At 44.0% G+C, this 55,563-nt stretch carries 71 protein-coding genes, 1 pseudogene and 1 other annotated feature (1 of these 73 only partly in view); of the genes and pseudogenes, 68 read left to right on the top strand and 4 right to left on the bottom strand.

Features of this window, described 5'->3' with window-relative positions; translation table 11 throughout:
- The 57 genes and pseudogenes from clpC to rplQ all read left to right on the top strand — a co-directional run.
- Positions 1-4 carry the final stretch of an ATP-dependent protease ATP-binding subunit ClpC gene (gene clpC, locus TY16_RS09320; protein ID WP_043931608.1) on the top strand. 2,435 nt of this gene lie to the left of the window's left edge, so only the last 4 of its 2,439 coding nucleotides appear in the window; its start codon lies off the left edge, out of view; its stop codon occupies positions 2-4.
- 306 nt (positions 5-310) lie between these two features.
- A complete protein-coding gene (radA, locus tag TY16_RS09315) occupies positions 311-1,684 on the top strand; it encodes a DNA repair protein RadA (RefSeq protein ID WP_043931607.1) in 1,374 nt (457 codons plus the stop codon).
- 112 nt (positions 1,685-1,796) lie between these two features.
- Positions 1,797-2,879, top strand: a complete 1,083-nt coding sequence (locus TY16_RS09310) for a PIN/TRAM domain-containing protein (RefSeq protein WP_043931606.1) — start codon at positions 1,797-1,799, stop codon at positions 2,877-2,879.
- A gap of 208 nt (positions 2,880-3,087) precedes the next feature.
- Positions 3,088-3,771: a 2-C-methyl-D-erythritol 4-phosphate cytidylyltransferase gene (gene ispD, locus TY16_RS09305; RefSeq protein WP_043931604.1), complete on the top strand. Its 684-nt coding sequence runs from the start codon at positions 3,088-3,090 to the stop codon at positions 3,769-3,771.
- Between the two features lie 59 nt (positions 3,772-3,830).
- Entirely contained in the window at positions 3,831-4,307 is a 477-nt protein-coding gene (gene ispF, locus TY16_RS09300; RefSeq protein WP_043931603.1) for a 2-C-methyl-D-erythritol 2,4-cyclodiphosphate synthase, read from the top strand.
- Between the two features lie 110 nt (positions 4,308-4,417).
- Positions 4,418-5,875, top strand: a complete 1,458-nt coding sequence (gene gltX, locus TY16_RS09295; RefSeq protein ID WP_043931602.1) for a glutamate--tRNA ligase — start codon at positions 4,418-4,420, stop codon at positions 5,873-5,875.
- Between the two features lie 417 nt (positions 5,876-6,292).
- Entirely contained in the window at positions 6,293-6,940 is a 648-nt protein-coding gene (cysE, locus tag TY16_RS09290; RefSeq protein ID WP_043931600.1) for a serine O-acetyltransferase, read from the top strand.
- Between the two features lies 1 nt (position 6,941).
- A complete protein-coding gene (gene cysS / locus TY16_RS09285; RefSeq protein WP_043931599.1) occupies positions 6,942-8,339 on the top strand; it encodes a cysteine--tRNA ligase in 1,398 nt (465 codons plus the stop codon).
- Between the two features lie 3 nt (positions 8,340-8,342).
- A complete protein-coding gene (locus tag TY16_RS09280) occupies positions 8,343-8,771 on the top strand; it encodes a Mini-ribonuclease 3 (RefSeq protein ID WP_043931598.1) in 429 nt (142 codons plus the stop codon).
- The gene (gene rlmB, locus TY16_RS09275) at positions 8,764-9,507 is read left to right on the top strand and encodes a 23S rRNA (guanosine(2251)-2'-O)-methyltransferase RlmB (RefSeq protein WP_043931597.1); all 744 of its coding nucleotides are present in this window, start codon (positions 8,764-8,766) and stop codon (positions 9,505-9,507) included. The genes TY16_RS09280 and rlmB overlap by 8 nt, the downstream gene beginning before the upstream one ends.
- Before the next feature lie 2 nt (positions 9,508-9,509).
- A complete protein-coding gene (locus tag TY16_RS09270; RefSeq protein ID WP_043931595.1) occupies positions 9,510-10,019 on the top strand; it encodes an NYN domain-containing protein in 510 nt (169 codons plus the stop codon).
- A gap of 63 nt (positions 10,020-10,082) precedes the next feature.
- Positions 10,083-10,739: an RNA polymerase sporulation sigma factor SigH gene (gene sigH, locus TY16_RS09265; RefSeq protein ID WP_269320341.1), complete on the top strand. Its 657-nt coding sequence runs from the start codon at positions 10,083-10,085 to the stop codon at positions 10,737-10,739.
- 107 nt (positions 10,740-10,846) lie between these two features.
- On the top strand, positions 10,847-10,996 hold the full coding sequence (gene rpmG / locus TY16_RS09260) for a 50S ribosomal protein L33 (RefSeq protein ID WP_043931593.1): 150 nt from the start codon (positions 10,847-10,849) through the stop codon (positions 10,994-10,996).
- Positions 10,997-11,040: 44 nt separating this feature from the next.
- Positions 11,041-11,232, top strand: coding sequence for a preprotein translocase subunit SecE (secE, locus tag TY16_RS09255; RefSeq protein ID WP_043931592.1), 192 nt, complete (start codon positions 11,041-11,043; stop codon positions 11,230-11,232).
- A gap of 188 nt (positions 11,233-11,420) precedes the next feature.
- Positions 11,421-11,954: a transcription termination/antitermination protein NusG gene (gene nusG, locus TY16_RS09250; RefSeq protein WP_043931590.1), complete on the top strand. Its 534-nt coding sequence runs from the start codon at positions 11,421-11,423 to the stop codon at positions 11,952-11,954.
- 385 nt (positions 11,955-12,339) lie between these two features.
- Entirely contained in the window at positions 12,340-12,765 is a 426-nt protein-coding gene (rplK, locus tag TY16_RS09240; protein ID WP_043931588.1) for a 50S ribosomal protein L11, read from the top strand.
- Positions 12,766-12,971: 206 nt separating this feature from the next.
- The gene (gene rplA / locus TY16_RS09235; RefSeq protein ID WP_043931587.1) at positions 12,972-13,670 is read left to right on the top strand and encodes a 50S ribosomal protein L1; all 699 of its coding nucleotides are present in this window, start codon (positions 12,972-12,974) and stop codon (positions 13,668-13,670) included.
- A gap of 47 nt (positions 13,671-13,717) precedes the next feature.
- Positions 13,718-13,859: a sequence feature (ribosomal protein L10 leader region), on the top strand.
- A gap of 34 nt (positions 13,860-13,893) precedes the next feature.
- A complete protein-coding gene (rplJ, locus tag TY16_RS09230) occupies positions 13,894-14,394 on the top strand; it encodes a 50S ribosomal protein L10 (protein WP_043931586.1) in 501 nt (166 codons plus the stop codon).
- 55 nt (positions 14,395-14,449) lie between these two features.
- Complete coding sequence (gene rplL, locus TY16_RS09225) at positions 14,450-14,812, top strand: 50S ribosomal protein L7/L12 (protein ID WP_043931584.1); 363 nt, start codon at positions 14,450-14,452, stop codon at positions 14,810-14,812.
- Between the two features lie 280 nt (positions 14,813-15,092).
- Entirely contained in the window at positions 15,093-15,695 is a 603-nt protein-coding gene (locus TY16_RS09220; protein ID WP_043931583.1) for a class I SAM-dependent methyltransferase, read from the top strand.
- Between the two features lie 289 nt (positions 15,696-15,984).
- Positions 15,985-19,545: a DNA-directed RNA polymerase subunit beta gene (rpoB, locus tag TY16_RS09215; protein ID WP_043931582.1), complete on the top strand. Its 3,561-nt coding sequence runs from the start codon at positions 15,985-15,987 to the stop codon at positions 19,543-19,545.
- A gap of 115 nt (positions 19,546-19,660) precedes the next feature.
- A complete protein-coding gene (rpoC, locus tag TY16_RS09210; protein WP_043931580.1) occupies positions 19,661-23,257 on the top strand; it encodes a DNA-directed RNA polymerase subunit beta' in 3,597 nt (1,198 codons plus the stop codon).
- A gap of 171 nt (positions 23,258-23,428) precedes the next feature.
- Complete coding sequence (locus TY16_RS09205) at positions 23,429-23,677, top strand: 50S ribosomal protein L7ae-like protein (protein WP_043931578.1); 249 nt, start codon at positions 23,429-23,431, stop codon at positions 23,675-23,677.
- Between the two features lie 102 nt (positions 23,678-23,779).
- The gene (gene rpsL / locus TY16_RS09200) at positions 23,780-24,202 is read left to right on the top strand and encodes a 30S ribosomal protein S12 (protein ID WP_043931577.1); all 423 of its coding nucleotides are present in this window, start codon (positions 23,780-23,782) and stop codon (positions 24,200-24,202) included.
- A gap of 43 nt (positions 24,203-24,245) precedes the next feature.
- Entirely contained in the window at positions 24,246-24,716 is a 471-nt protein-coding gene (gene rpsG, locus TY16_RS09195) for a 30S ribosomal protein S7 (protein WP_043931575.1), read from the top strand.
- Between the two features lie 151 nt (positions 24,717-24,867).
- Positions 24,868-26,946, top strand: a complete 2,079-nt coding sequence (gene fusA, locus TY16_RS09190; RefSeq protein WP_043931574.1) for an elongation factor G — start codon at positions 24,868-24,870, stop codon at positions 26,944-26,946.
- 116 nt (positions 26,947-27,062) lie between these two features.
- Positions 27,063-28,250 (top strand): elongation factor Tu, encoded by a 1,188-nt coding sequence (gene tuf / locus TY16_RS09185; protein ID WP_043931573.1) that lies wholly within the window; start codon positions 27,063-27,065, stop codon positions 28,248-28,250.
- Positions 28,251-28,692: 442 nt separating this feature from the next.
- Positions 28,693-29,001 (top strand): 30S ribosomal protein S10, encoded by a 309-nt coding sequence (rpsJ, locus tag TY16_RS09180; RefSeq protein ID WP_036065498.1) that lies wholly within the window; start codon positions 28,693-28,695, stop codon positions 28,999-29,001.
- Between the two features lie 42 nt (positions 29,002-29,043).
- Positions 29,044-29,670 carry a 50S ribosomal protein L3 gene (gene rplC, locus TY16_RS09175; protein ID WP_043931572.1) on the top strand — a complete coding sequence of 209 codons (627 nt, stop codon included), beginning with the start codon at positions 29,044-29,046 and terminating at the stop codon, positions 29,668-29,670.
- Positions 29,671-29,699: 29 nt separating this feature from the next.
- Entirely contained in the window at positions 29,700-30,323 is a 624-nt protein-coding gene (gene rplD, locus TY16_RS09170; protein WP_043931570.1) for a 50S ribosomal protein L4, read from the top strand.
- Positions 30,320-30,607, top strand: a complete 288-nt coding sequence (rplW, locus tag TY16_RS09165) for a 50S ribosomal protein L23 (RefSeq protein ID WP_197028468.1) — start codon at positions 30,320-30,322, stop codon at positions 30,605-30,607. Before rplD ends, rplW begins: the two co-directional genes overlap by 4 nt.
- Before the next feature lie 28 nt (positions 30,608-30,635).
- Entirely contained in the window at positions 30,636-31,466 is an 831-nt protein-coding gene (rplB, locus tag TY16_RS09160) for a 50S ribosomal protein L2 (RefSeq protein ID WP_043931567.1), read from the top strand.
- A gap of 60 nt (positions 31,467-31,526) precedes the next feature.
- Positions 31,527-31,802, top strand: a complete 276-nt coding sequence (gene rpsS, locus TY16_RS09155; RefSeq protein ID WP_043931565.1) for a 30S ribosomal protein S19 — start codon at positions 31,527-31,529, stop codon at positions 31,800-31,802.
- 18 nt (positions 31,803-31,820) lie between these two features.
- Positions 31,821-32,162, top strand: a complete 342-nt coding sequence (gene rplV, locus TY16_RS09150) for a 50S ribosomal protein L22 (RefSeq protein WP_043931564.1) — start codon at positions 31,821-31,823, stop codon at positions 32,160-32,162.
- 3 nt (positions 32,163-32,165) lie between these two features.
- Positions 32,166-32,822 (top strand): 30S ribosomal protein S3, encoded by a 657-nt coding sequence (gene rpsC / locus TY16_RS09145; RefSeq protein WP_043931563.1) that lies wholly within the window; start codon positions 32,166-32,168, stop codon positions 32,820-32,822.
- Between the two features lie 2 nt (positions 32,823-32,824).
- A complete protein-coding gene (gene rplP / locus TY16_RS09140) occupies positions 32,825-33,259 on the top strand; it encodes a 50S ribosomal protein L16 (RefSeq protein ID WP_043931562.1) in 435 nt (144 codons plus the stop codon).
- The gene (gene rpmC, locus TY16_RS09135) at positions 33,249-33,452 is read left to right on the top strand and encodes a 50S ribosomal protein L29 (protein ID WP_043931561.1); all 204 of its coding nucleotides are present in this window, start codon (positions 33,249-33,251) and stop codon (positions 33,450-33,452) included. The genes rplP and rpmC overlap by 11 nt, the downstream gene beginning before the upstream one ends.
- A gap of 19 nt (positions 33,453-33,471) precedes the next feature.
- Positions 33,472-33,735, top strand: a complete 264-nt coding sequence (rpsQ, locus tag TY16_RS09130; RefSeq protein WP_043931560.1) for a 30S ribosomal protein S17 — start codon at positions 33,472-33,474, stop codon at positions 33,733-33,735.
- A 39-nt stretch (positions 33,736-33,774) separates the two neighbouring features.
- Positions 33,775-34,143: a 50S ribosomal protein L14 gene (rplN, locus tag TY16_RS09125; RefSeq protein ID WP_043931559.1), complete on the top strand. Its 369-nt coding sequence runs from the start codon at positions 33,775-33,777 to the stop codon at positions 34,141-34,143.
- Between the two features lie 55 nt (positions 34,144-34,198).
- Positions 34,199-34,504 carry a 50S ribosomal protein L24 gene (rplX, locus tag TY16_RS09120; RefSeq protein WP_043931558.1) on the top strand — a complete coding sequence of 102 codons (306 nt, stop codon included), beginning with the start codon at positions 34,199-34,201 and terminating at the stop codon, positions 34,502-34,504.
- Between the two features lie 25 nt (positions 34,505-34,529).
- Complete coding sequence (rplE, locus tag TY16_RS09115) at positions 34,530-35,069, top strand: 50S ribosomal protein L5 (protein WP_043931557.1); 540 nt, start codon at positions 34,530-34,532, stop codon at positions 35,067-35,069.
- Positions 35,070-35,093: 24 nt separating this feature from the next.
- The gene (gene rpsN, locus TY16_RS09110; RefSeq protein WP_009499044.1) at positions 35,094-35,279 is read left to right on the top strand and encodes a 30S ribosomal protein S14; all 186 of its coding nucleotides are present in this window, start codon (positions 35,094-35,096) and stop codon (positions 35,277-35,279) included.
- Positions 35,280-35,308: 29 nt separating this feature from the next.
- Positions 35,309-35,707, top strand: a complete 399-nt coding sequence (gene rpsH, locus TY16_RS09105) for a 30S ribosomal protein S8 (protein ID WP_043931555.1) — start codon at positions 35,309-35,311, stop codon at positions 35,705-35,707.
- A 31-nt stretch (positions 35,708-35,738) separates the two neighbouring features.
- Positions 35,739-36,275, top strand: a complete 537-nt coding sequence (rplF, locus tag TY16_RS09100) for a 50S ribosomal protein L6 (RefSeq protein ID WP_043931554.1) — start codon at positions 35,739-35,741, stop codon at positions 36,273-36,275.
- A gap of 32 nt (positions 36,276-36,307) precedes the next feature.
- Positions 36,308-36,670 (top strand): 50S ribosomal protein L18, encoded by a 363-nt coding sequence (rplR, locus tag TY16_RS09095; RefSeq protein ID WP_043931552.1) that lies wholly within the window; start codon positions 36,308-36,310, stop codon positions 36,668-36,670.
- 24 nt (positions 36,671-36,694) lie between these two features.
- Positions 36,695-37,195 carry a 30S ribosomal protein S5 gene (rpsE, locus tag TY16_RS09090; protein ID WP_043931551.1) on the top strand — a complete coding sequence of 167 codons (501 nt, stop codon included), beginning with the start codon at positions 36,695-36,697 and terminating at the stop codon, positions 37,193-37,195.
- 14 nt (positions 37,196-37,209) lie between these two features.
- The gene (rpmD, locus tag TY16_RS09085) at positions 37,210-37,392 is read left to right on the top strand and encodes a 50S ribosomal protein L30 (RefSeq protein ID WP_043931550.1); all 183 of its coding nucleotides are present in this window, start codon (positions 37,210-37,212) and stop codon (positions 37,390-37,392) included.
- Between the two features lie 33 nt (positions 37,393-37,425).
- Positions 37,426-37,866 (top strand): 50S ribosomal protein L15, encoded by a 441-nt coding sequence (gene rplO / locus TY16_RS09080; RefSeq protein ID WP_043931549.1) that lies wholly within the window; start codon positions 37,426-37,428, stop codon positions 37,864-37,866.
- Positions 37,866-39,161, top strand: coding sequence for a preprotein translocase subunit SecY (secY, locus tag TY16_RS09075; protein WP_043931548.1), 1,296 nt, complete (start codon positions 37,866-37,868; stop codon positions 39,159-39,161). Before rplO ends, secY begins: the two co-directional genes overlap by 1 nt.
- 59 nt (positions 39,162-39,220) lie before the next feature.
- Complete coding sequence (locus tag TY16_RS09070) at positions 39,221-39,871, top strand: adenylate kinase (protein WP_043931547.1); 651 nt, start codon at positions 39,221-39,223, stop codon at positions 39,869-39,871.
- A 134-nt stretch (positions 39,872-40,005) separates the two neighbouring features.
- Positions 40,006-40,327, top strand: a pseudogene (locus TY16_RS26130) (M24 family metallopeptidase); the annotation flags it as partial.
- Positions 40,328-40,654: 327 nt separating this feature from the next.
- Positions 40,655-40,873, top strand: coding sequence for a translation initiation factor IF-1 (gene infA / locus TY16_RS09065; RefSeq protein ID WP_026693344.1), 219 nt, complete (start codon positions 40,655-40,657; stop codon positions 40,871-40,873).
- A gap of 37 nt (positions 40,874-40,910) precedes the next feature.
- Positions 40,911-41,024 (top strand): 50S ribosomal protein L36, encoded by a 114-nt coding sequence (gene rpmJ, locus TY16_RS09060; protein ID WP_000868344.1) that lies wholly within the window; start codon positions 40,911-40,913, stop codon positions 41,022-41,024.
- A gap of 24 nt (positions 41,025-41,048) precedes the next feature.
- Positions 41,049-41,414, top strand: a complete 366-nt coding sequence (rpsM, locus tag TY16_RS09055) for a 30S ribosomal protein S13 (protein WP_043931545.1) — start codon at positions 41,049-41,051, stop codon at positions 41,412-41,414.
- A 22-nt stretch (positions 41,415-41,436) separates the two neighbouring features.
- A complete protein-coding gene (rpsK, locus tag TY16_RS09050) occupies positions 41,437-41,826 on the top strand; it encodes a 30S ribosomal protein S11 (RefSeq protein WP_043931544.1) in 390 nt (129 codons plus the stop codon).
- 171 nt (positions 41,827-41,997) lie between these two features.
- The gene (locus TY16_RS09045; RefSeq protein ID WP_043931543.1) at positions 41,998-42,942 is read left to right on the top strand and encodes a DNA-directed RNA polymerase subunit alpha; all 945 of its coding nucleotides are present in this window, start codon (positions 41,998-42,000) and stop codon (positions 42,940-42,942) included.
- Positions 42,943-43,001: 59 nt separating this feature from the next.
- Positions 43,002-43,364, top strand: coding sequence for a 50S ribosomal protein L17 (gene rplQ / locus TY16_RS09040; RefSeq protein ID WP_043931542.1), 363 nt, complete (start codon positions 43,002-43,004; stop codon positions 43,362-43,364).
- A gap of 5 nt (positions 43,365-43,369) precedes the next feature.
- On the opposite strand, the gene TY16_RS09035 is transcribed toward rplQ, so the two are convergent.
- Positions 43,370-43,627, bottom strand: coding sequence for a hypothetical protein (locus tag TY16_RS09035; RefSeq protein WP_155922195.1), 258 nt, complete (start codon positions 43,625-43,627; stop codon positions 43,370-43,372).
- 140 nt (positions 43,628-43,767) lie between these two features.
- Here TY16_RS09035 and TY16_RS09030 point away from each other — a divergent pair, with 140 nt between their 5' ends.
- The 6 genes from TY16_RS09030 to rpsI all read left to right on the top strand — a co-directional run bounded on the left by TY16_RS09030 (position 43,768) and on the right by rpsI (position 48,143).
- Positions 43,768-44,607 (top strand): energy-coupling factor ABC transporter ATP-binding protein, encoded by an 840-nt coding sequence (locus TY16_RS09030; RefSeq protein ID WP_043931539.1) that lies wholly within the window; start codon positions 43,768-43,770, stop codon positions 44,605-44,607.
- The gene (locus tag TY16_RS09025) at positions 44,583-45,449 is read left to right on the top strand and encodes an energy-coupling factor ABC transporter ATP-binding protein (RefSeq protein WP_043931538.1); all 867 of its coding nucleotides are present in this window, start codon (positions 44,583-44,585) and stop codon (positions 45,447-45,449) included. The genes TY16_RS09030 and TY16_RS09025 overlap by 25 nt, the downstream gene beginning before the upstream one ends.
- The gene (locus TY16_RS09020; RefSeq protein WP_043931536.1) at positions 45,446-46,243 is read left to right on the top strand and encodes an energy-coupling factor transporter transmembrane component T family protein; all 798 of its coding nucleotides are present in this window, start codon (positions 45,446-45,448) and stop codon (positions 46,241-46,243) included. Before TY16_RS09025 ends, TY16_RS09020 begins: the two co-directional genes overlap by 4 nt.
- A 12-nt stretch (positions 46,244-46,255) precedes the next feature.
- Positions 46,256-46,993, top strand: coding sequence for a tRNA pseudouridine(38-40) synthase TruA (gene truA, locus TY16_RS09015; RefSeq protein WP_043931535.1), 738 nt, complete (start codon positions 46,256-46,258; stop codon positions 46,991-46,993).
- Between the two features lie 301 nt (positions 46,994-47,294).
- The gene (gene rplM / locus TY16_RS09010) at positions 47,295-47,732 is read left to right on the top strand and encodes a 50S ribosomal protein L13 (RefSeq protein WP_043931533.1); all 438 of its coding nucleotides are present in this window, start codon (positions 47,295-47,297) and stop codon (positions 47,730-47,732) included.
- 18 nt (positions 47,733-47,750) lie between these two features.
- A complete protein-coding gene (gene rpsI / locus TY16_RS09005) occupies positions 47,751-48,143 on the top strand; it encodes a 30S ribosomal protein S9 (RefSeq protein WP_043931532.1) in 393 nt (130 codons plus the stop codon).
- 246 nt (positions 48,144-48,389) lie between these two features.
- Here the strand turns inward: rpsI and TY16_RS09000 are convergent, their stop codons facing one another.
- On the bottom strand, positions 48,390-49,652 hold the full coding sequence (locus TY16_RS09000) for an MFS transporter (protein ID WP_043931530.1): 1,263 nt from the start codon (positions 49,650-49,652) through the stop codon (positions 48,390-48,392).
- 194 nt (positions 49,653-49,846) lie between these two features.
- Here TY16_RS09000 and TY16_RS08995 point away from each other — a divergent pair, with 194 nt between their 5' ends.
- The 3 genes from TY16_RS08995 (at position 49,847) to TY16_RS08985 (ending at position 52,440) form a co-directional block, all read left to right on the top strand.
- Positions 49,847-50,290, top strand: coding sequence for a DUF2521 family protein (locus TY16_RS08995; RefSeq protein WP_043931529.1), 444 nt, complete (start codon positions 49,847-49,849; stop codon positions 50,288-50,290).
- A gap of 77 nt (positions 50,291-50,367) precedes the next feature.
- Positions 50,368-51,066 carry an N-acetylmuramoyl-L-alanine amidase CwlD gene (gene cwlD / locus TY16_RS08990; protein ID WP_231505589.1) on the top strand — a complete coding sequence of 233 codons (699 nt, stop codon included), beginning with the start codon at positions 50,368-50,370 and terminating at the stop codon, positions 51,064-51,066.
- Positions 51,067-51,381: 315 nt separating this feature from the next.
- The gene (locus tag TY16_RS08985) at positions 51,382-52,440 is read left to right on the top strand and encodes an Mrp/NBP35 family ATP-binding protein (protein WP_043931526.1); all 1,059 of its coding nucleotides are present in this window, start codon (positions 51,382-51,384) and stop codon (positions 52,438-52,440) included.
- Positions 52,441-52,706: 266 nt separating this feature from the next.
- Here the strand turns inward: TY16_RS08985 and gerD are convergent, their stop codons facing one another.
- Positions 52,707-53,291, bottom strand: a complete 585-nt coding sequence (gene gerD / locus TY16_RS08980) for a spore germination lipoprotein GerD (protein WP_043931525.1) — start codon at positions 53,289-53,291, stop codon at positions 52,707-52,709.
- A 139-nt stretch (positions 53,292-53,430) separates the two neighbouring features.
- Between gerD and TY16_RS08975 the strand changes: the two genes are divergently transcribed.
- Positions 53,431-54,108, top strand: coding sequence for a KinB-signaling pathway activation protein (locus TY16_RS08975; protein WP_043931524.1), 678 nt, complete (start codon positions 53,431-53,433; stop codon positions 54,106-54,108).
- 66 nt (positions 54,109-54,174) lie between these two features.
- Here the strand turns inward: TY16_RS08975 and pdaB are convergent, their stop codons facing one another.
- The gene (pdaB, locus tag TY16_RS08970) at positions 54,175-54,927 is read right to left on the bottom strand and encodes a polysaccharide deacetylase family sporulation protein PdaB (RefSeq protein ID WP_043931522.1); all 753 of its coding nucleotides are present in this window, start codon (positions 54,925-54,927) and stop codon (positions 54,175-54,177) included.
- 149 nt (positions 54,928-55,076) lie between these two features.
- On the opposite strand from pdaB, the gene TY16_RS08965 reads away from it, so the two are divergent.
- Positions 55,077-55,301 carry a hypothetical protein gene (locus TY16_RS08965; RefSeq protein ID WP_043931521.1) on the top strand — a complete coding sequence of 75 codons (225 nt, stop codon included), beginning with the start codon at positions 55,077-55,079 and terminating at the stop codon, positions 55,299-55,301.
- The last annotated feature ends 262 nt before the right edge of the window (positions 55,302-55,563 follow it).

Here is a 55,563-nt window from a genome sequence, read left to right as displayed (position 1 = left end):
GTAAAGTGAAACTTAATCGGTAGCTGGCTTTATCGCCACACTGATTGTCAGTCGCGCATGGCCCGAATGAATTTTCTAAAGGCTTAAGCCAGAGAAAAATCATATTTCATCAACCGGGCTTTTACGGGAAGCTGGTCCCCCACACTTTCCCCAAATAAATTGGGGGGTCTTACTGCCTGTTAATGCGGGGTAAGTTCTGCTCCAACTGTGATTTCATAGTAATCCAGGGAGGTACACGCATATTTATCTGGCGGTACCTCCCTGTTTTTTTGAAAATTACCGGCAGATAAAAGATAATGGAGAGGGTCTAATGGCAAAGCGAAAAACAAAGTTTATATGTAATAATTGTGGATACGAATCACCAAAATGGATGGGGAAATGTCCAGGTTGTGGCGAATGGAACACTATGGTAGAGGAAGTCGAGCCTGCAGCAACCGGGAGAAGAGGAGCCTTCTCCCATACCCAGGGAACAGCATCCAAGGCCGTTCCTATTACATCGGTTGAAACGGTTAGTGAACCAAGAATTTTTACAAATATGGCTGAATTGAACCGTGTTCTCGGTGGCGGGATCGTTAAAGGATCCTTAGTCCTTATAGGGGGTGACCCGGGTATAGGGAAATCTACACTCTTGCTGCAAGTATCCTCCGAGCTTGCCCAAAAGGAGCATACCGTCCTCTATATATCGGGTGAAGAGTCCCTGCGTCAAACAAAGCTCCGTTCTGAACGGATCGGTATAGCTTCAGAAAACTTGCTCGTATATTCTGAGACAAACCTTGAAGAAATTAACCGGACAATTGAACAGACAAATCCTGAATTTGTAATCGTCGATTCGATTCAGACTATTTTTCATCCAGAGGTTACCTCCGCACCGGGCAGTGTCTCCCAAGTAAGGGAATGCACATCCGAATTAATGAGGATTGGCAAAACAAAAGGCATTGCCATTTTTATTGTTGGACATGTCACAAAGGAAGGGAACATTGCAGGTCCAAGGCTCTTGGAACATATGGTTGATACTGTCCTATACTTTGAGGGTGAGCGGCACCATACGTACCGGATACTCCGAGCTGTTAAAAACCGCTTTGGATCCACAAATGAAATGGGCATTTTTGAAATGAAGGAAGCCGGCCTTGAGGAAGTAGAAAACCCTTCAGAAATATTTTTGGAAGAGCGGTCAAGAGGCGCCGCGGGATCGACTGTGGTAGCTTCCATGGAGGGGACCAGACCGGTACTTGTTGAAATTCAGGCATTGATTTCACCGACCAGCTTTGGCAATCCAAGGAGGATGGCGACAGGAATAGACCATAATCGCGTTCCCCTGTTAATGGCAGTACTTGAAAAAAGGGTAGGGATGCTTCTCCAAAACCAGGATGCTTATCTAAAGGTGGCAGGCGGTGTCAAGCTTGATGAACCAGCAATTGACCTTGCTGTGGCTGTTTCGATAGCGTCAAGCTTTAGGGATAAGCCGACCCAATCAACGGATTGCATTATTGGTGAAGTGGGTCTTACGGGTGAAGTGAGACGTGTGTCAAGAATAGAACAGCGGGTGCAAGAAGCAGCAAAGCTGGGTTTTGAAAGAGTCATTCTTCCTGCTAATAATCTAGGCGGCTGGACCGCGCCAAAGGGCCTGGAACTTATAGGGGTATCAACAGTGAGCCAAGCCTTAAAGGCTGCACTGGGTGAATAACCGTCCCAGGGGACCGATATTTTTGGGAGAGATGTTTTGTTTGAAAAAACGTGGCATATTTAAGGTTTCAATTCAGTGTTTTTGTTTATAATGAGTAAAAGGAGGTGAGGGAATGTTAAAACGTATCGTTCAAGCAAGTTTCCTGATTATCGGGGGAACCCTTGGGATCTTTACAATTCCGCTCTTATTGAATCTAGTAGGCGCTGACAAATTTCCATGGTTGAATAATTCTTATATGGCAGCCATTATCGGTGCACTTATTTTTTATCTTCTTACTTTTTGGGCTGTTGAATATGTGGTTGACTTTGTGAAATGGCTGGAAGACAGTCTTGTGAAAGTGCCGATAACCGATGTTTTATTTGGGAGTCTTGGACTAACTTTTGGGCTAATTGTCGCTTTTTTAGTCGGCTTTGCGCTTAATGCCATTGAAGTTCCGGTAATTAATACCGTTGCCCCTATCCTATTGACTCTCTTGTTTGGGTATCTAGGCTTTCAGGTGGGATTTAAAAAACGGGATGAACTAATGAATCTCTTTGGCAGCAAAAAGAAAAAGACAACAGAAGAGGAACAGGACAAACCATTCAAACATTCTCTTAAAATATTGGATACAAGTGTAATTATTGATGGGCGAGTTGCTGATATCTGCCAAACTGGTTTCCTTGAGGGCACGATTGTCATTCCAAGGTTTGTCCTTCAGGAGCTTCAGCATATTGCTGATTCTTCTGATGTCCTAAAACGAAATCGGGGACGGCGTGGGCTTGATATCCTAAATCGGATACAAAAAGAAATTGCTGTAAACGTAGAAATTAATGAAAAGGATTACGAGGAAATACAGGAAGTAGACAGCAAGCTTGTTAAACTTGCAAAAGATACCGGAGGCATCCTTGTAACCAATGATTTTAATTTGAACAAGGTATGTGAATTCCAGAATGTCTCTGTACTGAATATTAACGACCTTGCCAATGCAGTAAAGCCAGTCGTTCTGCCTGGTGAGGAATTAAATGTTCAAGTCATTAAGGATGGAAAAGAACACCATCAGGGTGTCGCATATCTGGATGATGGAACGATGATTGTAGTTGAGGAAGGCCGGGAATATATCGGAAAACGAATTGATGTACTGGTAACGAGCGTTCTTCAAACATCGGCTGGCAGAATGATTTTTGCAAAGCCAAAGCTTTTGGAAAAGGCCCTTTAATAGCACCCTTTATCCTGTAATACCGGGCAGTAAATCTCTACTTTAGGATTAACTGCCCGTAGAAAAGCCCGGTAGTGAAATAAGGAATTCCTTAGGCATTTAGCCTTTAGGTAAATCAATTGGGATATGCGATGCAAACAATCACTTGGGACGTAAAATACCCGCGGTTGAAAGTTCGCTTGATCTGATAAAAAGGTAGAGGTTTAAAATGGGTTATTACGTTATTCTTCCGGCAGCGGGCCGGGGCAAAAGGATGGGGGCTGATGTAAATAAGCTTCTCCTGGAAGTAGAAGGCATGCCAATCCTCATCCATACCTTGCTTGTTTTTGAAAAAGACAGCCAATGCGACGGATTCGTCCTTGCTATTAATCCACAGGAACGGACAGAAATAGAAGGGCTGCTAAAAACTTACGCTATTAACAAGCCTGCCATATTTGTGGCAGGAGGAGCTGAACGTCAGCAAAGTGTCTTCAATGGCCTGGCCGCGGTTAATTCCAGCCTTGTGCTCGTTCATGATGCAGCCCGTCCTTTTATAACGACGGAGCAAATCTGTAGGCTTCTCGAGACAGCGGAACAGGACGGGGCAGCTGTGCTTGCTGTGCCTGTCAAGGATACTGTCAAAAAAGTAATAGAGGACCGTGTTGTGGAAACGATTGAACGTTCCAGCTTGTGGGCAGTCCAAACCCCACAAGCTTTTCGCATTTCCTTGCTTCGGGAAGCGCATCAGCGAGCGGAGAGAGAAGGATTTCTTGGGACAGATGACGCAAGCCTTGTAGAAAGGCTGGGACATCGCGTTTCTGTGGTATTTGGAGATTACAACAACATTAAGTTGACAACAAAAGAGGACCTGGTCTTTGCTGAAGCCATTATAAGGCAGAAAGGGGCTCGCTGAATGCGGTAGAGAGGTTACCACCAGCAAGCAGATCACGTATAAAAAGGAGATAAACACGTATGTTTAGAATAGGACAGGGATTTGATGTACATCAATTAAAAGAGGGGCGCCCTCTCATTATCGGGGGAATTACAATTCCTTATGAAAAGGGATTAGTTGGGCATTCGGATGCAGACGTCCTTTTGCATACTGTGGCTGATGCATGCCTTGGAGCAATAGGGGAAGGTGATATTGGCAAGCATTTCCCGGATACGGATGAAGCTTTCAAGGATGCAGATTCAGCCAAGCTTCTTGAACAAGTATGGAAGCTAGTAAAAGAACAGGGGTATAGGTTGGTAAACGCAGATTGTACAATTATTGCCCAAAAGCCAAAGATGGCTCCCTATATTGAAGCGATAAGAACGAGAATAGCTGAGTTGCTGGAGGCTGAGCCTAGTCAAATTAATGTGAAGGCAACTACAACCGAGTGGCTTGGTTTTACAGGGCGCGGTGAAGGAATTGCTGCACAGGCTGTGGTTCTTTTAACAAAATCGTAGAATTTGCTGAAAAAACGGATCTGGACATAGACTGCCCACTTTTCGCATTACAGCCAACAATGGTAAAATGAATAGCACAGATTAAACTTGAGCACTTTAGGAGGTTCATTATGTCAAATAAAGTTCGAGTTCGGTATGCTCCAAGCCCGACAGGACATTTACATATCGGAAACGCCCGTACAGCGCTGTTCAATTACTTGTTTGCACGCAGCCAGGGTGGGACATTCATCATCAGGATTGAGGATACCGATAAGAAAAGAAATATCGAGGGCGGCGAACAAAGCCAGTTGAAATATTTGAAGTGGCTGGGGATAGATTGGGATGAAAGTGTCGATAAAGATGGAGATTTCGGCCCGTACAGGCAATCAGAACGCAATCATATTTATGAAGAATACTATACAAAGCTTTTGAGTGATGGCCATGCCTATAAATGTTACTGTACAGAGGAAGAGCTTGAGGCGGAGCGCGAGGAACAGTCGGCGCGCGGGGAAACACCTCATTATTCCGGAAAATGCCGCCATCTTACTAATGAAGATAGGAATCGCATGGAAAGTGAAGGCAGGCAGCCAAGTATCCGCCTTATTGTACCGGAAGGGAAAACATATACCTTCAATGATATGGTTAAAGGCGAAGTATCGTTTGAATCAGAAGGCATGGGTGACTGGGTCATGATTAAGAAGGACGGGACACCAACCTATAACTTTGCAGTTGCCATCGATGACCATCTGATGGAAGTATCCCATGTCCTGCGCGGTGACGATCATATCTCCAACACTCCGAAACAGTTGATGGTGTATGAAGCACTTGGCTGGGAACCGCCAGTATTTGGCCATATGACTCTAATTGTGAATGAAAGCAGGAAGAAGCTGAGCAAGCGGGATGAATCAATCATCCAATTCATTGAACAGTATGAAGAGCTCGGCTATCTACCGGAAGCACTCTTCAACTTTATTGGCCTGCTTGGCTGGTCTCCTGCTGGGGAAGAAGAACTTTTCTCAAAAGAAGAATTTATTGAAAAGTTCGATCCTGCAAGACTTTCTAAATCTCCGGCCCTCTTTGATAAGCAAAAGCTTGCCTGGATGAACAACCAGTATATTAAAAAAGCGGACCTTGATAGGGTCGTCGATATTTCGCTCCCGCATCTTATTAAAGCAGGGTTTGTAAGTGAAAACCTTGTTGGCAAGGAAATGGAATGGGTAGTCAGCCTGATTGGCCTCATGCAGGAAAAAATGAGCTATGGAGCCGAAATTGTCGAGCTATCCGATATATTTTTCCGTGATGATATTAATCCTGATGAGGAAGCAAAGGCAATCCTTTCGGAAGAACAGGTTCCTGAGGTTCTGAGGGCGTTCAATGTTGAACTTGATAAGCTGGAAGAGTTTCAGGCTGAAGGTATTCAGGCTGCAATGAAGGCTGTCCAGAAATCGACTGGCCACAAAGGGAAGAAGTTGTTTATGCCAATCCGAATAGCGACAACCGGACAAACACATGGGCCTGACCTTCCAAAGACACTTGAACTGCTTGGTAAGGAAAAAATTCAAATGAGATTGCTTTCAATTATTAGTTAACAATTGAAGGAAAATGGTATATAGTAGGAGTAATCACATAGCACTAAATCTAAGACGGGGAAAAGTAGGAAAACGATGCTTTAAAGAGAGAACCATCACCGGCTGAAAATGGTTTAAGCCTCTCGATTTTTGAAATGCACCCCTGAGTCCTGTTCCGAACCGGCAAAAGCCCAGTAGGAAGCGGGCGGCACCCTTTCCGTTATAAGGTTTAAGTTGGGGCAAATTCCGCGTATGTATGGAGTGCCCAAACAGAGTGGAACCGCGTGTATTAAGCGTCTCTGTCTATACGGCAGAGGCGTTTTTTTATATAATAAAAGCCTTTTGTGATAGCAGTAATCAAGATATCCCCTAGTTGCCGCTGTCCATTCCCATAAAACTAAGTATACGGGATGTTGGAATCGTTGGGAGGGAGAACAGTTGTTTGGATTATTAAAAGAAGATATAAAAGTTGTTTTCGAGCAGGATCCAGCTGCAAGGACCAAGTTTGAGGTCGTGCTGACATATTCAGGCTTGCATGCGATTTGGTCTCATCGAATCGCACACGCCTTGTTCAAGAGGAAATTTTTCTTTTTGGCCAGGTTGATTTCACAAGTGAGCCGTTTTTTTACAGGCATAGAGATACATCCAGGAGCCCAAATTGGCCGGCGCTTATTTATAGACCATGGTATGGGTGTTGTTATTGGTGAAACCTGCGAAATTGGGAATAATGTTACAGTATACCAAGGAGTTACGCTGGGCGGAACCGGTAAGGAAAAAGGAAAGCGGCATCCGACAGTAAAAGATGGAGCATTGATTGCTGCCGGGGCAAAGGTGCTAGGATCAATAACCGTGGGCGAGCATGCGAAAATCGGAGCCGGGTCAGTTGTTTTAAAGGATGTTCCTGCCCATTCCACTGTTGTTGGAATTCCCGGAAAGATTGTGATCCAAAACGGTGTAAAGATTGGCAGGGAGCTTGATCACACTGATTTGCCAGACCCAACAGCTGACCGTTTTAGAGCGTTGGAAAATGAACTTGCCCGCCTGAAGCAAGAACTGGAAGAGATTAAAGTGAAAGGAGCCAGATAATATGGCTATTCAGTTATACAATACACTCACGCGGAAAAAAGAAACTTTCGTTCCGCTTGAAGAGGGAAAAGTAAAAATGTATGTTTGCGGTCCTACCGTATATAACTATATTCATATTGGTAACTCTCGGCCAGCCATTGTTTTTGATACTGTCAGGAGATACCTTGAATTTCGCGGCTACGATGTAAATTATATTTCTAACTTCACCGATGTCGATGACAAGTTAATTCGGGCAGCGAAAGAGCTTGGAGAAGATGTGCCGACAGTGGCTGACAGATTCATAAATGCATATTTTGAAGATGTTTCTGCACTCGGCTGCAAAAAAGCCGACCATCACCCGCGTGTTATGGAAAATATGGATGTCATCATCGACTTCATCTCAGAATTGGTTAACAAGGATTATGCTTATGAATCTGAAGGGGATGTCTACTTCAGGACCAGGAAGTTTAACGGCTACGGAAAGTTATCGCATCAATCAATTGATGAATTAAAGGTAGGAGCGCGTATTGAGCGTGGTGAAAAAAAACAGGATGCGCTTGACTTCGCTCTCTGGAAGTCGGCAAAAGAAGGCGAGATTTATTGGGAGAGTCCATGGGGAAATGGGCGCCCTGGCTGGCATATCGAATGCTCCGCAATGGCAAAAAAGTATCTTGGGGATACGATTGACATCCATGCCGGCGGACAGGACTTGGCATTTCCGCATCATGAAAATGAAATAGCCCAATCGGAAGCACTCAATGCAAAAACATTTGCACGCTATTGGATGCATAATGGGTATATCAACATTGATAATGAGAAAATGTCAAAATCACTTGGGAACTTTGTGCTTGTCCATGACATTATCAAACAGCATGATCCACAGGTTCTTCGGTTCTTTATGTTATCTGTTCATTATCGGAACCCAATTAACTATAGTGAAGAATTACTTGAAAATACAAAGACTGCATTTGAGAGACTCAAGACTTCCTATCAAAACCTTCAGCACAGGCTCGATTCGAGTAGCGGCTTGACCTCTAACAATGCAGAGTGGATTGCGGAAGTTGACAGATTGAGGGAACAATTTATCCGGGAGATGGACGATGATTTTAATACTGCAAATGCTGTTTCCGTCTTGTTTGACCTGTCAAAGCAGGCAAACCAATATCTCCTTGAAAAGAATACATCAGTCGAAGTAATTAACCGATTTATTACAGAGTTTGATCAGCTTTTCGAGGTGCTGGGCCTAAAAATAGCTACCGAGGAACTGCTTGATGAAGAAGTTGAGTTATTGATAGAAAAACGCAATCAGGCAAGGAAGGAACGGAATTTCCAGCTCTCGGATGAAATCAGAGACCAACTGAAAGCAATGAATATAATACTGGAAGATACGCCTCAGGGTACCCGATGGAAAAGAGGCTGACACATGCTCGAATATGAAACAACAATAGATGAAAAACAGCTTAATAGCCTTGCGCTGGCTTATATAGGAGATGCGGTTTTTGAGGTGTATGTACGGCGCCATCTGCTCCAGGCCGGTACTGTCCGGCCGCATCGCCTCCATGTCGAAGCAACAAAATTTGTTTCTGCAAAGGCGCAATCTCGGGTTTTATACTTTTTTCTTGAAGAAAAGTTTTTAACAGAGGAAGAACTGACAGTCGTTAAAAGAGGAAGAAATGCCAAGTCGGGTTCTGTCCCTAAAAACACAGATGTAGTAACGTACCGTCATAGCACCGCCTTTGAAGCATTAATGGGCTTTTTATACCTGGGAGGCAAGATAGAACGGCTTGAGGAAGTAATTAAAGCAGCATTTGACTATGTAGAGGACATGATAGGGAGGAAAAAGGATGAGTGAAGATATAATCATTGGTAAAAACCCGGTCCTTGAAGCCTTAAGGTCGCATCGTGATATCAACAAAATCCTAATAGCAGAAGGTTCCCAGCGCGGCCAAATGCACCAAATAACGGAACTTGCTAAAGAAGCGAATGCCATCGTTCAATATGTTCCAAAGAAAAAGATCGACCAATTGACGGATGGAAACCACCAAGGAGTCCTGGCATATGTCGCAGCATATAAATACGCTGAGGTGGACGACCTCTTTAAAGCGGCGAGGGAAAAAGGGGAGGAACCATTCTTCCTTATTCTTGATGAAGTCGAGGACCCGCATAACCTTGGATCTATTATGCGCACCGCGGATGCGGTTGGGGCGCATGGCATCATCATTCCCAAACGCCGCGCGGTCGGCCTTACCTCTACGGTTTCCAAAGCTTCTACCGGGGCAATTGAATATGTACCAGTAGCCAGGGTTACCAATTTAGCGAGGACAATTGAGGAATTAAAGGAACAAGGCGTCTGGATAGCAGGAACCGATGCAAAGGGAAGCAAGGATTATAGGCAACAGGACTTTACCCTTCCTTTGGGCCTTGTCATCGGCAGCGAAGGAAAAGGGATGGGGAGACTTATCAGAGAAAAATGTGACTTTCTTGTTCATTTGCCGATGGCAGGCAAGGTTACATCACTGAATGCCTCTGTTGCTGCTGCTTTGCTAATGTACGAGGTTTACCGGAGTCGCCATCCGCTTGGAGGCTAGAAATGGATATCCTTCTTGTTGATGGTTACAACATCATTGGAGCCTGGCCTGAATTAAAGGACCTGAAAATTAAGGATCTTCCTGCGGCAAGGGACAGGCTTGTGGAATTGATGGCTGAATATCAAGGTTACACTGGCTATAGGGTTATTGTTGTTTTTGATGCCCAATATGTGCAGGGAATCGCAAAAAAGTATAGGAATCATCAAGTTGAGGTTATTTTTACAAAGGAAAATGAAACTGCCGACGAAAGAATTGAAAAAATGGCCATTCAACTGGGCAATCGGAAAACACAGATTCATGTTGCTACCTCCGATTTTACTGAGCAATGGGCCATTTTTGGACAAGGTGCCTTAAGGAAATCAGCGCGTGAGCTTATGATTGAGATGAATGTTCTTTCAAAAAAGATTGAAAAAAGAGTTCAGCGGATTCAGGAAAAGAAACCCCCGATCCGAATCCCAATTAGTGAAGAAATGGCAGAAATATTTGAAAAATGGCGCAGAGGCCAAAAATGACCGTTGACGCTGAAAAAACCAGTACTGTATAATATTTCTATCTATGCATGTGCATGCGGAGGGATCTCAGTGGGTGTGGATGTAAGAGCGAGGGCAGGCAACAGTTTTCTGGCCATGGAAGACGAAGAGATTGTTTATTTAGTGCATAGTGGAGATAGCGATGCCCTGGATTACTTAATCCACAAATACCGCAACTTTGTCCGGGCAAAGGCACGTTCGTATTTCTTGATTGGTGCAGACAAGGAGGATATCGTCCAGGAAGGGATGATAGGCCTGTATAAGGCAATCCGGGATTTCAAGGACGATAAGCTGACATCCTTCAAGGCGTTTGCTGAACTATGTATTACAAGGCAAATCATTACTGCGATTAAAACAGCGACAAGGCAAAAGCATATTCCGCTAAATTCTTATGTATCGTTGGACAAGCCTATTTTTGATGATGAAAGCGACCGGACCTTGATGGATGTTTTAAGTGGTGCCAAGGTAATGGACCCAGAACAGTTGTTTATCAATCAGGAAGAATACGACCATATTGAAGTGAAAATGGGTGAGCTTTTGAGTGACCTGGAGCGCCAGGTTTTGGCATTATATCTCGATGGCCAATCGTACCAGGAAATATCAGAAGGGCTTAACAGGCATGTGAAATCAATTGACAATGCCCTTCAGCGTGTAAAAAGAAAGCTGGAGCGATACCTTGAACTCCGTGAATACTCACATTGATTCATAAAGGCTTTTATTTTGTAAGGAAACCAGTTCCATGCCGTATTGACAGTTATTGGTCCTCATGTTACAGTTTTATAGACAAAAAAATGGCAGCAGGTGTCGATATGGCGAAAAAAGCAGTTCTTGCCTGTGCCGCTTGTGGTTCACGGAATTACACCGTTACAGCAAGCAGCCGGGTTAAGGATGAACGGCTTGAGTTAAAAAAGTTTTGCAAAACCTGTAACGCTTCGACGGTTCACAAAGAAACCAGATAGAGGCGATGAGGGATTGTTCATAAGGATAGATGGGGGTTACAAACATGAATTTTTTCCGTGGAATTCCTAATTTTTTTCGTGAAGTCGCCCGTGAAATGAGGAAAGTAAGCTGGCCGAGGCGCAAGGAGCTTACACGCTATACTATTACAGTTATTACCACGGTCGCTGTTTTTGCTGTATTCTTTGCGATTGTCGATTTGGGAATTTCAAAGGTTATCCGCTTAATTCTTGAATAAGTAATGCTTGTTCATGGTATAATGGAAAATAATGCAGGAAATTATTACAAAGCCCGGTAAAAACGGGTTTTTTCATTTGTCCTAAAAGTTCGAGTGGCTGGGGCGTCCGTATACCTGCCACTATTTTAGGATGGTAAGGCGATAAAGGAAGAAAAAATGCAGGGAGGGACGGACGTTAGTCCTTGAAAATGGAAAAGAACTGGTATGTAGTCCATACGTACTCCGGCTATGAAAATAAGGTAAAAGCAAACCTTGAGAAACGTGTTGAATCAATGGGTATGCAGGATAAGATTTTTCGAGTTGTTGTACCGGAAGAGGAAGAAACAGATATTAAGAATGGTAAAAAGAAAGTTGTCAAAAAGAAAGTGTTCCCGGGATATGTGCTTGTTGAGATTGTCATGACAGACGACTCTTGGTATGTAGTTCGAAATACTCCAGGCGTTACCGGGTTTGTTGGTTCGGCAGGCTCTGGATCAAAGCCGACGCCACTTCTGCCAGAAGAGGTTACCATGATTTTGAAACGAATGGGCTTCGAAGAGAAGCGGGTTGATCTTAACTTTGAGATTGGGGAAACTGTCAAGGTTAAAGAAGGTCCTTTTACAAACAAGACCGGTATTATCGAAGAGATGGACAAAACCAAATCCAAGCTTCGTGTACTAGTTGACATGTTCGGCCGTGATACTCCGGTTGAACTAGATGTATCCCAGGTTGACAAACTATAGGTACGATTTTATCGGTGGCGATCTTCCACTGACGGTCAGACACGCAAAGGATTTTTCTTAAGGTTGACCCGTAGTGAAATCCTGCTTTGCCTATCAGGTATTTTTAGTTAATTACCAGAGTTAACGGTATTTTTAAAGGACTGCATGTAGCTGAAGCTTGAGGCGAAGGAATACTTTTTGTTGATGGCAGTCAAGAAAAACAAATCCAATTTGTAAAATAACTTGAAATCACCAGTGAAAAGTGGTAACATTTCAAAGGTCAGTATGTCTTGGACAATAAACCGGACATTTGCCATGCCTTTATTCTCTAATAAAGGCTTTTATATGAGTGGGAGGGGTAGAACCCCTATTACCACATCACGGACTTTTTAAGGAGGTGTGTCTCGTGGCTAAAAAAGTAATTAAGATGGTTAAATTGCAAATTCCTGCTGGAAAAGCTAACCCTGCGCCGCCGGTTGGTCCTGCATTGGGTCAAGCTGGTGTTAATATCATGGGATTCTGTAAGGAATTTAACGCTCGTACAGCGGACCAAGCAGGTCTGATCATTCCTGTTGAAATTACGGTTTTTGAAGACCGTTCATTTACATTTATTACGAAAACCCCTCCAGCTGCAGTTCTATTGAAAGTTGCAGCCGGAATCCAGTCTGGTTCAGGCCAGCCTAACCGTAATAAAGTAGCAACAGTTAAGCGCGACAAGGTGCGCGAGATTGCTGAACAGAAAATGCCTGACCTGAATGCGGCCAGCGTTGAAGCAGCAATGCGCATGGTTGAAGGTACTGCGCGCAGCATGGGTATTGTCATCGAAGACTAATCCCTGCTAGTTCTGTGAGATGATGGGGTTGCGTAGCTGATTGGCACACGCAACCTTTATTCTGTCTTGAGGAAACAGTATTTGAAATCATATAGGAATCCTTAGATTTCTCGTCGAACAAAGTTGTGTTCCGAAAGGTGTATCGCACCTTTTAAAAGTGGGAGGTCCAATTCCGTTAAAACCACAAATCAAGGAGGAAATTTAAAATGGCTAAGAAAAGCAAAAAGTATCTTGAAGCTGCTAAGCTTGTAGACCGTACAAAAGCTTATCCGCTTGCTGAAGCAATTGAACTTGCAAAGAAAACTAACTATACTAAATTCGATGCAACTCTTGAAGTTGCCTTCCGTCTTGGCGTAGACCCTAAAAAAGCTGACCAGCAAATTCGTGGAGCAGTAGTGCTTCCGAACGGAACTGGTAAAACTCAGCGTGTCCTCGTTTTCGCTAAAGGCGAAAAAGTGAAGGAAGCTGAAGCAGCTGGTGCAGATTATGTCGGCGATGCAGAGTTCATTACCAAAATCCAACAAGGCTGGTTTGACTTCGATGTTATCGTTGCAACTCCAGACATGATGGGTGAGGTTGGTAAGCTTGGCCGCGTACTAGGACCTAAAGGCCTTATGCCTAACCCAAAAACAGGTACAGTTACATTCGATGTAACTCGAGCTGTTAATGAAATCAAAGCTGGTAAAGTAGAATACCGTGTTGATAAAGCTGGAAACATCCATGTTCCAATCGGTAAAGCTTCTTTCGAAAACGAAAAGCTTGCTGAAAACTTCAAGACTGTTTTCGAAACAATGCTTAAAGCGAAGCCGGCTGCTGCTAAAGGCACTTACATGAAGAACGTAACAGTTGCTTCTACAATGGGCCCTGGCGTAAAAGTAGATCCAGCATCTGTAACAACAAAATAAGATATTGACAAACAGTTATCAATTTGATAAGATTGTTTCTGTTGTTTGAATTTCATACATTTGTACCGAAGACAGCAGGGGCCAAGCGGCTTAATTTCCTGCCGAGGGAATACGATAGAATGAGCCAGTGAAATGGCTATTGTATTATGCCTCCATGTCTTACGGATATGGAGGCTTTTATTTGCCCGGTATAAATGCCATTAATTCCACAGGAGGTGTAATAATGAGCAGCGCTATTGAACAAAAGAAACTGATCGTCGATGAAATCGCCGACAAATTCAAAAACAGCGTTACATCCGTAGTTGTTGATTACCGCGGATTGAATGTTGCCGAAGTAACTGAGCTTCGTAAACAACTTCGCGAAGCAGGTGTCGAGTTCAAGGTTTACAAGAACTCAATGACTCGCCGCGCGGCTGAAGCGAATGGCTTTGAAGGATTGAACGAGTCTTTGACTGGTCCTAATGCTATTGCATTCAGTAATGAAGATGTTGTAGCTCCAGCAAAAATCATTAACGATTTTGCTAAAAAACATGAGGCTCTTGAAATCAAGGCTGGTGTTATCGAAGGAAACATTGCAACTGTAGCGGAAATTCAGGCTCTTGCAGAGCTACCATCCCGCGAAGGCTTGCTTTCCATGCTCCTCAGCGTGCTTCAAGCACCTATCCGCAATCTTGCTCTTGCTACAAAGGCTGTTGCAGAACAGAAAGAAGAACAAGGCGCGTAAGCTAAACGTTTTCGCTTTACAATAAACCAAACAAATTTAAGGAGGAACTTCCACAATGACTAAAGAACAAATCATTGAAGCGGTTAAGTCCATGACTGTATTGGAACTTAACGACCTAGTAAAAGCAATCGAAGAAGAATTTGGCGTAACTGCAGCTGCACCTGTAGCTGTTGCTGGTGGCGCTGCTGGCCCAGTTGCCGAAGAGCAAACTGAGTTTGATGTAATTCTTGCATCTGCTGGCGACCAGAAAATCAAAGTTATCAAGGTTGTTCGTGAAATCACAGGCCTTGGACTTAAAGAAGCAAAAGATCTTGTTGACAACACTCCAAAGGCAATCAAAGAAGGCGTTTCTAAAGAAGATGCTGAAGCTATCAAAGCTAAGCTTGATGAAGTTGGAGCTAACGTCGAAGTTAAGTAATTTCTCTAGTGAAAAGCTCGCTGCCAAAGCGGGCTTTTTTGCATGAAAAGCGAAAGCGCCCGTTCAGCGCCGATGGCCTGGAGGGCCGATGAACAGAGTGAATCGATGTTGACTTATCCTAGTAAGGGGACCGAAGGATACTAGGCCCTGGGCGCTGAAGTAGACAAGTAGAAAAGCGAAAGTGCCGTTTTAAGCTAGCCGATGTTTTTTGCTTTTTGATGGCCGGATAGCTATAATACGTTTCTAGGACAATTCCGTTATATTCCTGGAGGTGAAGCTTATGTCGGAACATTATTATTCCAAAAAGCCGAGTTCGGAAAGTTCTCCGAAACATTGGGACTTTACATTAAGGGGCCAGAGGCTTCGATTTAAAACTGACAGTGGGGTTTTTTCAAGAAATGAGGTTGACTTTGGGTCAAGGCTTTTAATTGAGACTTTTATACCCCCTGATCTGGATGGGCCGATGCTTGATGTTGGCTGCGGATATGGACCTATTGGCCTTGCACTTGCCAAAACGTTTACGGACCAGATTGTACATATGGTTGATGTAAATGAACGTGCACTAGAGCTTGCTGTAGAAAACGCAAAAGCCAATGGGATTGAGAATGTTAGGATTTATGAAAGTGACAGGCTTCATAATGTCAAGGAGACTGGGTTTTCTGTAATTCTGACAAACCCGCCTATTCGTGCGGGGAAAAAGACAGTCCATGATATCTTTTTTCAGAGCCGGAAGGTATTGGCTAATGAAGGAGAATTGTGGGTTGTTATTCAAAAGAAGCAAGGAGCGCCCTCTGCTTTGGATAAGTTGAACGAGCTTTTTGGTGATGTAACAATCGTTGATAAGGAAAAAGGTTATTACATTATTAGGGCAAAAAACGTTTGACTGACATATGCTACTATGTTAATATTATAAAATGCCATCATCATCTTTTTTATGCCTTCCGAAAAAGTCAAGCTTTTTTTGCTAAATGGGGTAAGATTCCTGTTTAGTTGGACTTATTTTGTATAAAAATGGTATAGAAAGGAAAGGATGACAAAATAATAGGTAAAATGTGAAAAATGTGGTTTTTGGAGAGTCAAAACCCTTTTTCTTTTTGTCTGTTGCTATGGTTACTGCCTGGCGACAGGCGCAGATAGATTTACAATAACGCTTGATTTGAGGGGTGAATCAGTTGACAGGTCAACTAGTTCAGTATGGACGACACCGCCAACGAAGAAGTTACGCGCGAATCAGTGAAGTTTTAGAATTACCAAATCTAATTGAAATCCAAACCTCTTCTTATCAATGGTTTCTTGATGAGGGACTGCGTGAAATGTTCCAGGATATTTCACCGATTGAAGACTTTACTGGTAACCTATCTCTAGAATTTATTGATTATAGCCTTGGCGATCCGAAATATTCCGTTGAGGAATCAAAGGAACGGGATGTTACATATGCAGCACCATTGCGTGTAAAAGTGCGTCTCGTCAACAAAGAAACAGGGGAAGTTAAAGACCAGGATGTTTTCATGGGCGATTTCCCGCTTATGACAGAAACTGGCACGTTCGTCATCAATGGTGCGGAGCGTGTTATAGTTTCCCAGCTTGTGCGTTCTCCGAGCGTATATTACAGCGGGAAGCTAGATAAAAACGGTAAAAAAGGTTTTACTGCAACCGTTATTCCGAACCGCGGCGCATGGCTTGAGTATGAAACAGATGCCAAGGACGTCGTATACGTCAGGATAGATCGTACAAGGAAACTCCCAGTTACGGTTCTTTTACGTGCGCTTGGGTTCGGCTCTGATCAAGAAATCATCGACCTCATTGGCGACAATGAGTATCTCCGCAATACACTGGAAAAAGACAATACGGACAGCATTGAAAAAGCTTTGCTTGAAATCTACGAAAGGCTTCGCCCGGGTGAACCGCCTACAGTAGAAAATGCGAAGAGCCTTATTATTTCGCGCTTTTTTGACCCGAAACGTTATGATTTAGCGAGTGTAGGCCGTTATAAAATCAACAAGAAGCTCCATATTAAAAACCGGCTTTTTGGACAGCGGCTCGCGGAAGCACTGGTTGATCCTGAAACAGGTGAAATCCTTGCTGAAGCAGGCACTCTTCTTGACCGCAGGAACTTGGATCGGATTATTCCTGCCCTTGAAAAGAACATCAATATGTATAGCTATCAGCCTGGAGGCACCGTTATTGAAGGTGATGTTGTCCTTCAGAGCATTAAGATTTTCGCTCCAACAGATGACAATGAAAAAGTCATCAACATTCTGAGTAATGCATATGTACCGGAGCCGATAAAGAACATTACTCCTGCTGATATTATTTCGACAATCAGTTATTTCTTCAATCTGTTGCATGGAGTGGGAGATACTGATGATATTGACCATCTTGGAAACCGCCGCCTTCGTTCTGTAGGGGAATTGTTACAAAACCAATTCCGTATCGGTTTATCAAGGATGGAGCGTGTGGTTCGTGAGCGAATGTCCATTCAGGATACAGCTACAATCACGCCGCAGCAGTTGATCAATATCCGTCCAGTCATTGCTTCAATTAAAGAGTTCTTTGGGAGCTCTCAGCTTTCCCAGTTCATGGACCAAACCAATCCGCTTGCTGAATTGACGCACAAACGCCGTCTTTCTGCACTCGGACCGGGTGGTTTGACACGTGAGCGTGCTGGCTTTGAAGTTCGTGACGTTCACTATTCCCATTACGGGCGTATGTGTCCGATTGAAACACCTGAAGGACCAAATATTGGCTTGATCAACTCACTTTCATCCTTTGCGAAAGTGAATAGGTTTGGCTTTATTGAAACACCATACCGCAGAATTGACCCTGAAACAGGCAAAGTGACGGACAGAATTGATTATCTTACAGCGGATGAAGAAGATCTTTATGTTGTTGCCCAGGCAAATGCACGTCTAGGTGACGATGGCACTTTCCTTGATGAAGATGTTGTTGCACGCTTCCGCGGTGAAAACACTGTAGTAGCGCGTGAACGGATCGATTATATGGATGTATCGCCGAAACAGGTAGTATCTGCTGCGACCGCATGTATTCCGTTCCTTGAAAACGATGACTCGAACCGCGCTCTTATGGGTGCTAACATGCAGCGTCAGGCTGTGCCTCTTATGCAGCCGGAGTCCCCAAGAGTTGGGACGGGTATGGAACACGTATCTGCCAAGGATTCAGGTGCTGCTGTTATCTGTAAACACGAGGGTATCGTTGAACATGTCGAGGCCCGTGAAGTCTGGGTGCGCCGTGTTAAGGAGATTGATGGTACCGAAGTTAAGGGTGACCTTGATAAATATCGCATGCTGAAATTTATTCGCTCCAACCAGGGAACCTGTTATAACCAGCGCCCAATTGTTTCAGTGGGTGACCGAGTAACAAAAGGCGAAATTTTGGCTGATGGTCCATCCATGGAAAAAGGCGAACTGGCTCTTGGTCGGAACGTATTAGTAGCATTTGTTAACTGGGATGGCTATAACTATGAAGATGCAATCATCATGAGCGAGCGCCTTGTAAAAGATGATGTGTATACCTCTATCCATATTGAAGAATATGAATCAGAGTCCCGTGATACAAAGCTTGGACCTGAAGAAATCACTCGTGATATTCCGAATGTCGGGGAAGATGCGCTTCGGAATCTGGATGAGCGTGGAATTATCCGCATTGGCGCGGAGGTAAAAGATGGTGATCTTCTTGTAGGAAAGGTAACACCTAAAGGTGTAACTGAACTGACAGCAGAAGAGCGCTTGCTCCACGCAATCTTTGGTGAGAAAGCCCGGGAAGTACGGGATACGTCACTCCGTGTACCACACGGCGGCGGTGGAATTGTCCATGATGTAAAAGTATTCAACCGTGAAGATGGGGATGAACTCCCTCCTGGTGTAAACCAGCTAGTCCGTGTCTATATCGTTCAGAAACGTAAAATTCACGAAGGCGATAAGATGGCGGGACGCCACGGAAACAAAGGGGTAATTTCCCGCATACTTCCTGAAGAGGATATGCCGTACCTGCCAGATGGTACACCGGTTGATATCATGCTGAACCCTCTTGGCGTTCCGTCTCGTATGAATATAGGACAGGTGCTAGAGCTCCATCTTGGGATGGCAGCAAGAGCACTGGGCATCCACGTAGCATCACCGGTATTTGACGGTGCTACCGAAGAAGATGTATGGTCAACGATTGAGGAAGCTGGAATGGCCCGAGATGCCAAGACCGTCCTTTATGATGGACGAACAGGCGAACCTTTTGACAACCGGGTTTCAGTTGGCGTCATGTATATGATTAAGCTTGCTCACATGGTTGATGATAAACTTCACGCACGTTCGACTGGCCCGTACTCACTTGTTACGCAGCAGCCTCTTGGCGGTAAAGCCCAGTTTGGCGGACAGCGTTTCGGTGAGATGGAAGTTTGGGCACTTGAAGCATACGGTGCTGCCTATACATTGCAAGAAATCCTCACCGTTAAATCCGATGACGTAGTCGGACGCGTGAAGACATACGAGGCAATCGTAAAAGGGGAGAATGTACCGGAACCAGGTGTTCCAGAATCATTTAAAGTATTAATTAAAGAGCTTCAAAGCCTTGGTATGGATGTTAAGATCCTTTCCGGTGATGAAGAGGAAATAGAAATGCGTGACCTTGAAGATGATGATGATATGCAGCAGGTTGATACATTGACAATCGCGCCAGAATCACAAAACTTCGAGTCTGAAAAAGTAGGTTCCAAAGAATAGCTTCAAAAGAGTAACAAACCACAGCTTGCCCGGGTTGCATGGATAGATAGGCGCTCGGGAAGAGCTGTGTCTAGCTACAGGGTAAAACCTGGAGATTAAAAGGGAGGTAGGCCCCTTGCTTGATGTTAATAATTTTGAGTATATGAAAATCGGCCTTGCATCACCTGATAAAATTCGTTCCTGGTCTTTTGGTGAAGTCAAGAAGCCTGAAACAATTAACTATCGTACATTGAAGCCGGAAAAGGACGGTTTGTTCTGTGAGAGGATTTTCGGACCTACAAAGGACTGGGAATGCCATTGCGGAAAATACAAGCGTGTCCGTTACAAAGGTGTTGTCTGTGATCGATGCGGCGTTGAAGTAACACGCGCCAAAGTGCGCCGTGAACGAATGGGCCACATTGAACTAGCAGCTCCTGTTTCTCATATCTGGTATTTCAAAGGGATTCCTAGCCGAATGGGGCTTGTCCTGGACATGTCACCTCGTGCTCTGGAGGAAGTTATTTACTTTGCATCTTACGTTGTTACTGAAACAGGCGAAACAAGCCTTGAAAAGAAGCAACTCCTTTCAGAGAAGGAATACCGTGCTTATCGTGAGAAGTATGGAAACAAGTTCCAGGCCTCTATGGGTGCCGAAGCAATAAAGAAATTACTTTCGGATATCGATCTCAATAAAGAAGCCGATACGCTGAAGGAAGAATTAAAAACCGCGCAGGGACAAAGGCGTACACGGGCAATTAAACGTCTTGAAGTAATCGAAGCTTTCCGTGGATCGGGAAACGAACCGTCATGGATGATTCTTGATGTACTTCCGGTTATCCCGCCGGAACTTCGCCCAATGGTTCAGTTGGATGGTGGACGCTTTGCGACTTCCGACCTGAATGACCTGTATCGCCGCGTTATTAACAGAAACAACCGCTTGAAGCGCCTTCTAGACCTGGGTGCTCCTAGCATTATCGTCCAAAATGAAAAGCGTATGCTTCAGGAAGCAGTAGATGCGCTAATCGATAACGGCCGACGCGGCCGTCCTGTAACAGGGCCTGGAAACCGCCCATTGAAATCTCTTTCGCACATGCTGAAAGGAAAACAGGGACGTTTCCGCCAAAACCTTCTTGGTAAACGTGTTGACTATTCAGGGCGTTCGGTAATCGTTGTAGGACCGAACCTGAAAATGTATCAGTGCGGATTGCCTAAGGAAATGGCACTTGAGTTATTCAAGCCATTCGTCATGAAGGAATTGGTTGAGAAGGGTCTTGCCCATAATATAAAATCTGCCAAGCGCAAAATCGAACGCGTTCAGCCGGAAGTTTGGGATGTACTTGAAGAAGTAATCCGGGAGCACCCAGTCCTTTTGAACCGTGCCCCTACACTGCACAGGCTTGGTATTCAGGCGTTCGAACCGACTTTGGTGGAAGGCCGTGCCATTCGTCTTCATCCGCTCGTATGTACAGCATATAACGCTGACTTTGACGGAGACCAGATGGCTGTACACGTACCGCTTTCCGCAGAAGCTCAAGCAGAAGCACGCTTACTGATGCTGGCAGCTCAGAATATCTTGAATCCGAAAGACGGAAAACCTGTTGTAACTCCTTCTCAGGATATGGTATTGGGTAACTACTACTTGACTCTTGAACGTGAAGGTACAATGGGCGAAGGTATGATTTTCAAAGATACAAATGAAGCGTTGATTGCATATCAAAATGGTTATGTTCATCTGCATACACGGGTAGCAGTGCATGCGGGATCGTTGAATAATGAAACTTTCACAGACGAACAAAACAGCCAGCTGCTACTGACGACTGTCGGCAAACTCATATTCAATGAAATTTTGCCAAAATCGTTCCCATACATCAATGAACCAACGAAAGATAATCTTGAAGTGAAAACCCCAGAAAAGTATTTTGTTGAAAGAGGTACTGATATACCGGCGCGAATTAAGGAAATGCCGCTTGTCGAACCATTCAAGAAAAAAATACTTGGCAACATCATTGCAGAAGTGTTTAAACGCTTCAAGATTACTGAAACGTCCAAAATGCTTGACCGCATGAAGGATCTTGGATTCAAATATTCAACAAAAGCCGGCATCACTGTCGGTGTTGCTGACATCGTTGTATTGGGTGAAAAAGAAGAGATACTTAGTGAATCTCAGAAAAAGGTTGATAATGTTCAGAAACAGTTCAGACGCGGTTTGATCACCGAAGATGAGCGCTATGATCGTGTCATTTCAATCTGGAGCCAAGCGAAGGATACTATTCAGGGTAAACTTATGAACTCCCTGAATAAAACAAACCCAATTTTCATGATGAGTGACTCCGGTGCCCGGGGTAACGCATCCAACTTTACACAGCTTGCAGGTATGCGGGGTCTGATGGCCAACCCGGCTGGACGAATCATCGAATTGCCAATTAAGTCGTCCTTCCGTGAAGGTCTGACAGTATTGGAATACTTTATATCTACTCATGGTGCCCGTAAAGGTCTTGCTGATACAGCCCTTAAAACAGCTGACTCTGGTTACCTTACCCGCCGTCTTGTTGATGTTGCCCAAGATGTCATCGTCCGTGACGATGACTGCGGAACGGACCGAGGATTGCACGTCCGCGCACTTAAAGACGGTACGGAAGTAATTGAAGCACTTGATGAACGCCTAATCGGCCGTTATGCAAGAAGGAATATTAAACACCCTGAAACAGGTGATATTATTGTTCCAGAAAATGGCTTGATTACTGAAGACTTGGCTGTGCAGATCGTTAATGTAGGCATTGAGGAAGTTCAAATCCGTTCAGCATTTACATGTAACACCAGACATGGAGTATGTAAGAAGTGCTACGGACGCAACCTGGCAACTGGCCAGGAAGTTGAAGTCGGTGAAGCGGTTGGTATTATCGCGGCTCAGTCTATCGGGGAACCGGGTACACAGCTTACAATGCGTACATTCCATACGGGCGGCGTTGCTGGGGACGATATTACACAAGGTTTGCCACGTATCCAGGAATTGTTCGAAGCTCGTAATCCAAAAGGCCAGGCTGTTATTGCTGAACTCGAGGGTGTCGTTGTTGGCATCAACGAGGGAAGGGACCGCCAGCATGAAATTGTGGTACAGGGAGAAGTTGAGTCAAAAACTTACTCTGCCCCATATACTGCAAGGCTAAAGGTTGCAGTTAATGATCGCGTCCTAAGAGGTCAGGAACTAACAGAAGGTTCTATCGATCCAAAAGAACTCCTGAAAGTGACCGATGTCGGTTCAGTCCAAGAATACCTGCTTCGTGAGGTACAAAAGGTATATAGGATGCAGGGTGTTGAAATTGGTGACAAGCATATTGAAGTTATGGTGCGCCAGATGCTGCGCAAGGTACGTGTCATTGATGCTGGAGAGACAGATGTCCTCCCTGGTATGCTGCTAGATATTCATCAGTTTACCGATGCAAATGAAAAGGCGTTGTTGAATGGAAAAATGCCTGCCACGGGCCGCCCGGTACTTTTGGGTATTACAAAGGCGTCTCTTGAAACGGATTCATTCCTTTCTGCGGCATCCTTCCAGGAAACTACAAGGGTCCTTACAGATGCAGCCATCAAAGGTAAACGCGATGAACTGCTTGGCTTGAAAGAGAATGTTATCATCGGGAAATTGATCCCTGCGGGAACAGGTATGCAGCGCTATCGCAAGGCAGAGCCGGTTCTTAAAGGTGAACAAACTGACCAAATAACTGTAGAATAAACTTTATTTCGACTGCAAGACAGAAATCGGCATCAGCCCAAACAGGGCTGATGCCAGTTTTTGGATTGTATTTTTGAGGAAAAAGTTAAATGTTATGTTGACAAAAGAATTCCTATGGTGGTAATATAGCAAAGGTGCTCCTATTAGCAAGTGCTTTGGAGGATATGAATAATGTCTTATGAAAAAGTATTGCAAGCGAGGAAACTCATAATAGGAATCAAGCAATCAGCCAAAGCTCTCGAAGACGGGAGTGCAAAAGAGCTGGTGATTGCTACTGATGCTGATCAGAAATTGACAGCAACAGCAGTGGGAATCGCTCGAAAGCTTGGAGTTCCTATACTGTATGTCGATTCCATGAAAAAACTCGGAAAGGCAAGCGGTATTAAAGTAGGAACTGCGGCTGTAGCTATTATCCGATAAAAACTGTTTTTGCAGATGCTGCTGCAAGAACTTTGTTTTTGCTAAAAAAAGAACCACCTGGATGTGTGGGACTACAAAAGATGTGAAGGGAGGAAAAATACAATGCCTACAATTAACCAATTAGTACGCAAGCCTCGTCAATCTGTAGAGGAGACTTCAAAATCCCCTGCATTGAACAAAGGCTATAACAGCTTCAAAAAAGCTCAAACTAACGTATCTTCTCCACAAAAGCGCGGTGTTTGCACCCGTGTTGGTACAATGACTCCGAAGAAACCGAACTCAGCGCTTCGTAAATATGCTCGTGTTCGCTTGACTAACGGTATCGAGGTAACAGCTTATATCCCTGGTATTGGCCATAACCTGCAAGAACACAGTGTTGTTCTTATCCGTGGCGGCCGTGTAAAAGACTTACCGGGTGTACGTTACCACATCGTACGTGGCGCTCTTGATACTGCAGGTGTAAACAACCGTATGCAAGGTCGTTCCAAATATGGAACAAAGCGTCCTAAAGCTGCAAAAAAATAAATCAAAACACTAAATAGAAGCTTTTCTGAAAGGAGGAAAAAACATGCCTCGTAAAGGTCCTGTTGCAAAGAGAGACGTATTGCCAGATCCGTTATACAATTCAAAGCTAGTAACTCGTTTGATCAACAAAATGATGATCGACGGTAAAAGAGGTACATCCCAAGCAATTCTTTACAACTCTTTCGATATCATTCGTGAGCGTACTGGTAAAGAACCAATGGAAGTGTTTGATGCCGCGCTTAAGAACATCATGCCTGTTCTTGAAGTTAAAGCACGTCGTGTTGGTGGAGCAAACTACCAAGTACCAGTAGAGGTGCGCCCTGATCGCCGCACAACTCTTGGTCTTCGTTGGTTAGTAAACTACTCACGCCTTCGCGGTGAGAAGACAATGGAACAGCGTCTTGCTGCAGAAATTATGGATGCAGCAAACAACACTGGTGCTTCTGTCAAGAAGCGCGAAGATACACACAAAATGGCAGAAGCCAACAAAGCATTCGCTCACTACCGCTGGTAGAATGAAAGACGAAAGCTACCGTTTAGCGGCGTAAGTTAGACAAGCTATATTTTGCCTGAGCCGGGTTATGTTACCCGGCTATCCGGGCACCGTCGTACATAGATGCCGGCGGATCCTTTAAAACACTCACACAAGGAAGGAGAAAGACCAAATGGCAAGAGAGTTCTCCTTGGAAAATACTCGTAATATCGGGATTATGGCCCATATTGATGCGGGTAAAACAACCACCACTGAACGCGTGCTTTATTATACTGGGCGTATCCATAAAATTGGTGAAACTCACGAAGGCGCATCCCAGATGGACTGGATGGAACAAGAGCAAGAACGCGGAATCACAATTACATCCGCTGCAACAACTGCACAATGGAAAGGCCACCGCGTTAACATCATCGATACACCAGGACACGTAGACTTCACAGTTGAGGTTGAACGTTCACTTAGGGTACTTGATGGTGCAGTCGCTGTACTTGACGCTCAATCCGGCGTTGAGCCACAGACTGAAACTGTTTGGCGTCAGGCGACTACATACGGGGTTCCCCGTGTAGTATTCGTTAACAAAATGGATAAGATTGGTGCGGATTTCCTTTATTCAGTAGGCACACTGCATGACCGCCTTCAGGCAAACGCACATCCAATCCAACTTCCAATTGGTGCTGAAGATCAATTTAGCGGCATTATCGATCTTGTTGAAATGAAGGCAAGATTCTATGGCAACGATCTTGGTACAGAAATCACTGACGGTGAAATTCCTGCGGAGTACCAGGAGCTAGCTGAAGAATACCGCGAAAAGCTTCTTGAAGCGGTAGCTGAACTTGATGAAGAGTTGATGGAAAAATACCTTGGGGGAGAAGAGCTGACCATTGAAGAAATCAAGGCAGCAATCCGTAAAGGTACTACAAATGTTGAATTCTACCCTGTTATTTGCGGTTCCGCGTTTAAAAACAAGGGTGTTCAATTAATGCTTGATGCAGTAATCGACTACCTTCCATCTCCGCTTGATGTACCTGCAATCAAAGGTATTTTGCCGGATACAGAAGAAGAAGTTGAGCGCCATTCAAGCGATGAAGAGCCATTCTCTGCTCTAGCATTCAAAGTTATGACTGACCCTTATGTTGGTAAACTTACATTCTTCCGTGTTTACTCGGGAACACTTGATTCCGGTTCTTATGTACAAAATTCTACTAAGGGCAAGCGTGAACGTATCGGGCGTATACTGCAAATGCATGCAAACAGCCGTCAGGAAATCTCCAAGGTTTATGCAGGAGATATCGCTGCTGCAGTAGGTCTGAAGGATACTACAACAGGTGACACTTTGTGTGATGACAAGAATCAAGTTATTCTCGAATCTATGCAATTCCCTGAGCCAGTAATCCAGCTTTCTGTTGAGCCTAAATCAAAGGCTGACCAAGACAAAATGGGTCAAGCCCTTCAAAAGCTTCAGGAGGAAGACCCAACATTCCGTGCGTACACTGACCAGGAAACTGGACAGACAATCATTGCAGGTATGGGTGAACTTCACCTGGATATCCTCGTTGACCGTATGCGCCGTGAGTTCAAAGTAGAAGCAAACGTTGGTGCGCCACAGGTTGCCTACCGTGAAACATTCCGCCAATCTGCACAGGTTGAAGGCAAATTTGCCCGTCAGTCTGGTGGACGCGGACAATTTGGACATGTTTGGATTGAATTCTCTCCAAATGAAGAAGGTAAAGGCTTTGAGTTTGTTAATGGTATTGTTGGTGGTGTTGTTCCACGTGAATACATCCCAGCTGTACAGGCAGGACTTGAAGATGCTCTTGACCGAGGCGTTTTGGCAGGCTATCCGCTTGTAGACATTAAAGCCCGTCTTTTCGATGGTTCTTACCATGATGTCGACTCCTCTGAAATGGCGTTTAAGATTGCTGCTTCCATGGCTCTTAAAAATGCGGCATCGAAGTGTGCTCCAGTCATACTCGAGCCAATCATGAAGGTTGAAGTTGTAATCCCTGAAGAATACATGGGTGATATCATGGGTATGCTTACTGCGCGTCGCGGACGTGTTGAAGGTATGGAAGCCCGCGGTAACGCACAGGTAGTCAGGGCGATGGTTCCACTTTCTGAAATGTTCGGTTATGCAACTTCTCTCCGTTCATCAACACAAGGACGCGGTGTTTTCTCGATGCACTTCGACCATTACGAAGAAGTTCCTAAGTCCGTTTCTGAAGAAATCATCAAAAAAAATAAAGGTGAATAATTGATTTTCGCCTTGCAATCAAGTATAACTACTATGTAAGCATAGGCTGAGAGAGTTACTGCTTTCTCGGCCCCTAATAATACTTAACTTTTTAAAATTAAAGGAGGAAATTCCTAATGGGTAAAGCTAAATTCGACCGCTCTAAGCCGCACGTAAATATCGGAACAATTGGTCACGTTGACCATGGTAAAACTACTTTGACTGCAGCAATCACTTCAGTACTAGCAAAAGTTGGTGGTGCAGAAGCTCGCGGGTATGATCAAATCGACGGTGCTCCAGAAGAAAAAGAGCGTGGAATCACAATCTCTACTTCACACGTTGAGTATGAAACTGCTAATCGTCACTATGCACACGTTGACTGCCCAGGACACGCTGACTATGTTAAAAACATGATCACTGGTGCTGCACAGATGGACGGCGGTATCCTTGTAGTATCCGCTACTGACGGCCCAATGCCACAAACTCGTGAGCACATCCTTCTTTCCCGTCAGGTAGGCGTACCTTACCTTGTTGTATTCATGAACAAGTGTGACATGGTTGATGACGAAGAGCTTCTTGAGCTTGTTGAAATGGAAATCCGTGACCTTCTTACTGAATATGAATTCCCTGGTGATGACACTCCTGTTATCAAAGGTTCTGCTCTTAAAGCACTTGAAGGTGAAGCAGAATGGGAAGAAAAGATCAACGAACTTATGGAAGCTGTTGACACTTACATTCCAACACCAACTCGTGATACTGAAAAGCCATTCATGATGCCTGTTGAGGACGTATTCTCAATCACTGGCCGTGGTACAGTTGCTACAGGACGTGTTGAGCGTGGACAAGTAAAAGTTGGTGACGTTGTTGAAATCGTTGGTTTCACTGAAGAGCCAAAATCTACTACTGTAACAGGTGTAGAAATGTTCCGTAAGCTGCTTGACTATGCAGAAGCTGGTGACAACATCGGTGCCCTTCTTCGTGGTGTAGCACGTGAAGAAATCGAGCGTGGACAAGTTTTGGCTAAGCCAAAATCCATTACTCCACACACTAAGTTCAAAGCGGAAGTTTACGTTTTGTCTAAAGAAGAAGGTGGACGTCATACTCCATTCTTCACAAACTACCGTCCACAATTCTATTTCCGTACTTCCGATATTACAGGTATCTGTAATCTACCAGAAGGCGTAGAAATGGTTATGCCTGGCGACAACATTGAAATGTCAGTTGAGCTAATCGCTCCAGTTGCGATTGAAGAAGGAACTAAGTTCTCAATTCGTGAAGGCGGCCGTACAGTAGGCGCTGGCGTTGTTGCTTCTATCCAAGAATAATTAATATCTTTAAAAAAACAGGCGGGTGACGATCCGCCTGTTTTTTTATGCACCTAAATTTGGTCTGTTAGAACAATAGTCACCTAACTTTGAATCGAATAAAAAATGACATAGGATGACGTGTTTCTTCTATACTTATTGATTATGTACTCTCTAGTTTAGATGGAAAATAGAGGGTGGAATAAAGTCATATTGAATTGGAATAAAACATTGCATTCCTTCTGCTGTGCCGCTATAATAGTAAAAGTGTGCTAAACATAAAAAGCTTATAAAACATATTGATTTTAAGAGCTTATTTATGTATAATAGACAATGTTGGTCTTTGACTGCGATGATGTGAGAGGTTGCTGATACACCCGGCCGCTTTGCCATGGCGAGTGTTATCAGGAGATTTTCACGGAGAATGTCTATTTTGAAAATAGGCGAAAAGGAGGGAAAAATAATGGCAAAACAAAAAATCCGTATCCGTTTAAAGGCGTATGATCACAGGATTCTTGATCAATCTGCTGAAAAAATTGTTGAGACAGCGAAGCGATCTGGTGCTTCCGTATCCGGCCCGATTCCACTTCCAACAGAGAAGTCTATCTACACGATCCTTCGTGCGGTGCATAAGTACAAGGATTCTCGTGAACAATTCGAGATGCGTACACACAAGCGTCTAATCGACATTGTGAACCCAACTCCACAAACAGTTGATTCACTAATGCGTCTAGACCTGCCATCCGGCGTTGACATCGAAATCAAACTTTAATTCAAACAATATATTTAAATAATTTTTCAGGAGGTGTGACTAATGACCAAAGGAATCTTAGGAAGAAAGATTGGTATGACTCAAGTATTTGCTGAAAACGGCAACCTGATCCCTGTAACTGTAATCCAGGCAGCTGGAAACGTTGTTCTTCAAAAGAAGACAGTTGAAAACGATGGCTACGAAGCGGTTCAAATCGGCTTCGAAGACAAACGCGAAAAACTTTCCAACAAACCTGAAAAGGGACATGTCGCAAAGGCAAGCACTGCTCCTAAGCGCTTCGTTCGCGAGTTCCGCGGAGTAGACTTGGCAGCATTTGAAGTTGGTCAGGAAGTCAAAGTTGATATTTTTGCAGAAGGCGACATCGTGGATGTAACTGGAGTATCTAAAGGTAAAGGATTCCAGGGCTCAATTAAACGCCATGGACAATCCCGCGGCCCTATGGCTCACGGTTCCCGTTACCACCGCCGTCCAGGTTCGATGGGTCCTGTAGCTCCTAACCGTGTGTTCAAGGGCAAAGCATTGCCAGGCCGCATGGGTGGAGAAGTTGTTACTGTTCAAAACCTTGAAGTTGTAAAGGTTGATACAGAACGCAATCTGGTTCTTGTGAAAGGTAATGTACCTGGACCAAGGAAATCACTTGTAAAAATTAAAACTGCTGTTAAAGCATAGAGACTTCGCAAGAAAGGAGGAACAAACGAATGCCTAAAGTAGCATTATTTAACCAAAACGGTTCACAAGTTGGTGAAATCGAGCTTAATGATACAGTGTTCGGCATTGAGCCTAACCAGCATGTTCTTTTTGAAGCAGTGCTGATGCAAAGGGCTTCACTTCGCCAGGGAACACACAAAACAAAAATCCGTTCTGAAGTAGCCGGTGGCGGTCGCAAGCCATGGAGGCAAAAAGGAACAGGCCGTGCCCGACAGGGTTCAATCCGCTCACCACAATGGAGAGGCGGCGGTACAGTATTTGGTCCAGTACCTCGCAGCTATAGCTATAAGCTTCCTAAAAAGGTACGCCGTTTGGCAATTAAATCCGCATTGTCTTCAAAAGTACTTGAAGAAAATGTACTAGTACTTGAAAGCCTCGCTTTCGATGCTCCAAAAACAAAAGATTTCAAGAGTGTCCTCAAAGGGCTTTCTGTTGAGAAAAAAGCACTTATTGTAACAGCTGACCTTGATGAGAACGTTGCGTTGTCTGCAAGGAATCTTCCTGGCATTACTGTAGTAACTGCCAACGGCATCAATGTCGTAGATGTCCTTAACCATGACAAGCTGATCATCACTAAGGCTGCTGTCGAAAAAGTAGAGGAGGTGCTTGCATAATGGACGTACGCGATGTCATTAAGCGCCCCGTTATTACTGAACGTTCTACTGATTTGATGGCTGAAAAGAAATATACGTTCGAAGTGGACGTTAAAGCCAACAAAACTCAAGTCAAAGACGCTATTGAAACAATCTTTGGCGTTGATGTTGAAAAAGTAAACATCATGAACTACAAAGGCAAGTTCAAGCGCATGGGCAAATTCGGTGGATATACTAACAAACGCCGCAAAGCCATTGTTAAGCTGACTGCAGATAGCAAAGAAATTGAAATTTTTGAATCCTAGAATATAACTAGAAGAGGAGGGAATAGAAATGGCGATTAAAAAGTACAAACCTACCTCTAATGGTCGTCGCGGAATGACTACTTCTGATTTCGCAGAAATCACAACTAGCACTCCAGAAAAGTCTTTGTTGGCTCCGGTAACAAGAAAAGGCGGCCGTAACAACCAGGGTAAGTTAACTGTTCGTCATCAAGGTGGCGGCCATAAGCGTCAATACCGTCTAATCGATTTTAAACGCGATAAAGATGGCATTCCAGGACGCGTTGCCACTATCGAATACGATCCAAACCGTTCCGCAAATATTGCGCTAATTAATTATGTGGATGGAGAAAAGCGTTACATCCTAGCTCCAAAAAACCTTCAGGTTGGACTGCAAGTAATGTCTGGTCCAGAAGCTGATATCAAAGTAGGAAATGCACTTCCACTTGCAAACATTCCAGTTGGTACAGTCGTACACAACATCGAACTAAAGCCTGGTAAAGGTGGACAGCTTGTCCGTTCTGCAGGAACATCCGCACAGGTTCTTGGTAAGGAAGGCAAATACGTACTTGTACGTTTGAATTCTGGAGAAGTTCGCATGATTCTTGCAACTTGCCGCGCAACTGTAGGCCAAGTTGGTAATGAACAGCATGAACTAATCAATATTGGTAAAGCTGGACGTTCCCGCTGGTTAGGCAAACGCCCAACAGTTCGTGGATCTGTTATGAACCCGAATGATCACCCGCACGGTGGTGGTGAAGGACGCTCCCCAATCGGACGTAAGTCACCAATGTCACCATGGGGCAAGCCAACTCTTGGCCGCAAGACTCGTAAGAAAAAGAACAAGTCCGATAAATTCATCGTACGACGCCGTAAAAAATAACGTGATTGAACTACGGTTCGAGGATAGAACCGTAGAACGGTCTCGAAGGGAGGTACCCACATGGGTCGCAGTTTGAAAAAAGGGCCTTTTGTTGATGAGCACCTAATGAAAAAGGTTGAAAGCCTTGGCGCCGACAGCAAACAGGTAGTGAAGACATGGTCTCGCCGTTCTACTATATTCCCACAATTCATCGGCCACACAATCGCTGTGTATGATGGACGTAAACACGTACCAGTTTATGTGACTGAAGACATGGTAGGACACAAGCTTGGAGAATTTGCTCCAACTCGTGCTTATAAAGGTCACGGCAATGACGATAAGAAAACCAGACGTTAATGAGAGGAGGGCATCATCATGCAAGCAAAAGCTGTTGCTAGAACAGTCCGTATTGCTCCTCGTAAAGCTCGTTTAGTCGTAGATTTAATTCGAGGTAAGCAAGTTGGTGAAGCTGTAGCGATTCTGACTTTGACTCCGAAAGCTGCTTCTCCAATCGTAGAAAAAGTATTGAAATCTGCTATGGCAAACGCAGAACATAACTATGAAATGGACGTTAATAACCTTGTTGTTGAACAGGCTTTCGTTGACGAAGGTCCAACACTGAAGCGTTTCCGTCCACGTGCGCAAGGCCGTGCTAGTGCAATTAACAAACGCACAAGCCATATCACAATCGTTCTATCAGAAAAGAAGGAGGGATAATTAGTGGGACAAAAGGTAAATCCAGTCGGTATGCGTATCGGCATCATTCGTGATTGGGAATCGAAATGGTACGCAGGCAAAGACTTTGCTGAACTTCTTCATGAAGACATTAAAGTCCGTGAATACATCCAGAAGCGCCTTAAGGACGCATCTGTTTCTAAAGTAGAAATCGAACGCGCTGCAAACCGTGTTAACGTTACTGTCCACACTGCTAAGCCAGGTATGGTAATTGGTAAAGGCGGTACAGAAGTTGAAGCGCTCCGTAAAGCGTTGAACCAACTTACTGGCAAGCGTGTCCACATCAATATCCTTGAAATTAAGAGAGCAGACATCGATGCTAAGCTTGTTGCTGAAAACATTGCTCGTCAGCTTGAAAATCGTGTATCTTTCCGCCGTGCTCAGAAGCAAGTTATTCAACGTGCTATGCGTGCAGGTGCAAAAGGTATTAAAACAATGGTATCCGGCCGTCTTGGCGGTGCTGATATCGCTCGTTCAGAACATTACAGTGAAGGTACTGTTCCCCTTCATACACTTCGTGCAGACATCGACTATGCTGCTGCTGAAGCTGATACAACTTACGGCAAACTTGGCGTAAAAGTTTGGATCTACAAGGGTGAAGTCCTTCCGACTAAGAAGAAATCCGAGGAAGGAGGCAAATAAACATGTTATTGCCTAAACGTGTAAAATACCGCCGTCAACACCGTGGAAATATGCGCGGTCTAGCAAAGGGCGGAACAGAAGTTACTTTCGGCGAGTACGGCCTGCAGGCACTTGAAGCCTCCTGGATCACAAATCGCCAAATTGAATCTGCCCGTATCGCAATGACTCGTTACATGAAGCGTGGCGGTAAAGTGTGGATTAAGATTTTCCCTCATAAGCCATATACTGCAAAGCCTCTTGAAGTCCGTATGGGTTCCGGTAAAGGTTCTCCTGAAGGCTGGGTAGCAGTTGTGAAACCTGGTAGAATCATGTTTGAGGTTGCCGGTGTTCCTGAAGAAACCGCTCGTGAGGCACTGCGCCTTGCTGCTCACAAACTGCCTGTTAAGTGCAAGTTTGTAAAACGTGAAGAAATTGGTGGTGAATCAAATGAAAGCTAATGAACTTCGTGACCTTACCACTGCCGAACTTGAGCAAAAAGTCAAATCATTAAAAGAAGAACTTTTCAACCTTCGCTTTCAATTGGCGACTGGACAGCTTGAAAACACTGCCCGCATCAGGGAAGTGCGCAAGTCCATCGCACGCATGAAAACTGTTGTCCGCGAAAGAGAAATCGGCGTTAACAATCGATAATTGAGAGGAGGTCCGCCTAATGAGCGAACGCAATCAACGCAAAGTTTACACCGGACGCGTTGTTTCTGACAAAATGGATAAGACCATTACTGTTCTTGTCGAAACACACAAAAAGCATCCTCTTTACGGTAAACGCGTTAAATACTCTAAGAAATTCAAGGCTCATGATGAGCAAAACCAAGCGAAGATCGGTGACGTAGTACGCATTATGGAAACACGCCCGCTTTCTTCTACAAAACGTTTCCGCCTTATGGAAGTCGTTGAAAAAGCAGTTATTATCTAATTGTTCGGATAAGCTTTCATCCGAAGGGAGGTTACACGAATGATCCAACAAGAAACCCGTTTAAAAGTTGCGGACAACTCTGGCGCCCGTGAAGTACTGACAATTAAAGTCCTTGGTGGTTCCGGCCGAAAGACGGCTGGTATTGGCGACGTGATCGTCTGCACAGTCAAACAAGCAACACCAGGTGGCGTTGTTAAAAAAGGCGATGTTGTTAAAGCAGTAATCGTACGGACTAAGAGCGGCGCGCGTCGTCAAGACGGTACTTACATTAAGTTTGATGAAAACGCATGTGTAATTATCCGTGATGACAAGAGCCCACGTGGAACTCGTATTTTTGGGCCTGTTGCACGCGAACTGCGCGACAACAACTTTATGAAAATCGTTTCACTTGCTCCAGAAGTACTTTAATTATAAGTACTTGACATAATACAAACTCAAAATGCCTTTAAGGAGGTGCGCACAGATGCACGTAAAAAAAGGTGACAAAGTAATGGTCATCTCTGGCAAGGATAAGGGCAAGACAGGAACAATCCTTGAGGCTTATCCGAAACAAAGCCGCGTTTTGGTTGAAGGTGTGAACATTGTTAAAAAACACTCAAAACCTTCTCAGGCCAATCCGCAGGGTGGCATCAACAGCCAGGAAGCACCTATCCATGTATCGAACGTAATGCCTGTCGACAAATCCGGCAAACCAAGCCGAGTTGGACACCAAGTTGTTGATGGTAAAAAGGTACGCGTTACAAAATCCGGTGAAGTATTAGATAAGTAGTCCATTGAGAAAGGAGGTACTATAGATGAACCGCCTAAAGGAAAAATATGTGAAAGAAGTTACTCCTGCTCTCGTGAGCAAGTTCAACTATAAATCTGTTATGCAGGTTCCAAAAGTAGAAAAAATCGTTGTAAACATGGGTGTTGGCGACGCAGTTGCAAACGCAAAAGCCCTTGACAATGCTGTTGAAGAACTTACATTGCTTACTGGCCAAAAGCCAATCGTTACACGCGCTAAGAAATCAATCGCTGGGTTCCGCCTTCGTGAGGGTATGCCTATTGGTGCGAAAGTCACTCTTCGCGGTGAACGCATGTATGATTTCCTCGACAAATTAATTTCAGTCTCTCTTCCAAGGGTACGTGACTTCCGCGGAATCTCCAAGAAAGCATTCGACGGCCGCGGTAACTACACACTTGGTGTGAAAGAACAGTTAATCTTCCCTGAAATTGATTACGATAAAGTTAGCAAAGTCCGTGGTATGGATATCGTCATCGTAACGACTGCCAACACTGATGAGGAAGCACGTGAGCTTTTAACTCAGTTTGGTATGCCGTTCCAAAAGTAATCCGAAAATAAGGGAGGCGAAAACGTGGCTAAAAAGTCAATGATTGCGAAGCAAAAACGCACGCCTAAATACAAGGTGCAAGAGTATACCCGCTGCGAACGTTGCGGCCGTCCACACTCTGTTTACCGCAAATTTAAGCTTTGCCGTATTTGTTTCCGTGAATTAGCATACAAAGGCCAGATTCCTGGTGTTAAAAAAGCTAGCTGGTAAACCCCAAGTCTGGGAAGGAGGTAAAATAAATGGTCATGACAGATCCGATTGCAGATATGCTTACCCGCATCCGTAACGCGAACATGGTTCGCCACGAAAAGCTGGAAGTACCTGCTTCCAATATCAAAAAAGAAATTGCTGAAATCCTTAAGCGTGAAGGTTTCGTTCGTGATGTCGAACTAATTGACGACAATAAGCAAGGCATTATCCGTATCTTCTTGAAGTACGGTGCGAATAACGAACGTGTTATCACTGGCCTAAAGAGGATTTCAAAGCCTGGCCTTCGTGTATATGCAAAGTCTAACGAAGTTCCACGTGTATTGAACGGCCTTGGTATCGCGCTTGTATCTACATCCCAAGGTGTCATCACTGACAAAGAAGCTCGCGCAAAGCAAGTTGGCGGCGAAGTTTTAGCATACATCTGGTAAGAAAGTTTCCGAATGAATGGAGGTGCACTAAATGTCACGCGTAGGTAAAAAACCAATCGAAATTCCTGCAGGAGTATCGATTTCGATAGATAAAAATACAGTTACTGCAAAAGGACCACGAGGTGAACTTGTTCGTTCTTTCAGCCCTGAAATTTCTATCAACGTAGAAGAAAAAACTGTTACAATAACACGCCCTTCCGATGAGAAGGAAATTCGCGCATTGCATGGCACTACTCGTGCTATTATTGCAAATATGGTTGAAGGTGTATCAACTGGTTTCCAAAGGAATTTGGAACTAATTGGTGTCGGATACCGGGCATCCAAGCAAGGTAACAAGCTTGTACTGAACGTTGGTTATTCACACCCAGTTGAGATCGAGCCTGAAGCTGGGCTTGAAATTGAAGTACCTGCTAATACAAAGATTAGTATTAAAGGTAACGATAAGGAACGTGTAGGCGCACTTGCAGCCAACATTCGTGGCGTCCGTCCTCCAGAGCCTTATAAAGGCAAAGGAATTCGCTATGAAGGCGAAGTTGTCCGTCGCAAAGAAGGCAAGAAAGGTAAATAAAGCCGCATAGTATTACGAAAGGAGTGACGTAAATGATTACGAAGCTTGATAAAAACGCGAGCCGTAAGAAGAGGCATGCACGTGTCCGTTCCAAGCTTAGCGGAACTGCAGCCCGTCCACGTTTGAATGTGTTTCGTTCCAATAAACATGTTTATGCTCAGTTAATCGACGATGTGAACGGAGTTACTCTTGCGAGTGCTTCAAGTATGGAAAAAGATTTCGGTCTTGAATCTACTAATAACATCGAAGCAGCTCAAAAGGTCGGCGAATTAGTAGCAAAACGCGCAGTAGAAAAAGGTATCACATCTGTTGTCTTTGACCGCGGAGGATATCTATATCACGGGCGTATCCAGGCTCTTGCAGATGCTGCTCGCGAAAACGGTCTGCAATTTTAATAGACAAAGGAGGGACACATAAAGATGCGTCGCATTGATCCAAACAAACTTGAACTTGAAGAACGCGTAGTTACCGTCAACCGTGTAGCAAAGGTTGTTAAAGGCGGACGTCGTTTCCGTTTCACGGCTCTTGTCGTAGTTGGAGACAAGAATGGCCATGTCGGCTTTGGAACAGGGAAAGCTCAGGAAGTTCCTGATGCCATCCGTAAGGCTGTCGAAGATGCCAAGAAAAACTTAATTAAAGTACCAATGGTTGGAACGACTGTACCTCACCAGGTAATTGGCCGTTTCGGAGCTGGTGAAATCCTTTTAAAACCAGCTTATGAAGGTACTGGAGTTATCGCAGGTGGACCTGTACGTGCTGTACTTGAACTTGCAGGTGTCGGTGATATCCTATCGAAATCCCTTGGAACGAACACTCCAATCAACATGGTTCGTGCAACTATAGATGGCTTGAAGCAGCTTAAGAGTGCCGAAGAAGTTGCTAAATTGCGCGGAAAATCAGTAGAAGAACTGTTAGGTTAAGGGAGGGAAATCAAATGGCTAACAAATTGCAAATTACCCTCACTAAAAGCGTAATTGGACGCCCACAGGACCAACGCGAAACAGTTAAGGCTCTCGGATTGCGAAAAGTAAACCAAACCGTTGAGCAGCAAGATAATGCCGCTATTCGTGGTATGATCAACAAGGTTGCTCACCTTGTAACGGTTAAAGAACAATAATCGATTCTTTTCTTTCAATAAGGAGGTGCCCAAATGAAACTTCATGAATTAAAACCTGCAGAAGGTTCCCGCAAAGAACGTAAACGTCTAGGTCGTGGTATTGGTTCTGGTCAAGGTAAAACTGCTGGTAAAGGTCATAAAGGTCAAAATGCCCGTTCCGGTGGTGGTGTTCGTATAGGTTTTGAAGGTGGTCAAACGCCTTTATTCCGCCGTCTTCCTAAGCGCGGTTTCACAAACATTAACCGTAAGGAATATGCGATTGTTAACCTTGATGTCCTAAACAGCTTTGAAGATGGTACAGAAGTTACTCCAGAACTTCTTATCGAAGCTGGCCTGGTTAAGAACGAGAAAGCAGGAATCAAGATTCTTGCAAAAGGGAACGTTGAGAAGAAATTGACTGTAAAAGCTCATAAATTTTCCTCTGCTGCCAAGGAAGCAATCGAAGCTGCTGGTGGAAACACTGAGGTGATCTAATGTTCCGGACAATCTCCAATTTTATGCGCGTGGCTGAAATAAGGAATAAAATCCTTTTCACTTTATTAATGCTATTGATTTTCCGTATCGGGACCTTTATTCCGGTGCCGAACGTCAATGCAGACATTCTAGCAGCTCAAGATCAGTTCAGCGTATTTGGAGTCTTGAATACGTTCGGCGGAGGAGCGCTGCAAAACTTCTCTATTCTAGCAATGGGGATCATGCCTTATATTACTGCTTCCATCATCATTCAGCTCTTGCAGATGGATGTTGTCCCTAAATTTACCGAGTGGTCAAAGCAAGGGGATGCAGGAAGGCGAAAGTTAGCTCAATTTACTCGTTACTTTACTATTGTGCTTGGATTTATCCAGGCATTAGGTATGTCATACGGGTTTAACAATATGACTCAAAGCCAATTGATTGTTGATCCGGACATTCCAACGTACTTGTTGATTGCAACTGTGTTAACAGCAGGCACAGCCTTCTTGATGTGGCTTGGCGAACAAATCACTTCAAAAGGCGTAGGAAACGGTATTTCAATTATTATCTTTGCGGGCATTGCAGCGGGAATCCCTACTACAGTGAACCAAATTTACATTCAACAATTTCAAAATGTAGGGGATAAGTTGTTTATCAATATCCTGATTGTTATCCTTTTACTTTTGGCTGTTGTTGCAATCGTTGTTGGAGTTATCTTTGTTCAGCAAGCTACCAGGAAAATTCCGATTCAATATGCAAAGCGGATGACTGCAGGACGTACACCAGTTGGCGGACAATCGACACACATGCCGCTAAAAGTTAACGCTGCCGGTGTTATTCCAGTAATCTTCGCTGTGTCCTTTATCATCACTCCAAGGACAATTGCTTCGTTTTTTCCAACAAATGATGTTACTCTCTGGATTCAGCGAGTATTCGATTATACCCATCCGGTTGGGATGATTATGTATGCGGCATTGATTATCGCGTTTACGTATTTCTATGCGTTCATTCAGGTGAATCCGGAACAAGCTGCCGAAAATCTGCAAAAGCAGAGTGGTTACATTCCCGGAATCCGTCCTGGTAAACCAACGCAAGAATACTTTACCCGCGTGTTGTATCGACTAACATTTGTCGGAGCAATTTTCCTTGCTGTTATTGCAATCCTTCCAATCATCTTCATTCAAGTTGCCAACCTGCCTCAATCTGCACAGATTGGTGGTACCAGCCTATTGATTGTTGTTGGTGTTGCGCTTGAAACAATGAAACAATTGGAAGCTCAGTTAGTAAAACGCCATTATAAGGGCTTTATCAAGTAAAAAATGGTTTTGGGGACATACGTTCCCTAAAACCACTTAATCCCTAAGGGGGTGTTGATGTGAACTTAGTATTAATGGGCCTTCCTGGTGCCGGGAAAGGCACTCAGGCAGAAAGAATAGTTGACCGCTATAACATTCCTCATATCTCTACTGGAGATATGTTCCGTGCAGCCATGAAGGAAGGTACGGAACTCGGTTTGAAAGCTAAGTCCTATATGGATGAAGGGGCGCTTGTCCCGGATGAAGTAACGATTGGAATTGTACGTGAACGTCTAAGTAAGGATGATTGCGAAAGAGGTTTCCTTCTCGATGGTTTTCCAAGGACTGTTCCACAAGCAGAGGCATTGGAAGGTATCCTTTCTGAGCTGAACAAAAAAATCGATTTTGTCCTCAACATCGAGGTTGATGATTCGATTTTATTGGAACGCTTGACTGGCCGACGCATATGCAAGTCCTGCGGAGCAACATACCATCTTGTTTTCAATCCTCCTAAGGAAGAGGGTACCTGTGATCGCTGTGGAGGCGAGCTCTATCAAAGGGCTGATGATAATGCCGAAACTGTTCAAAACAGGCTTGACGTAAACATGGCACAATCCAAGCCGCTGCTTGATTTCTATTCTGAAAAAGGCTACTTGCGAAATATCGATGGCCAGCGCGAAATCTCTGAAGTTTTTAATGATATTGAGTCATTGCTTGCAGGCCTTCGTTAAGGATTATCTGTAATATGCAGCGTACGCTCCTGGATAGTCCACATTGGTTATTATTATTATCTCGGCCTGTACTTATCCTGTTCGTAGAAGTGTCGAGATAACAACTCGGCTATTGTGTGTGAAGGAATGAGTGATTTAAAGGGCTGAAGAAGGCATTGCCAGGCGAGCGTCTTTCAACTATCTCGCATGCGATTCAGGTGTATGTAGAAGAAAACAGTTTTTCCGTTGTGCGCGAGTATGCCGGATACGGTGTAGGGCAAGACTTACATGAAGACTCACACGGTCTTTAAGTAAGCCCACCTATTAATTTACGTGGATAGAAGCCTGGAATAGTGCTGGCAATTGAGCCGATGGTGAATGCGGGAAGCCGATATGTCCAAACAGTGGCTAAAGAGAGTTGTAACGATAACTGGCAAAACTGCTCACTTTGAACAGAGGATTGCAATTAGTCGATGAAGGCTATGAAAATTCTCTTATTGCTATAAGGAAACTGGATTGACCTTCAGATCCTCTGGCATGTTAAAAAAGGACGGGGCAGTAGCCAATATGTTATAATCATAAAGTTGGTTGATGAGAAAATTGTTCTGGTGGCTATTGTTTTACGCGAAAGAATGATTGCCCGAGAAGAAAGTTATCAGGCATCTCCAACTAGTGGACCGCATAGCTCCAGAAGTTTAATACAGTAACAAGGTCACAGGCTGCGCCACTAAATTGGGAAGCTGCGCTTCGCTTTACAAGATTTAAACAAACGCCTGTCCGATCTAGAGAAGGGAGACGATTTCGATGGCTAAAGATGATGTAATTGAAATTGAAGGTAAGGTAACTGAAACTTTGCCAAACGCCATGTTTAAGGTAGAATTAGAAAATGGCCATACTGTACTTGCCCATGTTTCCGGCAAAATCCGTATGCACTTCATCCGAATTCTGCCTGGCGATAAAGTGACAGTGGAGCTGTCTCCATACGACTTAACACGCGGAAGGATTACCTACCGCTTTAAATAAGCCGATTGCACTCCGAACTGCTAAGGAGGTTAGGATAATGAAAGTAAGACCATCTGTAAAACCGATCTGCGAAAAGTGCAAAGTTATCCGTAGACGCGGAAAAGTTATGGTTATATGTGAAAACCCTAAACACAAACAAAAACAAGGTTAACTCTAAAGGAGGTGCGCATATTTTATGGCACGTATTGCTGGTGTAGATATTCCTCGTGAAAAACGCGTGGTCATCTCATTAACTTACATTTATGGTATTGGTAAAAATACAGCTCAAAAGGTTCTTGCTGAAGCGGGCGTTTCTGAAAATACTCGTGTTCGTGACCTGACTGAAGATGAACTGAACAAAATCCGTGACATCATTGATAAGCTAAAGGTAGAAGGAGATCTTCGCCGTGAAGTATCCCTTAATATCAAACGCTTGATGGAAATCGGAAGCTACCGTGGCCTTCGTCACCGCCGTGGCCTGCCTGTTCGCGGCCAAAACACCAAGAACAATGCTCGTACACGTAAAGGTCCACGTAAGACTGTAGCGAACAAGAAGAAATAATCAGTAAAGGAGGTACTTACAAATGGCACGTAAAACTAATACTCGCAAACGCCGTGTGAGAAAGAATATTGAAGCAGGTATCGCACATATTCGCTCAACTTTTAACAATACAATCGTAACCATCACTGACGTTCATGGTAATGCTATTTCATGGTCAAGTGCAGGTGCGCTTGGGTTCAAGGGTTCCCGTAAATCCACTCCATACGCTGCGCAAATGGCTGCTGAAACTGCTGCTAAGACATCAATGGAACATGGACTAAAAACTCTTGAAGTAACTGTTAAAGGCCCTGGTGCTGGCCGTGAAGCTGCAATCCGTGCTCTTCAAGCCGCTGGTCTTGAAGTTACTGCGATTAAAGACGTAACTCCAGTTCCTCATAATGGTTGCCGTCCACCAAAACGCCGCCGTGTTTAATTTTTCTGTATAGAATTCGTATCCATGTCTATAATGGGATATGATACTATTATTTTCGTTCTAGCAGAATCAATATTCCAGTTGTTGTGCACAAACAGGGACGAATACATGGGGGAATTTCGGCCGGATTTTGAGGCCGGGTTTTCGACGTTTTGAAGGAGGGTATATTTGATGATCGAAATAGAAAAACCAAAAATCGAAACGGTTGAGATCAGCGATGATGCCAAGTACGGGAAGTTCGTCGTAGAACCACTTGAGCGTGGATATGGTACAACTCTGGGTAACTCCTTACGTCGTATCCTACTATCTTCACTCCCAGGTGCAGCAGTCACATCGATCCAGGTCGATGGGGTACTACATGAGTTTTCAACAATTGAAGGCGTCGTTGAGGATGTTACATCCATTATCTTAAACATTAAGAAAATCGCATTAAAAATATACTCCGATGAAGAAAAGACGCTTGAAATCGATGTACAGGGCGAAGGTACGGTGAAAGCCGGAAACATTACTCATGATAGTGATGTGGAAATCCTGAATCCTGACTTGCATATTGCAACATTGGGATCAAACGGACATCTTCGTATGCGCTTGACTGCTAGGCGTGGAAGAGGCTATACACCAGCCGATCAAAACAAGAGGGAAGACCAGCCGATTGGAGTTATTCCGATTGACTCGATCTATACTCCTGTATCCCGTGTATCCTATCAAGTAGAGAATACTCGTGTTGGACAAATGACCAACTATGATAAACTTACTTTGGATGTATGGACAGACGGCAGCACTGGGCCTCAGGAAGCTATTGCTTTTGGAGCCAAAATCCTGACTGAGCATTTGAATATCTTTGTGGGTCTTACCGATGAAGCGCAAAATGCCGAGATCATGATTGAAAAAGAAGAAGACCAAAAAGAAAAAGTCCTAGAGATGACAATTGAAGAATTGGACCTTTCCGTCCGTTCATACAACTGCCTAAAGCGTGCGGGAATTAACACTGTCCAGGAGCTTGCAAACAAGACCGAGGAAGATATGATGAAAGTACGCAACCTTGGCCGAAAGTCACTCGAGGAAGTAAAGGCAAAACTAGAAGAGCTTGGATTGGGTCTGCGCAAGGACGACTAGGCTTGTCCGGTGTATCCAACTATAGCTTTCACTGACTTCAACAAAGGAGGGAACCCTTCATGGCATACAGAAAATTAGGCCGCACAAGCGCCCAGCGTAAAGCGATGCTTCGTGACCTTACAACTGATCTGATTATCAATGAACGTATCCAGACAACTGAAACACGTGCGAAGGAATTGCGTTCTGTTGTAGAAAAAATGATTACTCTTGGCAAGCGCGGAGATTTGCATGCACGCCGCCAGGCTGCATCATACGTCCGTAACGAAGTTGCAGATGCTGAAAACAATACTGACGCTGTTCAGAAGTTGTTCGGTGATATTGCACCACGCTATGCAGAGCGCCAAGGTGGATATACACGTATAATGAAAATTGGACCTCGCCGCGGCGATGGCGCACCAATGGTTATTATCGAACTCGTTTAATAGACTCACATAGAGGGCAAGGGACCTGATTTCTTGCCCTCTTTTAACAAGAGAGATTCCATACCGGTCTGTTCTTTTAGTATAGTGGAAGCGCCTTCGGGGGCTTGTACAAAAGAATACGCTTTACCGCACAAGCCAAAAAGAGTGTTACGATGGGCTGGAATATCGTTTTGATAACCGGTCAGCTTGGATTTTTGCCCATAAAATCCGGAAGAAGGAATAGAGATTGATTCTTCTTTTCCTGTCCCGTCTAGCTCATGCACCCCTCCCATTTCTTTAAGGAAACCCTGTTTTTACAGCTGATGTACAAGTCTGTAGGGGGGCGGGGTGCAGGCTTTTTTTGCATTATAGGGGTTTGTGTTAGCAGAGAGAAGTTGTATAGGTGGAGAGGAGGATGATCAGCATGCCAGAATCAATAATAAGCCTTGAACACGTTTCGTTCCAGTATCCATCAGCAGATGGGTATGCTGTGAGGGATGTAACCTTCAATATTTATAAAGGTGAATGGCTGGCAATTGTAGGCCATAATGGTTCAGGAAAGTCAACGCTGGCCAGGATGCTGAACGGTCTCCACTATCCTCAGGTAGGAATAGTCAAGGTGGATGGGCTAGCACTCAATGAAAATACTGTCTGGGAAGTCCGAAAGAAGATGGGGATGGTTTTTCAAAATCCTGATAATCAGTTTGTCGGAACCACGGTTAAGGATGATGTGGCTTTTGGTCTGGAAAATAACGGGATCGCTCAAGAAGAAATGGCCGTAAGAGTACCTGAAGCTTTGGAAAAAGTAAAGATGGGCAATTTTCTCGATCAAGAGCCGCACCATCTATCAGGCGGGCAAAAGCAGCGTGTCGCAATAGCTGGCATTCTTGCTTTAAGGCCTTCTATCATCATCCTTGATGAAGCTACATCCATGCTAGACCCAAAAGGCAGGGAAGAGGTACTTGAAACAGTCAGGCTGCTTAAGGACGAGAAAACCTTAACGGTTATCTCAATTACCCATGATTTGGATGAGGCAGCCAAAGCGGACAGAATTATTGTCATGAATCGTGGAGAAGTATACCGGGAGGGAGTTCCGGAAGATATTTTTGCACTTGATGATGAATTGATTTCCCTTGGCCTTGATATTCCTTTTTCGGTGAAAATGGGAAAGGAATTAAAAAGAAACGGGGTTCACTTGGAGAAGAACTACTTGGCGGAAGAAGAGTTGGTGAGGGAACTATGGAAATATCACTTAGAAAAGTAGAGTATAAGTACCAGGCGGATACTCCTTTTGAAAGGTTGGCAATCCAGGATGTATCACTTGAGATACCTTCAGGAACATACCTTGCCATTATTGGCCATACAGGTTCCGGAAAATCCACAGTCTTGCAGCACTTAAACGGTCTTCTCCAGCCAACATCAGGCATTGTTAAAATTGGCGACCGTACATTACAGGCAGGCACAAAGGAGAAGAACCTAAAGGAAGTTCGGCAAAAGGTCGGTATAGTTTTCCAATTCCCCGAACATCAACTCTTTGAGGAAACGGTTGAAAAGGATATTTGTTTTGGGCCCATGAATTTTGGTGTATCTGAGGAAGATGCAAGAAAAAGGGCGAGAGCTGCACTTGAACAGGTAGGACTTGCAGAAGAAGTTTTACAAAAGTCGCCCTTTGAGTTATCTGGTGGACAGATGCGCCGTGTGGCAATAGCAGGAGTACTGGCTATGGATCCAGACGTACTAGTCCTGGATGAGCCAACTGCAGGTTTGGATCCGCGCGGCCGAAAAGAAATTATGGATATGTTTTACAACCTTCATAAATTGAGAGGTTTGTCTACCGTACTTGTAACACATAGTATGGAGGATGCAGCCCGCTATGCTGATCTGATTGCAATAATGCATCAAGGCAGGACAGTAAAGACCGGGACACCAGAAGAAATCTTTTCTGATCCTGCTGAACTTGTTGAACTTGGGCTTGATGTTCCAGAAGCAGTACGATTTCAGTTGAAGTGGGAGCGTCAGTTTGGTGTGAAGCTTGGGAAAACATATTTGACCATTGAGGATCTTGCTGAAGAAATTGCCCGTTTTGAAGGGGGTATACGTCCATGATGGAAAAAATGATTTTTGGACGTTACGTCCCAGTTGATTCAGCTATTCATAAAATGGATCCGCGCTCAAAGCTTATCTTGGTATTTTCGTTTGTAGTCATTGTCTTTCTCGCGAATAATGTCATTACCTATGGGTTACTGGCTGTTTATACTTTTTACTTATTAAGCTTGTCAAGGATCCCGCTAAAATTCCTATATGAAGGATTAAAGCCGATCCTTTGGCTAGTAATATTTACTCTCCTGCTGCACTTGTTCCTTACCCGGGAAGGAAACGTGGTCTTGGAACTTGGTTGGATTAAGATTTACAGCGGAGGGATTCGCCAGGGAATATTTATTTCCTTAAGATTCTTTTTCCTGATACTTGTTACATCCTTGCTTACCCTTACAACAACACCTATAGAAATTACGGACGGATTGGAAGTACTGTTAAATCCTCTTAAGAAAATAAAATTTCCAGTTCATGAGCTTGCCCTAATGATGTCCATTTCCCTTCGTTTTATTCCAACACTGATGGAGGAAACAGATAAGATTATGAAAGCCCAAATTGCCCGTGGTGTAGAATTTGGCAGTGGTCCAATTAAGGATCGAATTAAAGCAATCATCCCCTTATTAATCCCTTTATTTGTAAGTTCGTTTAAACGGGCGGAAGATTTGGCAACTGCAATGGAAGCGCGGGGCTATCGAGGCGGAGAGGGCAGGACAAGGTTCAGGAAGCTGGAATGGAAAAAGACAGATACAATCCAAATCCTTTTATTGGTTGCATTGACAGTTGTCCTGGCAATGTTGCGTTCTTAATGGAGGAAAAGTATGCAGCGCTATAAATGCATTATTTCATATGATGGAACAGGTTTTGCCGGGTATCAGGTCCAGCCAGGTAAACGAACCGTCCAGGGTGAATTGGAAGCTGCCCTCACAAAGCTTCATAAAGGTGAAAACGTGAGGGTCACAGCTTCTGGAAGAACAGATGCAGGTGTCCATGCTAAAGGCCAGGTCATTCATTTTGACTCGCCCCTATCCATACCTGAGAAGCGCTGGCCAGTGGCTCTCAATTCTTTGCTTGGCGGTGAAATAGTGGTGCTTTCGGCTACTAAATCAGCTTCCGGCTTCCATGCGAGATTTGACGCAAAAGGGAAGGAATATCGTTATTTCCTCCATCTCGGCGAACATAGAGACCCATTTATTCGCAATTTTGCTTATCATTATCCCTATTCTTTGAATATTGAAGCGATGAAAGAAGCGGCATTTCATTTATGCGGCACACACGATTACTCGAGTTTTTGCGCTTCAAATACAGATGTAAAGGATAAGGTCCGAACTGTATCCGGAATTACTTTTTCAAAAGAAGAGGATCGTCTTGTAATGGTATTTAGCGGAAATGGGTTTTTGTATAACATGGTAAGAATTCTGACTGGAACGCTTTTAGAGGTCGGTACAGGTGCCAGGAAACCGGGTGATATGAAGGAACTGCTTGAAGCAAGAGACCGGACTCAAGCTGGGAGAACCGCTCCTTCTCACGGACTTTACTTGTGGAAGGTCCATTACTGACGAGCATGGTATATGCATATAGGCACATAATCAATGCGCGTTTAAAATATTTTTACTGACAACTAAACCTGGTGTATAATATTTTCTTGACATATGAACCATAAGCGTTTATCATATCATATGTGTGTATTTTAATCCCACGATAAAGCCCCGGAAAGCCTCATCGTGATTAAGAATATATGAACTTGACACTTGATGCGCAAAACCGCTTCGGCACCGCTCCCGGAACAGAGCAGGTAGCCTTTTTAGCTGATATAAAGCGCGAACTATTTTTTTGATTTAAATTAGGAGGGAAACTCTCATGCGTACAACATTTATGGCGAATGCCAACAATATCGAGCGTAAATGGTACGTGGTTGATGCAGAAGGCAAGACTCTTGGACGCCTTGCTTCCGAAGTTGCAGCAATCCTACGTGGCAAAAACAAACCAACTTTTACACCGCATGTCGACACAGGTGACCATGTTATTATTCTAAATGCTTCTAAAGTAGCTCTTACAGGCAACAAACTGCATGACAAGATTTACTACCGCCACACCCAGCACCCAGGCGGCCTTAAGCAAAGGACAGCGCTTGAAATGCGCACTAACTACGCCGAGAAAATGCTTGAGCTTGCTGTTAAAGGCATGCTTCCAAAGAATTCTCTTGGCCGTCAAATGTTTAAAAAGCTGCATGTATATGCTGGCAGCGAGCATCCGCACCAAGCACAAAAACCAGAAGTTTACGAACTTCGCGGATAATAAAGGGAGGGTATTAACTTGGCACAAGTTCAATATATCGGCACAGGCCGTCGTAAAAGCTCTGTTGCCCGCGTACGCCTAGTACCTGGCAATGGCCAAATCACAGTCAACAATCGTGAAATCACTAACTACATTCCATTCGAAGCACTTCGTGAAGTTGTTAAGCAGCCGCTTGTTGCGACTGAAACTCTTGGCAGCTACGATATTCTAGTAAACGTTAAAGGGGGCGGCTACACTGGCCAGGCTGGCGCAATCCGCCACGGCATCGCACGTGCATTGCTTCAAGCTGATCCAGAATTCCGTCCAACACTGAAGCGTGCAGGTCTTCTGACTCGTGACGCTCGTATGAAAGAACGTAAGAAATACGGTCTTAAAGGCGCTCGTCGTGCACCTCAGTTCTCAAAGCGTTAATTTTGCTTATCAAAGACTCTCAACCAATTTGGTTGGGGGTCTTTTTGTGTGCAAAGTACTGTCACTCCACTTTTTTGTTCATCACAGCAATTGTTTCACAGGCTATTAATGATCCGGATTAATTAAGAATGCCATCAAGGAATGCCCAGATGCCTATACTTTTTTTAATCAAGGTCTCTAGCCGATTGGCTGGGGCCTTGATTTTTTTGCATAAAAACCAGCCCTGTTGCCAAGGCTGGACAAAAATTATCTGTTGGCCTGAATTTTGGTTTTTGGCAGGAGGGCACTTAAAACCCCTGCCCCAATCAGCAGGACGACAGCGAATAAGAATGACAGGCTGTAACTGCCGGATTGGTCGAACAGGAGACCCGGGATGAAGGAACCAAGTGCAGAACCGAATTGGTGGCTCATGAACAGCCAGCCGGTTAAAAGCCCTAGAGATTGTCCTTTAAAGTACTCGGACATCAGTTTAACTGTAGGAGGGACAGTCGCGAAATCAACGAGCCCGAATGAAACTGAAAAAATCAGCAGCAGGGTAGGATTTTCAACAAAGATTACCATCAGGCTTACCTGGCTAGAGAACACAAACAGGAAGAGGACGGTTAATGCTCTCGTAAAATATAGGAAGGCAAGGATTTTCCGGTTGTCAATTTTATCGGCGAGAACTCCGGCCAGGAGAGTGCCCAGGATATTGAATCCTGCCAGCAGGCTGACTGCGGTACTGGTGACAACCGGAGAGAACCCGCAGTACTGGGCAAACGGGATTAGATGGGTATCCATCAAACCGGTTGTCGTTACTCCACAAACAAAGAATGGAATCAGCAAAAACCAGAATTTCCGGCCTGGAAGGGAATCGTTCCCTTTAACACCCGAAGAGGAAATGGACGTTTCTTCCGGCGGAGCAGCACCGCCCAGGGGCTCGTACCCCGCTTCCGCAGGATCGGATTTTAGCAGCAAGGCCAGGACCGGGCAGACAACAATCAGTAGGAACAATCCAAGTATGAGGACAGTATTTTGCCAGCCGTAAATTTCAATTAGGAATATCGAACTTGTAACGATGACCATCTGGCCTGCACCAAAGCCGGCTTCTACCAGACCAAGTGCCAGGCCGCGCTTTGCTGTGAACCATTTAGTGACCGCCACCGTTGCGGTGACACCGGATGCTCCGCCAAAACCCGCTGAAGAGATAATCCCGTACAAGATGAACAGCTGCCAGACGGATGTTGCAAAAAAGGTCAGAAGTGTACCGATGCCCACGATTGCAGTACTAATGACAAACACGAACCTGACCCCGTATTGATCAATCATTTTACCGGCAAGAGGCTGGGCAAGGGCAAAAACAAGAAAGCTTAAAAACGACACGGCAGAAATCGTTCCCCGTGTTGCCGAAAAATACGTTTCCCATGATTCCATGAAAGCACCAAAGGAAAAACGAACACCCTGGCTCGCAAGTACTCCAAAAAATGAAACGCTTAAAATAACCCAAGCGTAATGGACCTTTCTTTTCATACAAACCCTTCTTTTCTGTTTAAATGGGCGAAATATAACGGTTATAACTATGGGCTCCGCCTGTTAATTTTCTTTTTATTCAGATAGTATACCAGATAATTGCTAATTGGTTGCAAATCTGGAAAACGAATCACTGCTAGAGGCTGTATTCTCTTTTTAACCCTGATAAAGACTAGGATTAAGAGGTGAATGTATTGAATGTGATTACAACCTTTACTGAAAAAAGACGTCAAAAACAGATGAAATATGAACGTTCTGTCTTACGTGAAGTGAATATAGAGGAATTGAAAAGAAAAGTTCAGGAATATTTCGGCTCGACCAGGCTCACTGCCGGACTATTCAAGAACCCCGGAATTCTAGAGGCTTGTTATGATGTAGCACTGGAGTCGTATTTGCTGGGGGCAAATTTATCAAAATTCGCCCATAGTGGTGAAGCGATTGAATCGACACTTAAACGATGTGAACCGGAGGAAACTCACTTAATTGATACTCTTTATAATTTCCTGTTATATTGGGGTGCTGGTGAGGAAGGATTCTACTCTGAGGCTCTTTACTTCCAGTGTGAGCAATATGTACGATCGTGGTGGATGGCAGGATATGAAAAAGGCCGCCGCCGTTATAAGCTTCGCCTCCACTAGTCGTCTCATTTCTGTTCTAAATGCCCTGACCTGCCCATATAGTGATATAGAAAAGGACAGGCAGGGGGATGGACGGAGTGTGGAAACGAAGACTGAAACGGACTGCCTTTGCGGTCGGGCTGGTCGTGCTGTTTTTTATAATCCAGTTTGATTTTAATGAAAATAAAACATGGACAACCTGGAGTATGCCTTTATCAGGGAAGGTGATCCTCATTGACCCGGGCCATGGTGGTGTTGATGGCGGTGCGGGAGACCGACCGATGCAGGAAAAGGATATCGCCCTTAGCATATCTCTAAAGCTTCGTGATTTCCTGCAGCAACAAGGGGCAATTGTCCTAATGACACGTGAAACAGATCGGGATCTCGCACCGACTGATATGAAAGGCTATAGCCGCAGAAAAGCAGCAGACCTAAAAGAAAGAATAAAAATTATCAATAACTCTGATGCCGACCTGGTTATTAGCATTCATTTAAATGCAATTCCATCCTCAAGATGGAGTGGCGCACAGACATTCTATAATTCAAAACTGAAAGAAAATGCAAAAGCAGCGAAGCTAATTCAGAAGGAACTTAGAGTTAACCTTGAAAATACTACAAGAAAAGCCAAACCACTAAATGACCTATTCATCCTCAAACATTCTGAAAAACCGGGAGTGCTTGTTGAGGCTGGCTTTCTCTCCAATCCAACAGAAAAAATGAACCTGGAACGCGATTCTTATCAAGAGATGGTAGCAGCCTCCATTTACAAAGGGATTATCCGTTATTATACAAAATAACAGTAAACTGGGAGACAATCGTCTCCCTAATTTATTTTTGTAGAAGTTATTGCTACTGTCGACAGTTCTTTATAACGTGGCTAGGTTAGGATTTTATTGTTTTTAAAGAAGTTGATTGAGGCGCCTCATGACAGGAAAAATGCGCATTTCTCTTTAAGGACAATTTAAAGAAGCTTTTCATTGTGAAGTTTAATCAAAATAATAGTGGAACTCTGTGAGGGTGTGTCGTAGTTAACAGCCCGGACAGTTTGATATGATATAATATAGAAACCGAATGTAGTTTATCCAATCCTAACAAGGCAGGTGCTTTTTTTAATGATCACTGAGGTTAGCGTAAGGGAAATAGTTAGCGAATTAAAAGAGCCATTTTTACATAAATCGCTCGGTGAATTAAATGCAATTGATGAAATAAAAGTAAAAGAAGAAAAGGGCCATGTCAGTGTAAAGATATCAATTGCCAAAACCGGGACGGCCGAACAGTTGCAGCTTCAGTCGCAAATTGTTAACGCTTTAAAAGGGGCGGGAGCAGCTTCGGTAGGGATCAGATTCGGTCAGCTTTCGGATGAGGTGCTAGCTGCACACCGTCCAGAGCAGGCTCAAAGCGGGCAAAATCTACTGGCGCCTGGAAGCAAAACGACCTTTATTGCAATTGCAAGCGGAAAGGGCGGAGTAGGCAAATCGACTGTTTCGGTTAATCTTGCTGTGTCCCTTGCCAGACTCGGCAAGAAAGTTGGGCTTGTAGATGCGGATATTTATGGATTTAGCGTGCCTGATATGATGGGTATTTCAGAGCGGCCTGCAGTAAAAAACGAAAAAATTCTTCCTGTTGAGCGGTTCGGTGTTAAAGTCATTTCGATGGGATTCTTTGTGGAGGACAACTCGCCAATCATATGGCGCGGTCCAATGTTAGGGAAAATGCTGAACAGTTTTTTTGATGAGGTAAGCTGGGGAGACCTGGATTATTTATTGCTGGACTTGCCGCCAGGAACAGGGGACGTTGCGCTTGATGTCCATTCCATGCTTCCTTCTTGCAAAGAAATCATCGTAACAACTCCGCATCCGACAGCTGCCTTCGTTGCGGCACGTGCGGGCGCAATGGCATTAAAAACGGATCATGAAATTCTTGGAGTTATTGAGAACATGGCTTATTTTGAAAGCAAATTAACTAACGAAAAGGAATATATTTTTGGACGCGGAGGCGGTGAAAGACTTGCCGAGGCACTGAACACAGAAGTAATTGGGCAGCTTCCACTCGGACAGCCTGACTGGAATGAAGAGGATTTTGCACCTTCGGTTTACCAGGAAGATCACCCAATTGGTGAGGCGTATTTAAAGATTGCAGATAAGGTAATCAATCTTCTAGAAACAAAATAATAAAACAAAAGCGCAAGCGCCTTCGTGACAGGCAAAAACCGCCTGTCCCTGCGATGATTATTCTCAGGAGCTTCCCTTAGTGGTCATCGCCGTACAAACTGGAGGGGCTTCGACTGAGATAAAGGAATCACGAAGAGCGATAGCGCATTCGTGCATGACTTATCGTATGGAGGGGACCTGAAGTTTGCTAGGGGATAGGCGCTGGAGCTAGACGTACAAAAAAAAGCCTCTTCCGCCTTGGAAGAGGCTTTTGGTTAGGTGCCTCTTTAAGAACCCTCGCCGCTTTTTGCGTTTTTTTCTGATTTTGTTGCTTCTTCTGCTGCCTGTAATAAAAGTTTTTGCATTTCAGCTTTAAATAATGGGCTTTGCATTGACTCGGCAATGACGCTTTGGAGATGGAGCCTGAAATCTTTGCTTTTAAGGGCGTCAGCCATTTCCTTTTGCATCTCGGGCTCCTTAAAAATTTCAATCATCATCGCCCGGTATTCGGGGTCTTTCATTAAATCCTTAAGGAGCTTTTCATTTTCGGTTTTCATACCCTTTGCCATGCTGGCGGCTATCTTTGGATTCTCAAGTGATTTTTTGTAAAAGTCCGTACCTTCCTTGGATGTTAACGTCTTTTGAATAGTCTCACTTACAACAGCCTGGTCCATAATCATTTCTTGTTTTATTTTTTCGTCCGTAACAATTTCCTGAATAGCTTTCTTTCCCTCTTCAGTATGAAGGATATCTACTAGCATCTTCTTTGTTTCTTCGTAATCCAGCTTACTTTGAGCCTGGTTTCCTCCACCTGTACAGGCAGATAAAATCAGGATTGCTCCTGATACAAGCAATACAAGCTTCTTTTTCATTATGATTGCCCCCCTTCACCAAATTCAGTTACTTTTAGCATGAAGAAAAATCCTCATATTTATTCGTTGTAGGAAAGCATGGTTTTTTAGTCCGCCTATGGTAAAATTGAAATGCATTATACATATTGGGGGAAAAACTGTGACTAGCCGTAATTGGGTAAAATTATTTTTCAACACATTGATACTTGGGGCGCTTGTGACTATTATTGTCGGGTTTATTGTTCGCTGGAATGAGTTTGCGCCTCTGTTTGCAGATTTTAATATACTTGAAATATTGTCAGTTATGCTTTGGCTTATCGGTGTTGGGATGATATTTAGCCTGCTAAGCCAGGCCGGATTTTTTGCCTATTTAACCGTCCATCGTTTCGGGCTTGGAATCTTCAGGTCAGCCAAGCTCTGGAATGCTGTGCAGGTAATCTTGCTAGCATTTGTTTTGTTTGACCTTATTTATTTAAGGTACGATGCGTTTGCTAAGGAAGGGGAAAGCATCCTACGGTATGTTGTGCCTGCCCTAGTTATTCTTGCAGTAGGACTAATTGTGGCCTTCCTAAAAATGAAACAAACGAATAAGGAAGCCTTTATTCCTGCTTTATTCTTTATTGTTGTTGCAACAATTCTTGAATGGGTCCCGGTTCTTCGAGTTAACGAGAAAAGCTGGTTTTTCTTAATGTTGTTTCCTTTGCTTGCCTGTAACGCATACCAGCTTCTAGTCCTTCATAAGCTTAATCAAAAATCTCAGGAAGATCGGAAGAGGCTTCAAGAAAGAAAGGCGGCAACTGTACAATCTTTAAAAACTAAAAAGCAAAAAGGCAACTAACTTGTAAGAGGAAATGAAAAAGCCATCCAAGTGTAGCTTGGATGGTTTTTTGGTGTTTATTGGCAATCACCGAACGTCCTCCGATTTTGCATCTCCGTTGGCTATCATCTCTGATACCGAGACAAAGTTAAGCCCTTTATCCTTTAACCCTTTAATAATTTGCGGAAGAGCTTTTCCAGTTTGTTTTGCTGAGTCAGAGGCATGCAAAAGGATAATATCTCCTGGTCCTGCTTTACTTACATTCGTGATTATCTTTTTTACACCGGGGTTGGTCCAATCCTTTGAGTCAACACTCCAATGAACAACCGTGTAACCGAATCGGTCAGCTATTTTCAAGGTTCTCTGGTCAAAGTGGCCTGTTGGTGCACGGATTAGGTCTATTTCCTTAATATTTAGCTTGCCAAAGGCAGTTTGGGCTTTTGCGAGATCTTTCCGAATTTGAGTATCTTCAAGGTCGGTATAATCCTCATAAGAGTAACCAAGGATACCTACTTCATACCCCTTTTTGACAATCCGGTTTACCAGGTCTGGATGCCGTTCTGCCCATGAACCGGAAAGGAAGAAAGTAGCCGCCTTTACATTTTCTTTTTCCAACACATCAAGAATCGGTGCTGCTTTTTCATCCCCCCAGCCAATATTAAAGGTAATGGCAATATCCTTTTCTCCCTTGTAGACCGCTTTAGGACCATCCTTTGTTGAAAAGACTGGTACTTGAACTAAATTATCCATAAATAAGATCCAAGCAGCAAAAAAAGCAGAGACAATGATAAGAATAACTTGTTTCAAACGCTTACCATTAAGCACAACAAATATGTTCATTATTTTCCCTCCTCGTCTCCTAGTCCAAGGAACTCCCTGTCCTATACCTATGCCTATAGGCAGACAAGTATGAATTTCCAAAAGAAATACATACAATAGAATAATTTGGAAATGATAACTTCAAATTAAAAAGCAGAGGTGGTAAATGGATGATCGGAATGTTGATTAATGCGAAAGAAGTGAAAGAAATAGAGTACCTTATAAAAAGGGAAATGGAAGAAATCTTATTTGATCTTGAAGATGAGAGAATAGATTCTATAGCAAAAAGAGCGATGGAAGAACGATATAAAATTTTATTTTCCCTGTTCAAAAGAGTGGCACCACCCATTGATTGCCTGAAGTATATGAGGAAGAGGAAGCTTAAGCGAGGTTAAAGCACAATGTAGAAAAAATAAAATTAAAAAACTGTTGATTTTAGATGTAAGCCTTGGTATACTAAAAAACGTTGCTGAGAGAGCGAGGCAACTTCCACTAAAAAAAGTTTTGACATCAACTTGGAAGTGTGTTATATTAAGAAGGTCGCTGTAAAGCGGCGGAACTTAATTTTTGTTCCTTGAAAACTAAACAAACAAGCGTCAACAAACAATAATATTTTGATGGCTTCGGCCATCAGCCAACGTAACTTTATGAGCTAAT

Origin of the sequence: Bacillus sp. EB01, from assembly GCF_000613125.1 — a bacterium.
GTDB lineage: Bacteria > Bacillota > Bacilli > Bacillales > Cytobacillaceae > Bacillus_D.
Note: the sequence above shows the minus strand (reverse complement) of the source record. Positions and strands in the feature narration are given on the sequence as shown.

Excerpts from the sequence above, each read along its gene's own strand:
- radA (WP_043931607.1), top strand. The coding sequence starts at position 311 with ATGGCAAAGCGAAAAACAAAGTTTATATGTAATAATTGTGGATACGAA.
- TY16_RS09310 (WP_043931606.1), top strand. The coding sequence starts at position 1,797 with ATGTTAAAACGTATCGTTCAAGCAAGTTTCCTGATTATCGGGGGAACC.
- ispD (WP_043931604.1), top strand. The coding sequence starts at position 3,088 with ATGGGTTATTACGTTATTCTTCCGGCAGCGGGCCGGGGCAAAAGGATG.
- ispF (WP_043931603.1), top strand. The coding sequence starts at position 3,831 with ATGTTTAGAATAGGACAGGGATTTGATGTACATCAATTAAAAGAGGGG.
- gltX (WP_043931602.1), top strand. The coding sequence starts at position 4,418 with ATGTCAAATAAAGTTCGAGTTCGGTATGCTCCAAGCCCGACAGGACAT.
- cysS (WP_043931599.1), top strand. The coding sequence starts at position 6,942 with ATGGCTATTCAGTTATACAATACACTCACGCGGAAAAAAGAAACTTTC.
- TY16_RS09280 (WP_043931598.1), top strand. The coding sequence starts at position 8,343 with ATGCTCGAATATGAAACAACAATAGATGAAAAACAGCTTAATAGCCTT.
- rlmB (WP_043931597.1), top strand. The coding sequence starts at position 8,764 with ATGAGTGAAGATATAATCATTGGTAAAAACCCGGTCCTTGAAGCCTTA.
- TY16_RS09270 (WP_043931595.1), top strand. The coding sequence starts at position 9,510 with ATGGATATCCTTCTTGTTGATGGTTACAACATCATTGGAGCCTGGCCT.
- rpmG (WP_043931593.1), top strand. The coding sequence starts at position 10,847 with ATGGCGAAAAAAGCAGTTCTTGCCTGTGCCGCTTGTGGTTCACGGAAT.
- secE (WP_043931592.1), top strand. The coding sequence starts at position 11,041 with ATGAATTTTTTCCGTGGAATTCCTAATTTTTTTCGTGAAGTCGCCCGT.
- nusG (WP_043931590.1), top strand. The coding sequence starts at position 11,421 with ATGGAAAAGAACTGGTATGTAGTCCATACGTACTCCGGCTATGAAAAT.
- rplA (WP_043931587.1), top strand. The coding sequence starts at position 12,972 with ATGGCTAAGAAAAGCAAAAAGTATCTTGAAGCTGCTAAGCTTGTAGAC.
- rplJ (WP_043931586.1), top strand. The coding sequence starts at position 13,894 with ATGAGCAGCGCTATTGAACAAAAGAAACTGATCGTCGATGAAATCGCC.
- rplL (WP_043931584.1), top strand. The coding sequence starts at position 14,450 with ATGACTAAAGAACAAATCATTGAAGCGGTTAAGTCCATGACTGTATTG.
- TY16_RS09220 (WP_043931583.1), top strand. The coding sequence starts at position 15,093 with ATGTCGGAACATTATTATTCCAAAAAGCCGAGTTCGGAAAGTTCTCCG.
- TY16_RS09205 (WP_043931578.1), top strand. The coding sequence starts at position 23,429 with ATGTCTTATGAAAAAGTATTGCAAGCGAGGAAACTCATAATAGGAATC.
- rpsL (WP_043931577.1), top strand. The coding sequence starts at position 23,780 with ATGCCTACAATTAACCAATTAGTACGCAAGCCTCGTCAATCTGTAGAG.
- rpsG (WP_043931575.1), top strand. The coding sequence starts at position 24,246 with ATGCCTCGTAAAGGTCCTGTTGCAAAGAGAGACGTATTGCCAGATCCG.
- fusA (WP_043931574.1), top strand. The coding sequence starts at position 24,868 with ATGGCAAGAGAGTTCTCCTTGGAAAATACTCGTAATATCGGGATTATG.
- tuf (WP_043931573.1), top strand. The coding sequence starts at position 27,063 with ATGGGTAAAGCTAAATTCGACCGCTCTAAGCCGCACGTAAATATCGGA.
- rpsJ (WP_036065498.1), top strand. The coding sequence starts at position 28,693 with ATGGCAAAACAAAAAATCCGTATCCGTTTAAAGGCGTATGATCACAGG.
- rplC (WP_043931572.1), top strand. The coding sequence starts at position 29,044 with ATGACCAAAGGAATCTTAGGAAGAAAGATTGGTATGACTCAAGTATTT.
- rplD (WP_043931570.1), top strand. The coding sequence starts at position 29,700 with ATGCCTAAAGTAGCATTATTTAACCAAAACGGTTCACAAGTTGGTGAA.
- rplB (WP_043931567.1), top strand. The coding sequence starts at position 30,636 with ATGGCGATTAAAAAGTACAAACCTACCTCTAATGGTCGTCGCGGAATG.
- rpsS (WP_043931565.1), top strand. The coding sequence starts at position 31,527 with ATGGGTCGCAGTTTGAAAAAAGGGCCTTTTGTTGATGAGCACCTAATG.
- rplV (WP_043931564.1), top strand. The coding sequence starts at position 31,821 with ATGCAAGCAAAAGCTGTTGCTAGAACAGTCCGTATTGCTCCTCGTAAA.
- rplP (WP_043931562.1), top strand. The coding sequence starts at position 32,825 with ATGTTATTGCCTAAACGTGTAAAATACCGCCGTCAACACCGTGGAAAT.
- rpmC (WP_043931561.1), top strand. The coding sequence starts at position 33,249 with ATGAAAGCTAATGAACTTCGTGACCTTACCACTGCCGAACTTGAGCAA.
- rpsQ (WP_043931560.1), top strand. The coding sequence starts at position 33,472 with ATGAGCGAACGCAATCAACGCAAAGTTTACACCGGACGCGTTGTTTCT.
- rplN (WP_043931559.1), top strand. The coding sequence starts at position 33,775 with ATGATCCAACAAGAAACCCGTTTAAAAGTTGCGGACAACTCTGGCGCC.
- rplX (WP_043931558.1), top strand. The coding sequence starts at position 34,199 with ATGCACGTAAAAAAAGGTGACAAAGTAATGGTCATCTCTGGCAAGGAT.
- rplE (WP_043931557.1), top strand. The coding sequence starts at position 34,530 with ATGAACCGCCTAAAGGAAAAATATGTGAAAGAAGTTACTCCTGCTCTC.
- rpsH (WP_043931555.1), top strand. The coding sequence starts at position 35,309 with ATGGTCATGACAGATCCGATTGCAGATATGCTTACCCGCATCCGTAAC.
- rplF (WP_043931554.1), top strand. The coding sequence starts at position 35,739 with ATGTCACGCGTAGGTAAAAAACCAATCGAAATTCCTGCAGGAGTATCG.
- rplR (WP_043931552.1), top strand. The coding sequence starts at position 36,308 with ATGATTACGAAGCTTGATAAAAACGCGAGCCGTAAGAAGAGGCATGCA.
- rpsE (WP_043931551.1), top strand. The coding sequence starts at position 36,695 with ATGCGTCGCATTGATCCAAACAAACTTGAACTTGAAGAACGCGTAGTT.
- rpmD (WP_043931550.1), top strand. The coding sequence starts at position 37,210 with ATGGCTAACAAATTGCAAATTACCCTCACTAAAAGCGTAATTGGACGC.
- rplO (WP_043931549.1), top strand. The coding sequence starts at position 37,426 with ATGAAACTTCATGAATTAAAACCTGCAGAAGGTTCCCGCAAAGAACGT.
- secY (WP_043931548.1), top strand. The coding sequence starts at position 37,866 with ATGTTCCGGACAATCTCCAATTTTATGCGCGTGGCTGAAATAAGGAAT.
- infA (WP_026693344.1), top strand. The coding sequence starts at position 40,655 with ATGGCTAAAGATGATGTAATTGAAATTGAAGGTAAGGTAACTGAAACT.
- rpmJ (WP_000868344.1), top strand. The coding sequence starts at position 40,911 with ATGAAAGTAAGACCATCTGTAAAACCGATCTGCGAAAAGTGCAAAGTT.
- rpsM (WP_043931545.1), top strand. The coding sequence starts at position 41,049 with ATGGCACGTATTGCTGGTGTAGATATTCCTCGTGAAAAACGCGTGGTC.
- rpsK (WP_043931544.1), top strand. The coding sequence starts at position 41,437 with ATGGCACGTAAAACTAATACTCGCAAACGCCGTGTGAGAAAGAATATT.
- TY16_RS09045 (WP_043931543.1), top strand. The coding sequence starts at position 41,998 with ATGATCGAAATAGAAAAACCAAAAATCGAAACGGTTGAGATCAGCGAT.
- rplQ (WP_043931542.1), top strand. The coding sequence starts at position 43,002 with ATGGCATACAGAAAATTAGGCCGCACAAGCGCCCAGCGTAAAGCGATG.
- TY16_RS09030 (WP_043931539.1), top strand. The coding sequence starts at position 43,768 with ATGCCAGAATCAATAATAAGCCTTGAACACGTTTCGTTCCAGTATCCA.
- TY16_RS09025 (WP_043931538.1), top strand. The coding sequence starts at position 44,583 with ATGGAAATATCACTTAGAAAAGTAGAGTATAAGTACCAGGCGGATACT.
- TY16_RS09020 (WP_043931536.1), top strand. The coding sequence starts at position 45,446 with ATGATGGAAAAAATGATTTTTGGACGTTACGTCCCAGTTGATTCAGCT.
- truA (WP_043931535.1), top strand. The coding sequence starts at position 46,256 with ATGCAGCGCTATAAATGCATTATTTCATATGATGGAACAGGTTTTGCC.
- rplM (WP_043931533.1), top strand. The coding sequence starts at position 47,295 with ATGCGTACAACATTTATGGCGAATGCCAACAATATCGAGCGTAAATGG.
- TY16_RS09000 (WP_043931530.1), bottom strand. The coding sequence starts at position 49,652 with ATGAAAAGAAAGGTCCATTACGCTTGGGTTATTTTAAGCGTTTCATTT.
- TY16_RS08985 (WP_043931526.1), top strand. The coding sequence starts at position 51,382 with ATGATCACTGAGGTTAGCGTAAGGGAAATAGTTAGCGAATTAAAAGAG.
- gerD (WP_043931525.1), bottom strand. The coding sequence starts at position 53,291 with ATGAAAAAGAAGCTTGTATTGCTTGTATCAGGAGCAATCCTGATTTTA.
- pdaB (WP_043931522.1), bottom strand. The coding sequence starts at position 54,927 with ATGAACATATTTGTTGTGCTTAATGGTAAGCGTTTGAAACAAGTTATT.
- TY16_RS08965 (WP_043931521.1), top strand. The coding sequence starts at position 55,077 with ATGATCGGAATGTTGATTAATGCGAAAGAAGTGAAAGAAATAGAGTAC.